The 57671-nt window shown below is 61.4% G+C and carries 51 protein-coding genes (1 of these 51 only partly in view); 12 read left to right on the plus strand and 39 right to left on the minus strand.

Annotated features, from left to right (window positions below; all coding sequences use genetic code 11):
• Nucleotides 1-38: the beginning of an alpha/beta hydrolase gene (locus DOM58_RS16290; protein ID WP_110693755.1), read on the minus strand. 898 nt of this gene lie to the left of the window's left edge; the window shows 38 of its 936 coding nt (coding positions 1-38); its start codon is at nt 36-38; the stop codon falls past the left edge of the window.
• Nucleotides 35-841: an alpha/beta fold hydrolase gene (locus DOM58_RS16295; protein ID WP_110693756.1), complete on the minus strand. Its 807-nt coding sequence runs from the start codon at nt 839-841 to the stop codon at nt 35-37. The genes DOM58_RS16290 and DOM58_RS16295 overlap by 4 nt, the downstream gene beginning before the upstream one ends.
• 263 nt (nt 842-1104) lie before the next feature.
• Between DOM58_RS16295 and DOM58_RS16300 the strand changes: the two genes are divergently transcribed.
• Nucleotides 1105-2052 carry an AEC family transporter gene (locus DOM58_RS16300; RefSeq protein ID WP_075561691.1) on the plus strand — a complete coding sequence of 316 codons (948 nt, stop codon included), beginning with the start codon at nt 1105-1107 and terminating at the stop codon, nt 2050-2052.
• Nucleotides 2053-2232: 180 nt separating this feature from the next.
• Here DOM58_RS16300 and DOM58_RS16305 read toward each other — a convergent pair whose 3' ends face one another.
• From DOM58_RS16305 to DOM58_RS16390, 17 genes are all read right to left on the minus strand, one after another.
• Complete coding sequence (locus DOM58_RS16305; protein WP_110693757.1) at nt 2233-3810, minus strand: aldehyde dehydrogenase (NADP(+)); 1578 nt, start codon at nt 3808-3810, stop codon at nt 2233-2235.
• Nucleotides 3811-4067: 257 nt separating this feature from the next.
• Complete coding sequence (locus DOM58_RS16315; RefSeq protein WP_245392304.1) at nt 4068-4847, minus strand: FadR/GntR family transcriptional regulator; 780 nt, start codon at nt 4845-4847, stop codon at nt 4068-4070.
• An 80-nt stretch (nt 4848-4927) separates the two neighbouring features.
• A complete protein-coding gene (locus DOM58_RS16320) occupies nt 4928-5737 on the minus strand; it encodes an NAD-dependent epimerase/dehydratase family protein (RefSeq protein ID WP_110693760.1) in 810 nt (269 codons plus the stop codon).
• Between the two features lie 64 nt (nt 5738-5801).
• Nucleotides 5802-7082 (minus strand): TRAP transporter large permease, encoded by a 1281-nt coding sequence (locus DOM58_RS16325; protein ID WP_075561686.1) that lies wholly within the window; start codon nt 7080-7082, stop codon nt 5802-5804.
• Between the two features lie 4 nt (nt 7083-7086).
• Nucleotides 7087-7608, minus strand: a complete 522-nt coding sequence (locus DOM58_RS16330) for a TRAP transporter small permease (RefSeq protein WP_110693761.1) — start codon at nt 7606-7608, stop codon at nt 7087-7089.
• Between the two features lie 75 nt (nt 7609-7683).
• Nucleotides 7684-8685, minus strand: coding sequence for a TRAP transporter substrate-binding protein (locus DOM58_RS16335; RefSeq protein WP_425353403.1), 1002 nt, complete (start codon nt 8683-8685; stop codon nt 7684-7686).
• 304 nt (nt 8686-8989) lie between these two features.
• A complete protein-coding gene (locus DOM58_RS16340) occupies nt 8990-10318 on the minus strand; it encodes an enolase C-terminal domain-like protein (protein WP_110693763.1) in 1329 nt (442 codons plus the stop codon).
• 25 nt (nt 10319-10343) lie between these two features.
• On the minus strand, nt 10344-11474 hold the full coding sequence (locus DOM58_RS16345) for an L-talarate/galactarate dehydratase (RefSeq protein WP_110693764.1): 1131 nt from the start codon (nt 11472-11474) through the stop codon (nt 10344-10346).
• A 215-nt stretch (nt 11475-11689) separates the two neighbouring features.
• Complete coding sequence (locus tag DOM58_RS16350) at nt 11690-12658, minus strand: LacI family DNA-binding transcriptional regulator (RefSeq protein ID WP_245392314.1); 969 nt, start codon at nt 12656-12658, stop codon at nt 11690-11692.
• 223 nt (nt 12659-12881) lie between these two features.
• Nucleotides 12882-13352 carry a phosphohistidine phosphatase SixA gene (sixA, locus tag DOM58_RS16355; RefSeq protein WP_110693766.1) on the minus strand — a complete coding sequence of 157 codons (471 nt, stop codon included), beginning with the start codon at nt 13350-13352 and terminating at the stop codon, nt 12882-12884.
• Nucleotides 13352-14401: an NAD(P)H-dependent glycerol-3-phosphate dehydrogenase gene (locus DOM58_RS16360; RefSeq protein ID WP_110693767.1), complete on the minus strand. Its 1050-nt coding sequence runs from the start codon at nt 14399-14401 to the stop codon at nt 13352-13354. Before DOM58_RS16360 ends, sixA begins: the two co-directional genes overlap by 1 nt.
• A 167-nt stretch (nt 14402-14568) precedes the next feature.
• Nucleotides 14569-16011 carry an NAD(P)(+) transhydrogenase (Re/Si-specific) subunit beta gene (locus tag DOM58_RS16365; RefSeq protein ID WP_075561678.1) on the minus strand — a complete coding sequence of 481 codons (1443 nt, stop codon included), beginning with the start codon at nt 16009-16011 and terminating at the stop codon, nt 14569-14571.
• Between the two features lie 16 nt (nt 16012-16027).
• Complete coding sequence (locus tag DOM58_RS16370; protein ID WP_110693768.1) at nt 16028-17599, minus strand: Re/Si-specific NAD(P)(+) transhydrogenase subunit alpha; 1572 nt, start codon at nt 17597-17599, stop codon at nt 16028-16030.
• 390 nt (nt 17600-17989) lie between these two features.
• Nucleotides 17990-19462, minus strand: a complete 1473-nt coding sequence (locus DOM58_RS16375; RefSeq protein ID WP_110693769.1) for a protein adenylyltransferase SelO — start codon at nt 19460-19462, stop codon at nt 17990-17992.
• A 195-nt stretch (nt 19463-19657) separates the two neighbouring features.
• A complete protein-coding gene (locus DOM58_RS16380; RefSeq protein ID WP_245392305.1) occupies nt 19658-20593 on the minus strand; it encodes a glucosaminidase domain-containing protein in 936 nt (311 codons plus the stop codon).
• A gap of 151 nt (nt 20594-20744) precedes the next feature.
• Nucleotides 20745-22643, minus strand: a complete 1899-nt coding sequence (gene htpG, locus DOM58_RS16385; RefSeq protein WP_110693770.1) for a molecular chaperone HtpG — start codon at nt 22641-22643, stop codon at nt 20745-20747.
• A gap of 110 nt (nt 22644-22753) precedes the next feature.
• A complete protein-coding gene (locus tag DOM58_RS16390) occupies nt 22754-23089 on the minus strand; it encodes a YkvA family protein (protein WP_075561674.1) in 336 nt (111 codons plus the stop codon).
• A 404-nt stretch (nt 23090-23493) separates the two neighbouring features.
• Here DOM58_RS16390 and DOM58_RS16400 point away from each other — a divergent pair, with 404 nt between their 5' ends.
• Complete coding sequence (locus DOM58_RS16400; RefSeq protein WP_110693772.1) at nt 23494-25467, plus strand: transglycosylase SLT domain-containing protein; 1974 nt, start codon at nt 23494-23496, stop codon at nt 25465-25467.
• Nucleotides 25468-25602: 135 nt separating this feature from the next.
• On the opposite strand, the gene DOM58_RS16405 is transcribed toward DOM58_RS16400, so the two are convergent.
• On the minus strand, nt 25603-26181 hold the full coding sequence (locus DOM58_RS16405) for an exopolysaccharide biosynthesis protein (RefSeq protein ID WP_110693773.1): 579 nt from the start codon (nt 26179-26181) through the stop codon (nt 25603-25605).
• Nucleotides 26182-26357: 176 nt separating this feature from the next.
• Entirely contained in the window at nt 26358-26774 is a 417-nt protein-coding gene (locus DOM58_RS16410) for an NINE protein (protein WP_245392306.1), read from the minus strand.
• A 556-nt stretch (nt 26775-27330) separates the two neighbouring features.
• Here DOM58_RS16410 and DOM58_RS16415 point away from each other — a divergent pair.
• Complete coding sequence (locus DOM58_RS16415) at nt 27331-27537, plus strand: cold-shock protein (RefSeq protein WP_071232112.1); 207 nt, start codon at nt 27331-27333, stop codon at nt 27535-27537.
• Nucleotides 27538-27671: 134 nt separating this feature from the next.
• Here DOM58_RS16415 and DOM58_RS16420 read toward each other — a convergent pair whose 3' ends face one another.
• The 4 genes from DOM58_RS16420 to DOM58_RS16435 form a co-directional block, all read right to left on the minus strand.
• A complete protein-coding gene (locus DOM58_RS16420) occupies nt 27672-28112 on the minus strand; it encodes a nucleoside deaminase (RefSeq protein ID WP_110693775.1) in 441 nt (146 codons plus the stop codon).
• 113 nt (nt 28113-28225) lie between these two features.
• Nucleotides 28226-29149, minus strand: a complete 924-nt coding sequence (gene yegS / locus DOM58_RS16425; RefSeq protein WP_110693776.1) for a lipid kinase YegS — start codon at nt 29147-29149, stop codon at nt 28226-28228.
• A 255-nt stretch (nt 29150-29404) separates the two neighbouring features.
• A complete protein-coding gene (locus tag DOM58_RS16430) occupies nt 29405-30595 on the minus strand; it encodes a multidrug effflux MFS transporter (RefSeq protein WP_223162209.1) in 1191 nt (396 codons plus the stop codon).
• A gap of 70 nt (nt 30596-30665) precedes the next feature.
• Complete coding sequence (locus DOM58_RS16435; RefSeq protein ID WP_110693777.1) at nt 30666-31361, minus strand: MgtC/SapB family protein; 696 nt, start codon at nt 31359-31361, stop codon at nt 30666-30668.
• A 186-nt stretch (nt 31362-31547) separates the two neighbouring features.
• On the opposite strand from DOM58_RS16435, the gene DOM58_RS16440 reads away from it, so the two are divergent.
• Nucleotides 31548-32396 (plus strand): formate/nitrite transporter family protein, encoded by an 849-nt coding sequence (locus tag DOM58_RS16440; protein ID WP_075561665.1) that lies wholly within the window; start codon nt 31548-31550, stop codon nt 32394-32396.
• Nucleotides 32397-32488: 92 nt separating this feature from the next.
• Here DOM58_RS16440 and DOM58_RS16445 read toward each other — a convergent pair whose 3' ends face one another.
• Nucleotides 32489-34189 carry a 2-isopropylmalate synthase gene (locus DOM58_RS16445; RefSeq protein ID WP_110693778.1) on the minus strand — a complete coding sequence of 567 codons (1701 nt, stop codon included), beginning with the start codon at nt 34187-34189 and terminating at the stop codon, nt 32489-32491.
• Nucleotides 34190-34423: 234 nt separating this feature from the next.
• Here DOM58_RS16445 and DOM58_RS16450 point away from each other — a divergent pair, with 234 nt between their 5' ends.
• The 4 genes from DOM58_RS16450 (at nt 34424) to DOM58_RS16465 (ending at nt 37745) form a co-directional block, all read left to right on the plus strand.
• Nucleotides 34424-34909 (plus strand): Lrp/AsnC family transcriptional regulator, encoded by a 486-nt coding sequence (locus tag DOM58_RS16450; RefSeq protein WP_110693779.1) that lies wholly within the window; start codon nt 34424-34426, stop codon nt 34907-34909.
• A 120-nt stretch (nt 34910-35029) separates the two neighbouring features.
• Nucleotides 35030-35545, plus strand: a complete 516-nt coding sequence (locus DOM58_RS16455; protein WP_110693780.1) for an invasion associated locus B family protein — start codon at nt 35030-35032, stop codon at nt 35543-35545.
• A gap of 214 nt (nt 35546-35759) precedes the next feature.
• The gene (locus DOM58_RS16460) at nt 35760-36737 is read left to right on the plus strand and encodes a tripartite tricarboxylate transporter substrate binding protein (protein ID WP_188113830.1); all 978 of its coding nucleotides are present in this window, start codon (nt 35760-35762) and stop codon (nt 36735-36737) included.
• Nucleotides 36738-36902: 165 nt separating this feature from the next.
• Entirely contained in the window at nt 36903-37745 is an 843-nt protein-coding gene (locus DOM58_RS16465; RefSeq protein WP_110693782.1) for an HpcH/HpaI aldolase family protein, read from the plus strand.
• A 91-nt stretch (nt 37746-37836) separates the two neighbouring features.
• On the opposite strand, the gene DOM58_RS16470 is transcribed toward DOM58_RS16465, so the two are convergent.
• Nucleotides 37837-38040: a putative motility protein gene (locus tag DOM58_RS16470; protein ID WP_075561660.1), complete on the minus strand. Its 204-nt coding sequence runs from the start codon at nt 38038-38040 to the stop codon at nt 37837-37839.
• Between the two features lie 212 nt (nt 38041-38252).
• Here DOM58_RS16470 and DOM58_RS16475 point away from each other — a divergent pair, with 212 nt between their 5' ends.
• From DOM58_RS16475 to aldA, 4 genes are all read left to right on the plus strand, one after another.
• Nucleotides 38253-38861, plus strand: coding sequence for a hypothetical protein (locus DOM58_RS16475; RefSeq protein ID WP_110693783.1), 609 nt, complete (start codon nt 38253-38255; stop codon nt 38859-38861).
• 109 nt (nt 38862-38970) lie between these two features.
• The gene (nfo, locus tag DOM58_RS16480) at nt 38971-39819 is read left to right on the plus strand and encodes a deoxyribonuclease IV (protein ID WP_110693784.1); all 849 of its coding nucleotides are present in this window, start codon (nt 38971-38973) and stop codon (nt 39817-39819) included.
• 103 nt (nt 39820-39922) lie between these two features.
• Nucleotides 39923-40210, plus strand: a complete 288-nt coding sequence (locus DOM58_RS16485; RefSeq protein ID WP_075561657.1) for a hypothetical protein — start codon at nt 39923-39925, stop codon at nt 40208-40210.
• A gap of 177 nt (nt 40211-40387) precedes the next feature.
• On the plus strand, nt 40388-41863 hold the full coding sequence (aldA, locus tag DOM58_RS16490) for an aldehyde dehydrogenase (protein WP_110693785.1): 1476 nt from the start codon (nt 40388-40390) through the stop codon (nt 41861-41863).
• 111 nt (nt 41864-41974) lie between these two features.
• Here the strand turns inward: aldA and DOM58_RS16495 are convergent, their stop codons facing one another.
• The 12 genes from DOM58_RS16495 to DOM58_RS16550 form a co-directional block, all read right to left on the minus strand.
• On the minus strand, nt 41975-43174 hold the full coding sequence (locus tag DOM58_RS16495) for an MFS transporter (protein WP_110693786.1): 1200 nt from the start codon (nt 43172-43174) through the stop codon (nt 41975-41977).
• Nucleotides 43175-43223: 49 nt separating this feature from the next.
• Complete coding sequence (locus tag DOM58_RS16500) at nt 43224-44108, minus strand: LysR family transcriptional regulator (RefSeq protein ID WP_110693787.1); 885 nt, start codon at nt 44106-44108, stop codon at nt 43224-43226.
• A gap of 39 nt (nt 44109-44147) precedes the next feature.
• On the minus strand, nt 44148-44639 hold the full coding sequence (locus tag DOM58_RS16505) for a pyridoxamine 5'-phosphate oxidase family protein (RefSeq protein WP_157957571.1): 492 nt from the start codon (nt 44637-44639) through the stop codon (nt 44148-44150).
• Nucleotides 44640-44958: 319 nt separating this feature from the next.
• Nucleotides 44959-47625: an aminopeptidase N gene (gene pepN, locus DOM58_RS16510; protein WP_110693789.1), complete on the minus strand. Its 2667-nt coding sequence runs from the start codon at nt 47623-47625 to the stop codon at nt 44959-44961.
• Between the two features lie 241 nt (nt 47626-47866).
• On the minus strand, nt 47867-48277 hold the full coding sequence (locus DOM58_RS16515; protein ID WP_342588596.1) for a YbaN family protein: 411 nt from the start codon (nt 48275-48277) through the stop codon (nt 47867-47869).
• A gap of 251 nt (nt 48278-48528) precedes the next feature.
• Nucleotides 48529-49323: a helix-turn-helix transcriptional regulator gene (locus tag DOM58_RS16520; protein WP_245392315.1), complete on the minus strand. Its 795-nt coding sequence runs from the start codon at nt 49321-49323 to the stop codon at nt 48529-48531.
• Between the two features lie 236 nt (nt 49324-49559).
• Nucleotides 49560-50843: a benzoate/H(+) symporter BenE family transporter gene (locus tag DOM58_RS16525; protein ID WP_110693791.1), complete on the minus strand. Its 1284-nt coding sequence runs from the start codon at nt 50841-50843 to the stop codon at nt 49560-49562.
• Between the two features lie 69 nt (nt 50844-50912).
• Nucleotides 50913-51716, minus strand: a complete 804-nt coding sequence (locus DOM58_RS16530; protein ID WP_110693792.1) for an enoyl-CoA hydratase/isomerase family protein — start codon at nt 51714-51716, stop codon at nt 50913-50915.
• A gap of 75 nt (nt 51717-51791) precedes the next feature.
• Nucleotides 51792-53321, minus strand: a complete 1530-nt coding sequence (locus DOM58_RS16535) for an AMP-binding protein (protein ID WP_075561648.1) — start codon at nt 53319-53321, stop codon at nt 51792-51794.
• Nucleotides 53321-53827 carry a (2Fe-2S)-binding protein gene (locus tag DOM58_RS16540; RefSeq protein WP_110693793.1) on the minus strand — a complete coding sequence of 169 codons (507 nt, stop codon included), beginning with the start codon at nt 53825-53827 and terminating at the stop codon, nt 53321-53323. The genes DOM58_RS16535 and DOM58_RS16540 overlap by 1 nt, the downstream gene beginning before the upstream one ends.
• Nucleotides 53808-54656 (minus strand): FAD binding domain-containing protein, encoded by an 849-nt coding sequence (locus DOM58_RS16545; RefSeq protein WP_110693794.1) that lies wholly within the window; start codon nt 54654-54656, stop codon nt 53808-53810. The genes DOM58_RS16540 and DOM58_RS16545 overlap by 20 nt, the downstream gene beginning before the upstream one ends.
• Nucleotides 54653-57655 carry a xanthine dehydrogenase family protein molybdopterin-binding subunit gene (locus tag DOM58_RS16550; RefSeq protein WP_110693795.1) on the minus strand — a complete coding sequence of 1001 codons (3003 nt, stop codon included), beginning with the start codon at nt 57653-57655 and terminating at the stop codon, nt 54653-54655. The genes DOM58_RS16545 and DOM58_RS16550 overlap by 4 nt, the downstream gene beginning before the upstream one ends.
• Between the last annotated feature and the right edge of the window lie 16 nt (nt 57656-57671).

The raw sequence follows: 57671 nt of genomic DNA on the forward strand, positions 1-57671 counted from the left end.
AGCCGATCGTCTCCCAGCACCAGCGTCCGCGGCCTCATGCCGAGGCCTCGAGCATGCCATCGGCCGCGTCCAGAATCGCCTGGCGAGTGGCCTGAGGGTGCTCGAACGGAAACATGTGCCCACCCGGTACACAGCGGATTCGAACGCCCAGGCGCGTGAGCGTCCGCCGACGTTTGGGAGTCAGCAGATCGGAATCTTCACCGGCGATGACCGTCAATGGCACCTGGAGCTTGCGCAGCACCGAGGTGAGGTGATCCGGTAAATGGCGAAACACCGCCGCTTCCGTGCGGGGCGCGTAGAGCAGCCTGGCGGCACCGCTGTCGTCGTCGAGGGTCGTGGCGCCGGTGACATAGTCGTCCATCGCGGTCTCGGTGAAGCCCTGAAACAGCGAACGCCGGCGCAGCGACGCTGCCATGGCGTCGCGGCTGGGCCAGATCTCGCGACGACGCAGCGTCTTGCCGGCCGGCGTGACGCGATCGACGAAACCTGCCAGTTTGGCGAATTTCAGCATCCAGGCGTCTCGCCCCAGCAGCAAAGGCGGATCCAGCGCAATGACGGCGCGAAAGTGCTGGGGCGCCTTGACGGCGGCCATGATCGACAGCACACCGCCCATGGAGTGGCCCACGGCGACGACCGGTTTCGCTAACGGCTCGATGGCCGAGAGATACTCTTCACACAGCGCCAGCCAGTTGCGCCCGACCGGGAACGCCGGGTCATGCGCCAGGCGATCCAGCGGATGCAGCTCGAAGTGCGACGCCAACGGCTGCAACAGCGTCCGGTAACTGGCGCCGGTGAAACCATTGGCATGGGCGAAGACCAGTGGGTAACGCAGCATCGACATCTGAATTCCCTTAGACTATCGGCGATAAAAACAGTCGTCGATGAACCGATCGACTGTCATAACTGACGATTGTAAAAAATTAACGACTTCCGTCGAACGTCATTGCCGGGGTAGTGACGCTCCACCCGACTTCAACCAAGGATTGTACTGTGTCTCGCAAAGGAACCCATCGTGATACCCGTCTGCGTAACCGATTATTCTGGGCCGTGCTGGTCGCGGCACTGATCATCGGCTTCTGGCTAGTGCGCGGCGGAGACTGATTCATGGGGCTGCTCGCGGCTTTCACCCACACCCTGGAAATCACGCTCCCGGTATTTCTGATGGTGTTCCTCGGCTTGGGGCTCAAGCGACTCGGCTGGATCGACTCGCACTTCATCACTACCGCATCGATGCTGGTGTTCAAGGTCACCATGCCGGCGCTGCTATTTCTGAGCATCGTCAAGGCCGACCTCAGCCGCGCCCTACAGCCGGAGCTGATCGGCTACTTCATCGGCTACACCGTCATCAGTTTTCTACTGGCCTGGGCCTGGGCAGTCTGGCGACACCCGCGTGTCGAGCGCGGTATCTTCACTCAGGGCGCGTTTCGCGCCAACAACGGCATCGTCGGCCTCGCCCTGGCCGCCGGCCAGTACGGTGATTACGGACTCTCCGTCGGCGGCGTGCTAGCCGGCGCGGTCATCGTCATCTACAACGTCCTCTCGGTGTTCATCCTGTCGCTTTACAGCGATGACGTGGCCACGGATTTCCGCAGCCTGGTCAAGAACCTGGCCAGAAATCCGCTGATCCTGAGCGTCGTCTTCGCGATCCCGGTGGCACTATCGGGCCTCGAACTGCCCGGATGGATCATGACCTCAGGCGGCTATCTCGCCGGCATGTCGTTGCCGTTGGGACTGATCTGTATCGGCGGCACGCTCTCGATCAGCGCCTTCAAGCGCAGCAGCACCATCGCCCTGGACGCCAGCCTGTGGAAGCTGGTGTGGGTACCGCTGTTCGGGGTTCTCGGCGCGCTCGCCGTGGGTATCCAAGGCCCGGCGCTGGGCATTCTCTTTCTCTACCTGGGCTGCCCCGGCGCCGCAGCCAGCTTCGTCATGGCCAAGGCGTTCAAGAGCAACGACAAACTGGCGGCCAACATCATCGTCATCACCACGTTCGCCTCGATGTTCACCCTGAGCCTGGGGCTGTTCGTGCTGAAGTGGCTAGGATTGACATAGAGCTTTGAGAGAGGGCTTTGAAAGAGGGCTTTGAAAGAGGGCTTTGAAAGAGGGCTTTGAGATACCGATTGATACCGCAATAACGACCACCGCTGCCGGACGAGCATACCGTACAAAAAAGGGCCGCTCTCTCGAGCGGCCTTTGTCGTTTCGTTGTTGCCTGGAATCCGGATATCGAGATCAGCCTTCGCGCTCGCCATCGAGCAGACGACGCAGTTTCAACGGATTGCCGTCGCGAATGGCTTCCGGCAGCAGCGCCTCGGGCAGATCCTGATAGCAGACCGGCCGCAGAAAGCGAAAGATCGCCGCCGTGCCGACCGATGTCGACCGAGCGTCGGAGGTCGCCGGAAACGGGCCACCATGAACCATCGCGTGGCTTACCTCGACACCGGTCGGCCAGCCGTTGGCCATCACCCGACCGGCCTTGCGCTCGAGCGTCGGTAGCAACCGCCTGGCGGTATCGACGTCCGCATCATCCAACTGCAACGTTGCGGTCAGTTGACCTTCCAGCGCCTCGGCAACGCGCTTGACCTCGGCCGAATCACGGCAGGCGACGATCAGCGAGGAAGCCCCGAAGATCTCGGCCTGCAGCGCCTCATCGCCGATCAGATCTTCGCCGGTCGCCATGAAGAGACCGCTCTGGCACTGATAGGCACCTTCGCCGATACGGCCGCGCGCCAATTCACGTACCTTGGCATTGGCAGCCAGCGCCGAAACGCCGCGACCGTAGGCCTCGTGAATGCCGGGCGTGAGCATCGTCTGGGCGGTGCTGTTTCTGACGGCCTCCGCCGCCGCCTCGACGAACGCGTCGAGATCCGGCCCTTCGATGGCGATCACCAGGCCCGGATTGGTGCAGAACTGGCCGGCGCCCATGTTGAGTGAGCCGACGAACGACTCGGCCAATGCCTTGCCGCGCGCCTTCAACGCCGCCGGCAGCAGGAAAACCGGATTGATGCTGCTCATCTCGGCGTAGAACGGAATCGGCTCCGGGCGACTCTGAGCGATCTCCAGCAGCGCCAATCCACCCTTGCGCGATCCGGTAAACCCACCCGCCTTGATGCGCGGATCGGCAATCAGCGCCTGGCCGACTTCGAAGCTCGAATCGTGCAGCATCGAGAAGACTCCTTCCGGCAGGCCGCACTTGTTGACCGCCGCCTGCACGGCACGCCCGACCAGCTCGCAGGTGCCGGGGTGCGCCGGATGCGCCTTGACCACCACCGGGCAGCCCGCGGCCAGCGCCGATGCGGTATCACCACCGGCAACGGAGAACGCCAACGGAAAGTTGCTGGCGCCGAAAACGGCTACCGGACCCAGCGCGACATGACGCTGGCGCAGATCGACCCGCGGCATCGGTTGGCGATCCGGCAGCGCCGGGTCGATGCGGACATCGAGCCATTCGCCGGCCCGCACGGTCTTGGCGAATAGACGCAGCTGGCCGCAGGTGCGGCCGCGCTCGCCTTGGATACGGCCCTGAGGCAGACCGGACTCGGCCACGGCCTGCTCGATCAACGCATCGCCGATCGCCTCGATTTCATCGGCGATCGTCTCGAGAAACGTGGCGCGATCCTCGAGCGACGATTCGCGATAGTCGTCGAATGCCGACCAGGCCAGTTCGCAGGCTCGTGCCACGTCTTCAGGCGTGCCGCCGAAGAACTCGGTCGGGAGACGTTCGCCGGTGGCCGGGTTGATCGCCACGATCGGATCGCGACTGCCTTTGACGGTTTGCTGTCCAATCAGTAGTTCACCGGTCAGATTCACGTTACCTCCTAGCAGAATACTCGAATGAAGCATTGATGAAGCGAGAGCACGCTCGGGCGAGGGTTGCTGGAACATGACGATGCTTGATTCCAGCGATGCCGAACGTGGCGACGAAGACTGTGATGATGCCGCGAATGCGCAAAATCGGGTGTCGAGAGGCTTGCAGCAACAGGACACCGCCACCCTGAAGAATGGCAGTGCAATCCAACGGCACTTCGATCATGTCGGTTCGAATGATCATCCGAACCGTTGCAGCCTCACGCTTGCGGCCTGTCCTGGTACACAGCGTAGTTGTCATACGCCCGCTGAAGATGGCGATACATGGCATCACGGGCGGTTTCCGCCTCGCCGGTGACTATCGCCTGCAGAATATCGGCGTGCTCACGAGCGACCCTTTCAAGATAGTAAGATACGGCTTCGGGGTCGAGCTCTACCGATAACAGCTTGGTGCGGGGGATGGCGCCTTCATTGAGCTGATCGTACAGCGAGACGAAGAACGGATTGTGCGTGGCTTCAACGATGGCCCGGTGAAAGACGTAGTCTTCATGACGCGCCTGACTACCCGAATCGCAGGCGGCCAGAAACTGTTCATGAGCCGCCTGCATCGCTGCCACGTTTTCCGGCGTGCGTCGTTCGGCAGCCAGCGACGCGGCCTGGGAATCCAGCGTCATGCGCAGTTCCAGCACGTGCAGAATATCTTCCACCGTGTTGGCGCTGATGCGCCTGGCCGGGAATTGATGCTCGGGGGCAGAACGCAGAACGCGCGTGCCGATACCCCGACGCGTCTCGACCAGCCCCATCGACTTGAGATGGGCAATCGCCTCGCGCACTGCGGTCCGGCTGACGCCGAACATGTCGCACAGTTGGCTCTCGGTCGGCAACTTGTCCCCCACCGCGATGCGACCCTGAGTGATCAGAGCCTCCAACTGCCGGGCAATCTGGCGCGAAAGACTCTCCTGAGAGGAGATGCGCTTGATCTCCCAAGCCTGGGTCTGCTCCATCGTGCTGCCTACCTTATTGAATGTCTTGTCCGACACGGAATCTGTGATCGCCCTGCGCTGTCATTGCGGTAAAACGTTCGAGACAGCATACCAGTTTGATCCATCCAGGCACGGGATCACGTTTCGTCGTCGGGATGCCCCAGGGTCACGAACTTGCCGCCCTGATAGATGACGGCCGGGTCATTCGGATCCTGCGGGGACGCTGCCGCTTCGGCCTCGACTTCGGCTCGCCACGGCGCCGAGCTCTCCTGCGGCGCCCAGCCCAGAAACTGGGCATGACGGTTGTCCCACCATTGCTCGTCGTTGTCGGAGACGCCGTAAATCACGGTGTAACCCAGCTTGGGTGCCGTGAACGCGCGCTCGAGTAGCGTGACGAAGTCCTGCACGCCCAGCCAGGTTGCCAGCATGCGGGTATCCTTGGGCTTGGGAAAGCAGGAGCCGATGCGCACGCTAAGCGTCTCGATCGCGAATTTATCGAAGTAGAGACTCGCCAGATCCTCGCCGAAGCACTTGGAGACGCCATAGAGCGAATCCGGCCGACGCGCTACCTGGGTATCGATTCTTGTCGTGCGCGGATAGTAGCCGATGGTGTGGTTCGAGCTGGCGAACACGATGCGCGGCTTGCCCTGCTTGCGCGCGGCCTCATAGAGGTTGTAGGCCCCGATGATATTGGCCTGCAGGATCCCTTCCCACGGTTTTTCCACCGAGATACCGCCGAGGTGAACGATACCGTCGCAGCCGCTGACGAGTTCTTCCACCGCTGACGCGTCGGCCAGATCGCAGCTGACGATCTCCTCGTGCGTCTCGGCATCATTGATCGCCTCGATGTCAGACAGGCGAACTTGATGGGCCAGCTTCGAGAGATACGGACGGATAGCCTGCCCCACGCCACCGGCGGCGCCGGTCACCAATAATCGATTCAGCATGTTTGGGTCTTCTCCTGATTGAGTGAGATGTCGAATGATCCAAAGGCCGGAGTGCCTTACCGAATCACTGCAGCAACTCGGGCAAGGTCAGCGAGATGGCCGGCACGTAGGTGACCAGCATCAACACCACGAACAACGCCAGATAGAACGGCCAGATGGTCTTCACTGTCTGTTCGATCTTGATGCCGCCGATCGCGCTACCGACGAACAGACACCCACCAACCGGCGGCGTGCACAGCCCGATGCCCAGATTCATCATCATCAGGATGCCGAACTGGATCGGGTCCATGCCGAACTGCTGCGCCACCGGCAGAAAGATCGGCGTGCAGATCAGAATCAGCGGCGCCATGTCCATGATCATGCCCAGCGCCAATAGCAGCAGATTGAGCATCAGCAACACGACAATGGGATTATCGGAGAAAGAGGTCAGCGCGTTGGCCAGCATTTCCGGCACGTTATACAGCGCCAGCAGATACGAAAACGCCGAGGCACAGCCGACCAGAATCATCACCAGCGCGGTCGTCTTGACCGCCTGATAGACCGCCTTCTTGAATGAGGCCCAGCGAAGCTCGCGATAGACCAGCCCGGTGACGACGATGGCATAGATGGCGCCGAACGCGCCGGATTCGGTCACCGTGAGGATCCCGGACAGTACACCCCCGACGATGATCACCGCGGTCAACAGCCCCGGCAAGGACGCGATAAAGCTGATCAACAGCGCGTACCACCCCGGGAAGGGTTCGCCCCCGTAGCCGCGTTTGACCGCTACCAGATAGGCCGCCACCGCCAGCGCCAGACACATCAGAATGCCGGGGACGATACCCGCGACGAAAAGCTGGGTGACCGAAATGCCCCCACCGGCTGCCACCGCGTAGAGAATCATGTTGTGGCTGGGCGGAATCACGACGCCGGCGATGGAAGACGTCACCGTCACGTTGACTGCGTAGTCGGTGTCGTAGCCTTTCTCCTTCATCACCGGAATCAGGATCGAGCCCAGCGCAGACGTATCGGCGACCGCGGATCCGGAAATGCCGCCGAACAGCATCGAAGAGGTCACGTTGACCATCCCCAGACCACCGCGGACACGCCCGACGGCTGCCGAGGCGAAGCGGACCAGACGTGTCGAGATGCCGCCGTGCAACATCAGCTCGCCGGCAAAGATGAAGAACGGAATCGCCAACAACGAGAACACCGAAATGCCGGAAACGATTCGCTGGAATCCCACGAAGAGCGGCAATCCCTCGTAGAGGAACGTCACGATCGAAGCCAGACCCACCGCAAACGCGATCGGTGCGCCTACGATCAGCCCGAGAAGAAAGACGCCGAAAAGAATGGCTAGTCCCATGATGTCAGCTCCCTGCCCGGCCGGTGCGCGTGATGCGTTGAATGAGATTGGCGCAGGTGAAGACCACCAGAAGCACGCCACAAGCGACCAGAGGCGCAGCACGCCAGCTCTCGGAAAGCCCGATCATCGGGATCGGTCGGCCTGCATTGCTCAGCATCATCAGCCACCCCTGCCAAGCCATGAACCCTCCGAAAAGCAGCACGAATCCGTCGGAAATGGCATGCATGATCACGCGCGGAATTCTGGGCGCGCCCTCGCGCAGAAAGTCGATGCTCAGGTGAGAATTGAACCGGACGCCGGCGCCTGCACCCAGGCAAGTGATATAGACCACAATCAACAGCGAGGACTGCTCGATCCAGGTCGGCGTGTCATTGAGCACGTAACGACCAAACACCAGCCATCCGAAAGAAAAAATCAAGAACACCAGTAATACGCCTGCAACGATCAGACACAAACGCGCCAGACCGTCCAGCAACCTGTCTGGCAACGCATCGGAATTGGCAGACGAATTCGGGACGTTATCCACGATGGGTTTCCCTGATTGATGTCGGAGACAAACAACGGACCCCCGAAGATCGGGGGTCCGTCACGATTGAAGGGTTTACTGGGTATTGCGAATGTCGTCGATCAGCGATTCGAGGTCGGGGTGCTTCTTGATGAATGCCTGATAGATCGGCTCCATGCGCTTCTGGAATGCTGCCTTGTCCTCTACCTCGTTGACCTTGACGCCAGCCGCCTCGACCTTCTCGCGGCTCTCCTTCGCCCCTTTCTCCCACAGTTCCCGCTGCTCTTTGGCCGCATTTTCCGCCGCCGTACGCACGATGGATTGATCCTCGTCAGACAGCTCTTCCCAGCTGGATTTTGCGACACACAGGCACTCGGGGATGATCAGGTGACCGGTCTCGGAGTAGTACTTGGCAACCTCGTAATGGTTGCTGGATTCGAATGATGGGAAATTGTTCTCGGCACCGTCGATGACGCCGGTCTTGAGCGATTGAAACACCTCGCCGTAGGACATCGGCGTGGCGTTGCCGCCCAGCGCATCGACCATGTCCACGTAGAGGTCATTGTTCATGACGCGCAGCTTGAGCCCTTTCACGTCATCCGGTTCATTGATGGCATGATCGGTATTGTAAAAACTACGAGCACCGGAGCCGAACCACGACAGCGCAATCAAATCCTTTTCCGCCAGGGCATCCGCAAAACGCTGGCCGATCTTTCCATCCATCACGCGATACATCTGGTCGACGCTGTTGAACAGAAAGGGCAGAGACAACACGTCGGTTTCGGGCACGATGGGACCCATCGGCCCCATATTGAAATTACCGAAATCCAGAGCGCCGCTACGGGCCTGATCGATGGCATCGGGCTGATCACCCAGTACCGCATTGTTGTAGATGCGGGGATTGATTCGTCCGTCGGTATTCTTGGAAACTTCCTCGTCGAACGATTTCAATGCCACAGAGTTGGGATAGCCGTCAGGATGCACGTTCCACCCCCGCCAATCTTCCGCATGCGCGGGAAAGGCCGCGACGGATAGCGCCCCGGCGACGGCTACAGCAGGTAAGGAAGCGGAAATATTGTTCCAGAAACGTTGTGTCATCATATGACTCCCTCGCTTGATTCAAGCGAATTGTGATTATCGAAACGTAGGATGCCATACATCATACTTGCCCAATATTAGACTTTGGAATTGACGGCCAAGCCGTCGGGGATCAAAGCATGATAAGTATTAGTTTTTTCTTTAAATCATCTTAAAAACAACGAAATAGCGCCGACACCAACCGGCCTTTAGCGACGCCGCACGTTGACGTCGGCCTACCCTGAAACGCGCTCGACGAGCAAAGAACAGCATCCCGAGATGCTGTCCTAACGTATCGATATCGAGCCATGACCCCTGAACGGTTTTAACGCACCAGCGCCGGGCGCTTGGGATCGAACGACCAACCGTCGATCAGGTACTGCATGGCCATCGCGTCGTTACGGCTTCGTACATCCAGCGTTTTATAAAGCGCGTGTGCTTGCGTCACCTGGGCCATGTCGAGCTTGATCCCCAGCCCCGGCGCTTTCGGAACGCTCAGCTTGCCGCCGCGGATCTGATAAGGCTCTTCGGTCAGGCGCTGACCGTCCTGCCAGATCCAGTGGGTATCGATGGCCGTGATGTTACCGGGGCACGCCGCCGCCACGTGCGTCATCATCGCCAGCGAGACATCGAAGTGGTTGTTGGAGTGCGAGCCCCAGGTCATGCCCCACTCGTCACACAGCTCACCGACCATCACCGCACCCTGCATGGTCCAGAAATGGCAGTCCGCCAGCGGAATATCGACGGCGTTGAGCGCCACCGCGTACTGCAGCTGCTTGAAATCGGTGGCGATCATGTTGGTTGCCGTCGGCAGCCCGGTCCGCTTCTTGAACTCGGCCATCACCTCACGCCCGGACCAGCTCTCTTCCTGGCCACAGGGATCCTCGGCATAGCTGAGAAGATGCTTGATCGGATCGAGAATCCTGACCGCCTCGTCGAGTTTCCACGCCCCATTGGGGTCCAGCGTCAACCGGGCTTCGGGGAAGGCGTCGTGCAGTGCTCGGATGCAATCGGCCTCCTCTTCGCCGCGCAGCACACCTCCCTTGAGCTTGAAGTCCTTGAAGCCGTAGCGTTCATAGGCCGCCTTGGCCAGGTTGGCTACCGAATCCGGGGTCAGCGCTTCCCGGCGACGAACCTCATCCCAGGCGTCGACCGGGTCTCGAGGCTTGGGATACGGCAGGTCGGTCTTGTCGGGATCCCCGAGCAGGAACAGATAGCCCAACGCCTCGACCTCGTCGCGCTGACGACCGAAGCGACCCAGCAGATCGGCGACCGGCTGACCCAGCGTCTGACCGTAAAGATCGAACAGGGCCGATTCGATGGCAGTCAACACGTGGACGGCGACGCGCAGATCGAAGGTCTGACGGCCCCTCTCCTCGCGGCCGTTACCGGCCAGCAGCAATCGCGAGCGATTGAGCGTCTGCTTGACCTCGTTGACTCTCGAGCCTTCGACCAGCGAACGACACTGTTCCAGGCCTTTGAGAATACCTTCGCTGGACGGAATCTCGCCGACGCCCTGGTTGCCGGCATCGTCTTCGAGAATCAGCAGACAGCGAATGAACCAGGGCGCATGGCCACCGCTCAGGTTGAGCAGGAAGCTGTCGTACCCGGCGACCGGCATCACGGTCATCTTGGTCACTTTGGGGAAACTCATGTTCATGCTCCAGATGACTTAGGGATCAAGCTCGCTTGCCGAATTCGGCGCTATCGACCGTCCACTTGCGCGCCTGCTCGGTCAGCGTGATGCCCAGACCCGGGCGATCCGGCACCACCATGCGGCCGTCGCGCGTTTCCAGCCGCTCGTTGAACAACGGCTCCAGCCAGTCGAAGTGCTCGACCCAAGGCTCGGCGGGATAGGCGGCGGCCAGGTGAAGATGGATTTCCATCGCGAAGTGCGGCGCCAGCTGAAGGCCGGCGGCATCGGCCAGCGTCGCCAGCTTCAGGAACTGGGTAATCCCGCCGATACGCGGCGCATCCGGCTGAATGATATCGGCGCTGCGGTGCTTGATCAGCTCCATATGTTCGCCCACGCTCGCCAGCATCTCGCCGGTCGCGATCGGGGTGTCCAGCGCCGCGGCCAACGCGGCATGCCCCTCGACGTCGTAGGCGTCCAGCGGCTCCTCGATCCACACCAGGTTGTACTGTTCCATGACGCGACCGAAGCGCAGCGCCGTCGCGCGGTCCCACTGTTGGTTGGCGTCGATCATCAGCGGCACATCGTCACCGAGATGCTTGCGCACGGCTTCGACACGCTGGAGATCGATCCGCATGTCGGGCTGGCCCACCTTGATCTTGACGCCCTTGATGCCGTTCTCCAGCGATCGCGTCGCGTTCTCCATGACCTCTTCGATCGGCGTATGCAGGAAGCCGCCGGAAGTGTTGTAGCACTGCACGGAATCGCGATGCGCGCCCAGCAGCTTGGCCAGTGGCAGACCCGCGCGCTTGGCCTTGAGATCCCACAGACCGACATCGACCGAGGCGATGGCCTGGGTCGACAGACCGCTACGCCCCACCGAGGCGCCGGCCCAGACCAGTTTCTGCCACAGCTTGCCGGTGTCGTTGGGATCCTCGCCCAGAATCGCCGGGGCAATTTCCTTGGCATGGGCGAACTGGCCGTAGCCGCCGGCACGCTTGGAGTAGCTGAAACCGATGCCCTGATGACCATCACGTGTTTCGATCTCGGTGAACAAAAACGAGACTTCGGTCATCGGCTTCTGACGTCCGGTCAGCACCTTGGCATCACTGATGGGCGTCGCCAGCGGCAACAGCACGTGAGAGAAACGGATCCAGCTGATGGCATCGTTGGACATCGGACTACCTAATTGACGTGACTGAGAGGATGGCCTCCCGACTTGCCCGATAACGATGATGATTGCGCTATCACCGTGGCATCGAACATCTGATGGCTTGGAATGTTAGCGCAATCAATTTGTATGACAAAGCGCCTGCCAGTTAATTACGACCAAAGGATGACAATTTACTACCGCGCCATCGAAGGAGGCGCCGACGCGGCTCGGGCCGTCATTCAGGTAGTGTCTCGATCGACGATCTCGAATCCGATATCCAGCGTTTGCCCCGCCCGTTGGAACGTCGGTTGCGCCATGCGCTGCAGCAGATGTTCGGCCGCACGCAGGCCGATGGCAGCCCCGTCGATACGCACGGTACTCAACGCGGGAAAGCTGGCAGCGGCATAGCTGCTGTCGCCGAAGCCCATGATTGCCAACTCTTCCGGCACCGACAACCCGCGACTTTGCGCCTCCGCCAGAACGCCGAGGGCGAGGATATCCGAGCTGCAGACGATGGCGTCCAGCGAATGCTGATCGAGCAGTTCGGCGCTCTTTTCCCGCCCCCAGGGCATGCTCGAGGGCGTACCGACCTCTCGCAGCTGATACGCCCCTTCTCCTGCCCGTTCCAGTGCCGAGACGAAACCGGCGACACGCCGTCTGGCGCGAGAATCGTCGGCGCTGATGAGTCCGAAGCGACGACAGCCCCGCGACAGCAGATGCTCGGCCACGGCGCGGCCTACCGACTCGTGGGAGAAGCCGACCAGCATGTCCAGCGGATCATCGGTCATGTCCCAGATCTCGACCAGCGGTACCTGGGCCGACTGGAGGCGCTGACGGGTCAGCGGCGAGTGGCGACAGCCGGTGAGAACAATTCCGTCAGGGCGGCGGCTCAGCACCGTCTCGAGAATCGTCTCTTCCTGTTCCGGGGTATAGCCGACCAGGCCCAGCAGCACCTGATAGCCCTGAGGCGACAGCGCACCCATGACCGTCTGCACAACCTCGGCAAACAGTGAATGCGCGACCGTGGGCACTAGCAGCGCGACCAGCCGGCTTCGGCTCGAGGCCAGGGCACCGGCGACTCGGTTGGGCACGTAGCCGGTCTCCAGCACCGCTTGCTGAACCCGCAGCCGCGTACTCTCGCTCACCAGTTCAGGCCGGTTGAGCGCACGCGACACCGTCATCGGCGCCACGCCCGCAACGCGCGCCACATCGGTCAAGCGCGCGCTACCGGTCGAACGCGACGAGCGATATGTCCCGCCGCTATCGTCCATAAAAATGATTACCCACTCGGCTATCCTTCGACTCGGCTGTTTTTCAACTCGAAACCCAATTTGGCCGACCTCATGGCAGGCCTCGCCCAGCGGGGCCTGGTAGCGCCATCATTTAATCACGGCCCATCCCGCTTGAGATCCATAGGCTGCCCCATTCGATTCAACGATGGGGCGGAGAGACGAACGCCTTCAGGCTTGCGCAACCTGCCGCCCAGACGTCGGCCTCAAGCAAGGCGATTCCCGCCGTCGGAAACCCCACGCCCGCGCTGGCCGAACCGTCCACCAGCCGCCCCGTCAGAAGACCAACCAGCGGCATATGGCTGACGAGGATCAGTGGCCGCGAAACGTCCATCTGGGTCAGCCGTTCGACCAGCGCACCAACATCGTCATCCGGCGTCACGCCTTCGACCGTGTCGATGTCGCCGTGAATGGCATCGGCGATGGCCTGCGCTGTCTGCTGGGCCCGGTGATAGGGACTCGACCAGATCGTCGCACCGGTGAGCGCTGAGCGTGAAGCCAGCCAATGGCCGGCGCTCTGCGCTTCGTGCTCCCCGCGTCGGGTCAGCCGCCGCTCGGAATCGGGGTTTCCCGGCGCCGCCTCTCCGTGTCTGACGATCGCCAGCCAGCCCATCACTCGACGTCCGGGCCCAGCTCATGGGCACGCGATACCGCTTCCCGAGACAGCATGAACTCGACGTCACTGCTCTGCTCGCTCACCATCAGCGCCTTGGCCATGTCCTTGGCCGGAACGCCGCCGAACATCACCTGATAGAGCCCCTGCGCCAACGGCATGTAGATGTCTTCTTGGCGGGCCTTCTCGCAAACCAGCTTGACCGTATTGACCCCTTCCGCCACCTGGCCGAGCAAATCGATGGCGGAATCGAGGTCATGGCCCTGGCCCAGGGCGAAGCCGACGCGGTAATTGCGCGAGAGTTCCGAAGAGCAGGTGACGATCAGATCGCCGACGCCGGAGAGCCCCAGAAAGGTCATCGGATTGGCGCCGAGCGCGACCGCGAATCGGCTCATTTCCGCCAGCGCACGCGTCATCAACATGCTGCGCGTGTTCTCGCCCATACCCAGCGCGGCCGCCATGCCGGCGGCGATGGCGTAGATGTTCTTGAGCGAGCCACCGAGCTCCGCGCCATAGCGATCGTTGCCGGCATACACGCGGAAATAGCTGCACCCCAACGCTGCCTGAACGTAGGCGCGCGTGACCGGATCGTCGCTGGCGATCACCGTCGCCGTGAGATGCTTCTGGGCGATCTCGGCCGCCAGATTCGGACCGGAAAGCGCGCCGATATGCGAGGAGCCGGTCTCTTCTTCGATCACCTGGCTCATCAATTTGAAACCGTCGGCTTCGATGCCTTTGGTCGTGCTGACCAGAATCTGCTCGGGACGCAAATGAGGTCGTACCTGCTGAAGCACGGTGCGAAACGCCTTGGAAGGAATCGCGATGAACACCACGGCGGCTTCGGCGACCGTCAGGGCCAGATCGGTGGACGCCACCACCGCCGGATTGATCGAATAGTCGGGCAGATAGCGGCCGTTGCGATGCTCGCGGTTGATCTGTTCGACCAGGGCTTCATCGCGCAACCACTGGCGGACCTCGGCGCCGTTGTCGGCGGCGATGCTGGCGATGGCGGTACCGAAGCTGCCACCGCCGAGTACCGCGACCTGCATGCGTTGTTCTGACCCGTTTTTATCTGACCCGTTTGTATCTGACCTAGTTGTATCCGACATGGCCGTTCCATTGACGATGAGCGATACCCCTAGTGTAACGAAAAAACGCCCCGAAAACGGGGCGTTGATCACGGCGAGACACTCGGTTCAGTGGTAGATGAAGTCCGCTAGTCGATCATCCCGACCAGCGAATCGATACTGGACCGGGCGTCGCCGTAGAGCATGCGCGTGTTGTCCTTGAAGAACAGCGGATTCTCGATCCCCGAGTAGCCGGTGCCCTGCCCGCGTTTGCAGACAAAGACCTGCTTCGATTCCCAGACCTTCAGCACCGGCATGCCGGCGATCGGGCTCGCGGGATCTTCCTGCGCCGCGGGATTGACGATGTCGTTGGAGCCGATGACGATCACCACGTCGGTGCTAGCGAAATCATCGTTGATCTCGTCCATTTCCAGCACGATGTCGTATGGGACGCGCGCTTCCGCCAGCAGCACGTTCATGTGCCCTGGCAGGCGCCCGGCAACCGGATGGATGCCGAATCGCACCTCCTTCCCTGCCGCGCGCAGTTTGCGCACCAGATCGCTGACTGCGCTCTGCGCCTGAGCCACGGCCATGCCATAGCCCGGCACGATGATCACGCTATCGGCGTCGTTCAAGGCGCTCGCCACGCCGCCGGCGTCGATCGCAATCTGCTCGCCCTCGATCTCGGCAGCGGGCCCCTGAGTGCCACCGAAGCCGCCCACGATGACGCTGACGAAATTGCGGTTCATCGCCTTGCACATGATGTAGGAGAGAATCGCCCCGGAAGACCCTACCAGCGCGCCGGTCACGATCAGCAGATCATTGGACAGCGTGAACCCGATCGCCGCAGCGGCCCACCCCGAGTAGCTGTTGAGCATCGAGACAACCACCGGCATGTCGGCCCCGCCGATACCCATGATCAGATGCCAGCCGATGAAGAATGCCAGCGCCGCCAGTAGCACTAGCGTCCAGAAACCGGCGCCGTTGAAATAGGCGATGGCCAGCACCAGGCACAGCGCTACCGCGCCGGCGTTGAGCAGATGCCCGCCGGGCAGCTTTTGCGGCTTGCCGCCGATCTTGCCGGCCAGCTTGGCGAACGCCACCACCGAGCCGGTGAAGGTGACCGCGCCGATGAACACCCCCAGCACCACTTCGCCCTGCAGGAAAGAGAGCTCCGCCGGGGTCTTCTGGGCCAGGGTCGAGGCAAACGCCGACAGCCCGTCGAAGGATACGCCGGCCGTTTGCATCGCCACGACGCGGGCACGTTCCAGCTCGGCGTTCCAGCCGATGAAGACCGCGGCCAACCCGACGAAGCTATGCAGCGCTGCCACCAGTTGCGGCATCTCGGTCATCTCGACCTTACGCGACAGCCAGACCCCGATCAGACCGCCGATCAGCATCATCGGAATCAGCCAGCCGTAGCCGCCGACATTGGGCCCCAGCGCAGTGAAAACCACGGCGATCGCCATGCCGACGATGCCATACCATACCGCGCGCTTGGCCTTTTCCTGATTGCTCAACCCCCCCAGGGAGAGGATGAACAGCACACTCGCCGCGATCGCCGCGGCGGAAACGAACTCATGTTGCAACATATCGATTCTCCGCGGATCAGGATTTCTGGAACATGGCGAGCATACGGCGGGTCACCAGGAAGCCGCCGACGATATTGATCGAGGCGATCAGCACGGATATCCCGGCCAATAGCCCGACCAGCCAGCTTCCGGAGCCGATCTGCAACACGGCGCCCAGAATCACGATCCCCGAGATCGCATTGGTCACCGCCATCAGCGGCGTATGCAGCGAATGGCTGACGTTCCAGATCACCTGGAACCCGACGAAACAGGCCAGCGCAAAGACGATGAAGTGCTGCATGAACGACGCCGGCGCCACCAGCCCCAGCAGCCACATCAGGACGCCGCCCGCGACCAGCATGCCGATCTGACGCCGACTCTGGGCCAGGAACGCGGCATGCTCGGCCGCCTTTTTCTCTTCGGACGTCGGCTCCTTGGTCTTCGGCTTGGGCTTGGCCGCCGCGATCGCCTTCACCTTGGGCGGCGGCGGCGGGAAGGTGATGTCACCGCCATGGGTCGCCGTGGCGCCGCGGATGATGTCGTCGTCCATGTCGTGAACGATCACGCCATCCTTTTCCGGCGTCAGATCGGTCAACATGTGGCGGATGTTGGTGGCGTAAAGCAGCGACGCCTGCGTCGCCATCCGCGAGGGGAAATCGGTATAGCCGACCACGATCACGCCATTGTCGGTGACGATGCGCTCATCCATCACGGTGAGGTCGCAGTTGCCGCCCTTCTCCGCGGCCAGGTCGACGATCACGGAGCCGGGCTTCATCAGTGCGACCATGTCCTCAAGCCACAGCTTCGGCGCTGGCCGACCGGGGATCAGCGCGGTGGTGATGACGATATCGACTTCCGGCGCCTGTTCGCGAAACAGCGCCAGCTGTTTTTCGCGAAACTCCGGGCTCGAAGGCGCCGCGTAGCCGCCGCTGCCCGAGCCGTCCTGACTGTCCTCGAAATCGAGAAACAGAAACTCGGCGCCCATCGATTCGATCTGTTCCGCCACCTCCGGACGAACATCGAAGGCGCGAACCACCGCGCCCAGACTGGTTGCGGTGCCGATCGCCGCCAGTCCGGCAACGCCGGCACCGACGATCAGCACCTTGGCCGGCGGCACCTTGCCGGCCGCCGTCACCTGCCCGGTGAAGAAGCGCCCGAACTGGCTACCCGCTTCGATCACGGCACGATAACCGGCGATATTGGCGGTGCTGGAAAGCGCGTCCATCTTCTGGGCCCGCGAGATACGCGGGACCATGTCCATGGCGACAACCGTCGCGCCCTTGGCACGGCAGCGCTCGAGATTTTCCTCGTTCTGCGCCGGCCAGAAGAACGTGATCAGTGTCTGACCTTTCCGCAGCTGCTCGATCTCCGCTTCGACCGGCTCCCGAACCTTGATCACGACGTCCGCTTCGCTCCACAGTGCATTGGCGCCGTCAATGACGGTGACGCCGGCATCGCGATACGCCTCGTCGCTGAACCCGGCTAGCGCGCCGGCACCGCGCTCGATCAGGCACTCGTGCCCCAGCTTCTGGATCTGCTGCGCGCTTTCGGGTGTCAGCGCCACTCGCGCTTCTCCTTTGGCGAGCTCCTTGGGCGCTCCAATCTTCATTCGCTGCTCTCCCGATGGTCAGCCATGCATCGACACTCCTTGCTGTGCATCTCGATAACGCGCGGTTCCCTGCCCTCAAGGCGATAACGCCGTAGCGGGGAAAGATCGTCGTCAGTTAATCATCGCGATAGACAGTCATTGCGATAGGTGATGACAGTTTTCCGGAGAACGACCAAGGGGATCAAGCGATTAGGAGGAAAACCAACCCGGTCAATAACTTATGGCAGGCATAATAAAAGCGTTATATTTAAATTCTCCGCCAACCTGTTGTTTTGAATATCAAAACCCGGACCCCTGATTCCCGTTATCCAACTTATAACGAATGACTTATCACTAAAAAATGCCGGCTCGAGAACCGGCTCTATTCAAAGATCGGGACAGGCGGAATCTTTACGACGAGCAGGAGAGGCAAACCGGCGGCGCGCTGGGAAGCGGCGCCTCGGCCCAGACATCCATCCCCGGCCGACGCGTGAAGGGTGACGAGAGCAACTCGCGGAATGTCTGCAGCGGGCGGGTATCGCCTTCCTGCGCGGCCTCGATCACCTGCTGGGCGAGATGGGTACGCAGGATGTAGAACGGATTGACCCGACGCATGGCCGCCAGCCGTTCCGTCTCTCCCCGAGACTCCTGCGCGAGACGCTGGCGGTAGCGCTCGAGCCAGGCATCGAGCGGACTATCCGGCCCTGCGCTTTCGATTTCCGCGGTCAGCGACAGGCCGCCGACGACATCCTGGTCGCTCAATGCGCGGAAACTCCGGTGGAAGTCGGCCCGCGAACTCTCGAGCAGCGACAGCCAATCCTCGATCAACGCCCCGTCGCTCTCCTGCTCGGTCTCGAGTCCGAGACGTCCGCGCATCAGGATCGCGTAAGCCGCCTGCAGCGTGGGCTCGTAGCTGTCCAGTATCTCGCGCAGCCGTTCCACTTCGATCAAGGGCGTCAACGACTGGCCCAGCACGGTCAGATTCCACAACCCCACGCCGGGCTGCTGATCGAAGGCATAGCGTCCGGTCGCATCGGTGTGGTTGGGCGTCAGATTGGATTCGAAGCGATCCATGAAGGCATAGGGACCGTAGTCCAGCGTCAAGCCCAGAATCGACATGTTGTCCGTGTTCATCACCGCATGAACGAAGCCGTAGGCTTGCCAACGGGCGATCAGTTCCGCGGTTCGCGTCACCACGTCCTGGAACAGCGCTTCCAGCGGGGCGGGCTCCTGCGCGAGATCGGGGCGATGGCGATCGATGACGTGGCGCATCAGGCGATCGATATCTTCGACGCGCTGCTGCTGATAAAGCCATTCGAAGTGGCCGAAACGTACGTGACTCTCGGCCAGTCGCAGCAGCGTGGCACCCGGTTCGACGCGCTCCCGCATGACTTTTTCGCCGTTGACGGCAACGGCCAGGGCCAGGGTAGTCGGGATCTTGAGCCCGGCCATCGCCTCGCCGGCGAGATACTCGCGTATCGAGGAGCGCAGCACCGCACGGCCGTCGCCGAAGCGCGAATAGGGTGTCTGTCCCGCGCCCTTGAGATGCAGGTCGACAGGACCCAGCGGCGTCATCGCCTCGCCGAGCAGCAGGCCGCGACCGTCACCCAGCGCCGGATTATAGGTGCCGAACTGGTGGCCGGTATATTTCTGGGCCAGCGGATCCATGCCCTCCAGCAGCTGCTCGCCACTCATCAGCGCGGTCAACCGCTGGCGATCGATATCATCCACCTCCAGCCCAAGCCGCGTCGCGCCGAGCGGGCTGACATCGAGCAGTCGCGTATCGCGCCTCGGAGTGGGCGTTACGCGAGTGAAAAAGTCGTCGGGGAAGCGGGACCAGACATTATCGAAGGTCAGTGCCTCGAGGGACGTTTCGCTGGCCATGATGGCCTCCTCGGGTTGGCAGAAAAGTCGCTGTAGTCTAGCTCAACTGGGCGAACACACACGAACGGCCAGTCACGATGGGCAACCGGCGCCGATCAGGCACGGGGTTGGTTAGGTCACGGGGTCGATTAGGCACAGGAGCCCCACAGCGGCCATAGCGGCCGCGCGGGGAGAAAACAATAGGCGGGAAAGCCGTCAGGCCGGGCTATCGGCCGCGAACGAGCTGTCGGCGCCATGGGTGCGTATCAACTCACCGTTGGTGCGCAGCAGCGACAACAGCTGACTTTGGTAGCCGGGTGACGTCGAGTAGTTGTGCAACGTGCCGATCAGCTTTTCGGCGGAGATCGACTTGCCGGTCGCGGCCAGCGCGGCCCGTTGTCCACGAAGCTGAGCATAGGCGCGGTGGGTATTCAGGTTATGCAGATAGGCGCCGACACCGTCGCGGACGCTATCGAATACCTGAAAGCGGCGTGACGTACCCTGCTGCGCGATACCGCAGCCGGCGCTGAAACAGCGCATGCCGAACAGGTTGTTGCTCTCCTTCGCCAGCCGTGAGGTTCCCCAGCCGGACTCTTCCACTGCCTGGATCACGACCATTTCCAGCGGTACGGTGTTGACCCTTGTCAGCAACGCCTGGCTGACCTTGCCGGGCGAGCACTGCACGCCATAGTCATCGCATAGCCGAGCCAGCCGCTGCTTCTCGTCCGCGGTCAGGGGATTGATGCGCGTATGTACGCCAACCAGCCAATTCCGATCGCGCTGGATACGCGCATTTTCCGCCTGCACCAGCGGTACCAGCATACTCAGGAAGGCAGCCTTGCGTTCAGGCCCGGCCTTGAGCTCGGCCAGATCCGGCAGCTCGGTGACCGGGTCCAGCGCGGGCGGCTGAACACGTGTATCCAGCGTCGCCACGGACCGGGAGGAAGCCGGCACGGTTTCGGATATCGACTCGGCATGAGCGGCTATCGGAAACGTTGCCATAGTGACCACCAGACAGAATCCCGCAACTCGCGTCGCGACACTGTGGCAGCGCTTTACGCCTGCCGCGTCGTGGCGCCGATCTCGAGTCATGAAGCGTGCGAAAGGTGAAAAAGAGAGCCGGGTAAAAACCGGCAGGAAGGATCGCGACATACTCGCGCCTCCGTCGAGAAGAAGACGGCAGATTAACAACAAATAGCCGCCGGGTTGAGGAAAAAACGTGCAAGATGAGTATTTTCATCAACGAGACGGCCGGCCACTAGGGCCGGCCGTCAAGGTTCAGAAACGACTCAGATGAAGATGATCAAGCACTTAGCAGTGCGTTGAGGCGCTTGACGTAAGCCGCCGGATCATCGAGATGGCCGCCCTCGGCAATCACCGCCTGATCGAGAAGAATACGCGCCAGATCGTCGAAATTGCCCCCTTCTGTACCTTCGAGGCGCGATACCAGCGCATGATCTGGGTTGAGCTCGAGAATCGGCTTCACCTCCGGCAGCGGCTGCCCCGCCGCCTCCATCATGCGCCGCATCTGAAAGCCCATTTCATGCTCCGGCAGTACCACGCAGGCCGGCGAGTCGGTCAGGCGATGGGTCACCCGCACTTCCTGCACTTCCTCACCGAGTGCCTCTCGTACACGTTTGACCAGGTCTTCCTTGGATTTGGCAGTTTCCTGCTGGGCCTGCTTCTCGGCTTCGTCGGCCATGTCGTCGAGTTCCAGGTCGCCCTTGGCCACGTCGGCAAAGGACTTGCCGTCAAACTCGGTGAGGTGGCTCATCAGCCACTCATCGACCCGATCATGCAGTAGCAGGACTTCGATGCCCTTCTTGCGGAATATCTCAAGGTGCGGGCTGTGGCTGGCGGCCTTGAACCCGTCGGCAACGATGTAATAGATCTTCTGCTGGCCTTCCTTCATGCGGCCGACATAGTCCGCAAGCGACTGATCCTGCGTCGTGCTGTCGGTATGCGTGGTCGAGAAGCGCAGCAGCCCGGAGATCTTGTCGCGATTGGCGTAGTCTTCCGCCGGCCCTTCCTTCAACACGTCGCCGAACGTGTTCCAGAAGGTCTGATACGCCTCGCTGTCTTTCGACAGCTTCTTGAGCATGTCCAGCGCGCGTTTGGTCAACGCGGACTTCATCGAGTCGACCTGCGGCGATTTCTGCAGCAGCTCGCGGGAAACGTTCAGCGGCAGGTCGCGGGAATCCAGCACGCCCTTGATGAAGCGCAGATAGAGCGGCAGGAACGCCTCGGCATCATCCATGATGAAGACGCGCTGGACGTAGAGCTTGAGCCCGCGCACCCCGTCCCGCTGGTAGAGATCGAACGGTGCACGCTCGGGAACGTAGAGCAGGCTGGTGTACTCCAGCTTGCCTTCGACCTTGTTGTGACTCCAGATCAACGGATCGCTGAAGTCGTGCGAGATGTGCTTGTAGAAGGCCTTGTATTCGTCATCGCCGATCTCGGCCTTGGGCCGCACCCACAGCGCTGTCGCCTCGTTGACGGTCTCCCAACTGACGGCCTCGCTGCCGTCGATCTCGTTGCCCTCTTCGTCGCGCGCCTTCTCGACCTTGGGCATGCGTACCGGCACGTCGATATGATCGGAGTACTTGCGCACCAGGTTCTTGAGACGGAACTCGTCGGCGAACTCTTTGGCGTCGTCCTTCAGATGCAGCACGATTTCGGTGCCGCGCTGGGGGTAGTCGACGTCGGCAATCGTGAACTCGCCCTCGCCCTTGGAGCGCCACTCGATGCCCTGATCGCTGTCGGCTCGACGAGTGCGCACCACCATTTCGTCAGCGACGATGAAGCCAGAATAGAACCCGACACCGAACTGACCGATCAGTTTGGCATCCTTCTGCTTTTCGCCGGAGAGCTGCTTGAGAAAGTCGGCGGTGCCGCTCTTGGCAATGGTACCCAGGTTCTGGATGACTTCGTCACGATTCATGCCGATACCGGTATCGCGAACGGTCACCGTGCCCGCTTCGGCATCGTGCTCGATCTCGACACGGAGTTCGGCATCGCCCGCGTAGAGCCCGTCATTCTCCAGCGCCTCGTAGCGCAGCTTGTCGCAGGCGTCCGCCGAATTGGAGATCAGCTCACGCAGGAAAATTTCCCGATTGGAATACAGGGAGTGAATCATCAAGTGGAGAAGCTGCTTGACTTCGGTCTGGAAGCCGAGCGTTTCTTCTTGAGTCGCGGTAGTCATTGACGAGCCTCTTGACGCTATTACGAAATTAAGACGGATCCGAAATTAAGACGGACAAAACAAGGTGTTCAGCGATATGGGGCTGGCTTTTCCCATTTCAAGCCAGCCCGTCAATCCGCAACGACTTCCTCATCGTCGATGCCTTTCCAACGCCGATAATCGCCCATCGCGCGGTCAACCCGCGTCAACAGCCAGCCCACGATGAAAACATCGTCGACCAGCCCGATGATCATCAGGAAGTCGGGGATCAGGTCCAGCGGCGACACCAGATAGATGAGTGCTGCAGCCATCCACCCGAAGGCGGCCCAGGGAATCGGGCGATAACGACCCCGAAAGACATCCATGCACATCGGCCCGAAAACCCGGAACGCGCGGCCGATACGGGCCAAGGCGCCACCGCGCTGCTTGAGGCGGGAAAACTGTGTCACAAAACGCCAGGGATTCATGGGAGAACCTCCGATCAGGATGTTGGGCGCAGAAGCACTCGATCGACGCCGGCCTGGAACTTAAATGGTCACGATCCGGTCAGGATTCAACATCGGCACCTCGAAAGACCGTGGAAGAGTGTGGAAGAGCGTTCAGATCGATGCGACGAACCCCTGTCGTCTTCGATCGCCACGTATCGAGGCGCTGGCCCGAACGGAGATCGGCGATGACGTCGTGCAGCCGAATTCAAATCTTCGCCGTCAAACACTACCCAAGCCGGCCCCCATCGGCGACGATGGGCGCTGAGTCGACGTCGCTTCGATGCGCGTCGCGATAGCCCCCTTCGCGACGCGGTCTTGCCAGGAGCGCGACCCGTACAAGCACGCGCGTTGAAGAACAACGCTTCGAGAAAGAGAGAGACCCAATGCCCGCATTGCCTATCCGCAGACGTTGGTTGAGCTGGTGCCTGGCCGGCGCCATGGGCGTCAGCGCCGTCGCCAACGGTGCCGTTTCGCCCACGGTGAACGCCAGCAGCGATCAGGCCATGAAGCAGGCGCTGGACGCCGCCCGCGACCGGCGCTGGAACGATATCGATGACGCCGCCATTCAGGATCACGTCCTGGCGGGCTATGTGGAATATCACCGCCTTCGTGCCCGGCTTTCCAGCGCTACGGCGGCTCAGGTCAACGATTTCATCGTGCGCTACGGTGACTCGCCGCTGGCCGACTGGATGCGCGGCTCGGCACAGACACAATTTGGCAAGATGGGACGCTTCGACGATCTGCTGGCCATCAGCGATGGCGAACCCTCGGGCACCATCCGGCAATGCTACTACTATACCGCATTGCTCGATCGTGAACCGGGCAAGGCCGCCGCCGGCGGCGAGGCGCTGTGGCATGTCGGCGCCTCCCAGCCCGCGGCCTGTGATTCGCTGTTCTCGACCCTCGAGGATCGCGGCGTGCTGACCGACGAGGACACCTGGGAGCGCATGATGCTGGCCTGGGAAAACGGCCAGAGCGGCCTGGTCACCTATCTCGGGCGAGATCTCGATGATTCCTGGCAGCGAGCGATCGATAGCTTCGATGACGTCCGCGGCAACTATGCCGACGTCACCCGGATTCCACTGGATCTCGGCCCCGATGGCCAGGCCAGCGGGGCACTGATTGCCGCCACGATGCATGGCCTGACCCGCGCCGACACCGAGGCTTCACTGGAAGCCTGGCGCAAGATTTCCGCCCACGTTTCACTCAGCGAAGAGCAGCGTGACCGGATCGAGCATGACCTGGCGTTCTATTCGATGGTTCGCGATGTCGGCAATAATCAGGGCTGGGTCGATACGACGCTGCCGCGCTTGGCGGATGCCGATCTGATCGAGCTGCGGATTCGCAATGCGGTCACCGAGGGCAATTGGGCCAACGTCGCCCGCTGGAGCGAAGCGCTGCCACCGGAGGTACGCGCCGAGGCTCATTGGCAGTACTGGCTCGGCCGCGCGAGCGAGGCAATGGGCGATGACGCCAAGGCGCACCAGGCCTACCAGTTGGCGGCACAGGATCGCAGCTTCTTCGGTTTCGCTGCCGCCGACCGCCTGGGGCAGCCCTATCAACTGCAGATGGCAAATACCGAGGTCACGACGCTTCAGCGAGAACTGACGAATATGCTGCCCGTGGTACAGCGCACGGAAGCGTTGATGCGAATCGGCGAAGACGGGCTGGCCCGCAGCGAGTGGTACACCGCCGCCGCCAGAGACACGCCGGCTCAGGCCGAGGCGCTGGCCGATTACGCGATTCGCCAGGGTTGGTACGGCATGGCGATTCAGACCACCATCGCCGCCAAGCAGTGGGATGCGCTACCGTGGCGCTTCCCGGCCGCCTATCGAGATTCGTTCCTGAAATGGGGCGAAACCAACCAGGTCGATCCCTATCTGCTGATGGGCATTGCTCGCCGCGAGAGCGCGTTCAATCCGCTTGCCGCATCACCGGTCGGCGCGCGGGGCCTGATGCAATTGATGCCCGGCACCGCCGATCACGTCGCTCGCGAACTGGGGATCAGCGCGCCCAACACATCCGAGCTTTTCGAACCCCAGCTGAACATTCGTCTCGGCAGCACCTACATTCGCTCGATGCTGGAGCGCTACCGCGGCAATCGAATCGCCGCGACAGCCGCTTACAACGCCGGCCCTCAGCGAGTCGATCGCTGGCTGAACAGCGCACCGCCCGAGTTCGATCGTTTCGTCGAGAGCATTCCGTTCCGCGAAACTCGTGACTACGTGCAGGCCGTGCTGGCGTATCGGGTGATATTCGAAAGCCTCGCCAAGCAGGGCAACACTCAAGGCGTCGCCATGCTGTCCCCGGCCGAGAGTCAAGGCAACTACGACCCGACGCTGATCGCACGTAACTGAGGCCGGGCCTCTCCCTGGCACCGTTCGACAGCGAAGCGCCCCGACTGTCCGCGAATCAGCTCAACGGCTGAGTCAAGGACAGCATCGGGGCGCTTTTTCGGCGGGACTCGAGAATGACGGGTCTATCGAGTCGATCTACACAAGCCAGATACCGATGCCGGCTCCGCCAGCTAGCGTGACGCCGAGCCCCATCAGCATCATCAGGCCGTCCCCCGCCGTCAGCCCCAGCGCCATGATCGCGATCGCCAGCGCCGGTATGGCTGCCGCGAACGGCAGCAGTTCCAGCGGGATCATTCCCAATCCGAGTACGACCATCAGCAGCGCCAGCAGTCGCTGAGTGACATCTCCCATCAGCCAGCGCAGCCGAGGCTGCAGGAAGCGATCGATACGGCGGGTCCAAGGCTTGGCCCGCTGCGTGACGCGGTGCCAGCGATCATGACTGACGCCCCGTTCACCCAACACTTTAGGAAGCCATGGACTCTTGCGCCCGAACACCAGCTGAATCGCCATCAACGCGATGAAGATACCGCAGGCGCTGGGCACTCCCGGAACGCCGCCAGTGGGCAACAACGCGATCAGCGCCGGCAGCAGCACTACCGGCCCGAACCCCCGGGCATTGAAGGTATCGATGATATCCTGCAGCGTGATGGTGTCGTCCTCGACCTGACGGTCGAGCGTTTCGAAAATAGCGGTTAGCTTCAGGCGCTCCGCCATGCGTCACCTCCTTGTGACATCGTCTGTAACCCTGCCCCACGGATTCGTTCCATCAAATCGTCCGCAACATTGATCCGCAATATCATCGCGCAAGATCGAAATATCGAAATATCGAAATATCGAAATATCGATTGGAACGAGTATCCACGAGGCAGCCGTATCGCCCCCGATGGGCCTTAAAGGCCGCGGCGCGCATGCTTGAGCGAAATCTGATCGTTGAGCGTCCAGAAATCATAGAGTATGCCGACCAGGAACAACCCCCCGGTCAACAGATAGATCAGGCCGGTGATCCATTTGCCCATGTACATTCGATGAATGCCGAACAGACCCAGGAACGTCAGCAGGATCCAGCCCAGCGTGTAGCTGATCGGCCCGGATCGAAAGCGTAGATCGGCCTGCCGATCCATGCTCGGAATGAGAAACAGATCGATCAGCCAACCGATGCCGAACAACCCCAGCGTCAGAAACCATAGGGTCCCGGTGACCGGTTTGCCGTAGTAAAAACGATGGGCTCCCGTAAATCCGAAGATCCACAGCAGATAACCGATGATCTTGCTGTGCGTGTCGTTGAGACTGATTTCGCGTTGCACCACGCAGACTACTCCTGACTTTTTCGATGACTGAAAACAATCGGCCACAGCCATGATTGGCTGTTACGGCCCCTCCTCCTCGAGGTGAGCGACAGCTTACCCGAGACACCCGCCATGACGCATGCCCCGTCAGCACTTCAAAACGTCAATACCCATGACCAATGGTGCCAGCGTGCCCGGAATCGTGCAGTGGCCTTCCCGCAGCGCCGTAGAATATGGCAGCGATATATCAATCTTCTTAAAAAGCGTTAATAAAACCATACCGCATGCCGCGATCAACTTGAAAAAACGGCCTGACCGACAGTAGACGCCAACAAAATTTCCCTCTATGGTTCAAAAGCGGGGCATGGAAAAGGTTCTATCAAAGTCAAGCCATTCGCGCTTGTCGAGGTATGGCCACCAATGCAACATCCGTTGCGTAGGTTTGCAGGCAGAATGTCGTCGGTTGTTAGTCGATCTCGTCCAACTCCTAGTGCGCATTCCCCTTGGTCGGACCACGCATTTCGGGCGTCCCCCGGGAGGCTCGGTTACATCACTATGCAAGTTAAGGATATCGACAATGGCAACCGGCACTGTGAAGTGGTTCAACGACACCAAAGGCTACGGTTTCATCTCCCCCGACGACGGTGGTGATGACCTGTTCGCACACTTCTCCGAAATCCAGGCTGACGGCTTCAAGACGCTGCAGGACGGTCAGAAGGTCACCTTCGACGTCACGCAGGGTAAAAAGGGCCTTCAAGCCGCCAACATCAAGGTATCTGGTTAATCCCAGTCAAGGGTCACAGACGTGGAGGCTTCGGCCCATCGCCTGACCGCCTTGAACAAAGCCCACCTCACGGTGGGCTTTTTAGTTCACGATCCTGTGGCGCTCAGGCGGAGAGATGTTTGGCGGCCAGGGGCTCAGGGTTCGCCGATGTCCTCGTTCCAGACTGACGGATAGGCCGCGATGAACTGCGTCATCATTTCGCGGCAGGCGGGGTCATCGAGAACGTCGATCTCGACGCCGCGTTCGCGCAGCAGCGCCTCTTCGCCCATGAAAGTACGGTTCTCGCCGATGACGACCCGAGGTATGCCATATAAGAGGATCGCCCCGCTACACATCGAACATGGGGACAGCGTCGTGTAGAGCACCGAATCACGGTAGACCGAAGCGGATCGCCGGCCGGCGTTTTCCAGCGCGTCCATCTCCCCGTGCAAAATGGCGCTTCCCTTCTGTTGGCGCTGGTTGTGCCCGCGACCGATAATCTCGCCCCGGTACACCAGCACGGAGCCGATCGGCACGCCGCCATTCTCGAGACCGAGTTTTGCCTGATCGATCGCTGCCTGCATGAAGTCATCCATTCCGGCTCTCCTCTCTAATCGCTGGTCGATCGACGCCTGCCTCTTGTGCTCATTGCATTGCACTCCCCGCTTTGCACCCACATCTCTGCGTGGACCTTTTGGGACGTCTGCCGTCAGGCGGGAGGATGTAACAGGGGGCAGTTCTCCGGGACCACCAACGGCAACGCATCACGGTCCAGCGAGGCGCGAAAGCGCTCGTAGCGCCGTGGTTCACCGTCGAGGTTCAGGGGAAAGGCGCCGTTACTGTCGAACTCGACCCAAGGCACACGCAGATAGCGCACGAACTCGCCGTCCTGAGGCAGATTCTCGAGTTCATCGATGATCCGTTTCAGATCGCCCAGCGAGTTGAAATGACGCACGAACAGCAACTCGAGCAGGCCGTCGTCCAGCCTGGCCGAAGGTGCCAGCCGTTGACCGCCGCCGGCCTGGGAGCCGTTACCGATCGCCAGCATGAACAGCGGAACTCGTGCCTCGCCGTCCGGCCAGCGCATATGCCCTTCATAGGGTTGGTAATTCCAGGCCTTCAGCATGCCCATCAACGAATAGGCGCCGCCCCCCAGAAGCCGCTTCAGCCCTACCGGGGTCGAGGTGGTGATCTCCGCCCCGAAACCGCCGGAAGCGACATTGATGAAAGGCTCGTCATCGAGCTTGCCGACGTCAACCTGGCGGATGGCGCCCGTCAGCGCCAACTCCAGCGCATCTCGCGGCGCCATCGGCACGTTCAAACCCGTGGCGAAATCATTGGCGCTTCCCAATGGCAGGAGTCCCAATGCTGGTCGCCGTTCGGGAGTCTGACGCATCAATCCCGCGACGATCTCATTGATCGAACCATCTCCGCCCCCGGCAACGATTCGCGTGGCCCCGGCTGCGACGGCATCATCGACCAGCCAGTTGCCATCACCGCCTTCCCAGGTCACTCGAACCCGAAGCTCGTGCCCCTCTCGACGCAGAGACTCGACCGTCTCCCGAATCTCCGGCTGTTGCGCGGATTTACCGTTAAGAATCAACCATGTGCTGTCCTTGCCATGACTGGCCATACCAATCGCTTCCTTTCCCGGGGCCGACCGATCACCGTCGTCGTGCCATCATCTTTCGCGGCTTCGCTGCCGCCAATTGCTTCATTCTAGCGTGTTCCGCTCATATCGTTGTCGGACTCGTTAAACCACACTCCAACGCAGCACTAGGTTACCCGACGTGCCGACGAACGACCGGCGGTCGTGCATGGCGTGTGGCGTACCGCAAGCAACGCGGCTGTGACAGTGCCTATTAAGAATCTTTCCGTCTACAAGGCCTCACTCGCTGGAATTGGCATTTTCCGTTACTCGCTTTGCCAACACCCACAGGACGATCCCGCCTCCGCTGCAGATCAATGCCAATGAGACCTGCGGTGCCAATGGCGTCATCAGCAATAGCGTTGCCAGCGTCGCACCGCCGCCCAGCTGAATCGAGCCCAGCAGCGCCGCTGCCGTCCCCGCGCGTTCGGGAAACGGCTCCAGCGCCAGGCTCGCCGCGGCACCCAAGACCATCGAAAAGCCTATCGAAAGCAATGCTATGGGGCCCATGAAGGTCACGACCGATACCGGCACGCTTCCATAGAGACAGGCGATCAGGACACCGCCACCAACGACGACGATCAGCCCTCGCTGCACGGTCGACTTCCTTCCCCAGCGCGCCATTAATCGGGGCACGATGAAAAACGCCACCGTACTCACCAGTGCGTTGCCCCCGAACCACAGGCTGAAGACCCACTCCGGTTGGCGCAAACGGTCCATCATCACCACCGGCGCGGCCGAGACGTAGACCAGAATGGCCGCCATCATCGTGCTGACGAGAATGGCGTAATAGAGGAATCGCCGGTTGAAAAGCACCGGTCGATAACGTGACCAACGATAGAGGCGCTTTTCGATAAGCGTCCCGGGCGGCCGGGTCTCGCCGAAGCGCCAATAGGCGCTGAGCCACAACAGCCCTGCGAAGCCGGTCATGAACGCGAAGTTACTGCGCCATCCCAGCGCGACGGTCAGCGCCCCGCCCATCACCGGTGCCAGCGACGGTACCAGCGTGAGTGAACCATTGAGATAGCTGTAAAGCTTGGCGCCCTCGGTCGGCGTATAGCCGTCACGGACGGCGGCGAAAGCCACGGTGACGGAAGCGCAGGCGCCCAGTCCCTGGAGTATTCGCGAAAAGTACAGCATCTCGATCGAGATCGCGGTCATCCCGATCAGCGCCGCTACCATATAGATGGCGACGCCGCCCAGCAGCACCGGGCGCCGCCCGAAACGGTCGGTCAGCGGACCGACCAGCAGTTGTCCGACGCCGACGCTCATCAGGAATAGCGTGATGGTCAACTGCAGCGCCGCGTAGGAACGCTCGAACTCACCGGCCATGGCGGTCAATGCCGGCAGATAGATATCGATCGCCAAGGGCGACAGCATGACCGCGCCCATCAGTATCCAGAAAGCCGGACGCTTCTCGCGTGCCTGCATCATTACCTCGCCGCCATGTCAGGAGCGCCTACTCTATCGGCTGGCAAGGGAATGACAACCATTCTCGACATCAATCTCCGGTGGGCGAAAGCTGAAACTCCAGCAGACGATCATGGTCGCGCAGATTGGCGGCCAGCGGCGGGATATACTTGCGATCGTGGGTTCTCAGCATCATGCGGTATTCGAACTGGCGGCCGTCGTCGCGCGTGCGATAGCTCAGGCTTTCGATCTTGAATCGGTGCGACGCCATCAGATCGTGAATCTGCGTTTCAGCCATCACCGCCTGACTGTCGAACCGCAACACGCAGCGGGCGAATATCCGGCTGGGCATCCGCGCCTCCACCATCCGGAACAGGGAGAGCGTCAACAGCGTTACTACCGTCGCCAATACCGCCGGAAACAGAAACCCGATGCCGTAAAGAATACCCAGCGCCGACGTTATCCAGATCGAGGCGGCGGTCGTCAGCCCTCGGACCGTCAAACCCTCCTTGAAAATCACCCCGGCGCCCAGAAAGCCGATGCCGGTCATGATGCCCTGTGCCATGCGTGTAGGGTCCGTACGGATCGTGGCTTCCGGCACCGCTGTACCCAACCACTGCCACTGATACATCGTGACCATCATCAGCAGCGCCGAGGAGACGCAGACCAGCGCATGGGTGCGGAACCCCGCCGGGCGCCCGTGAAAGGTGCGCTCCAGCCCGATCAGGCTGCCGGCCAGCCAGGCCATTCCCAAATGCGTCAGCATCGTCCACGATTCCGGCGACATGCTTGGCTATCTCCTTGTCTCGTTTACGACTATCGTTTCGTTCATGACTGTCGTTTCGTTCAAGACTATCGTCTCGTTCATGACTGTCGTTTCAGCATAGTGCTTGCCGCCAGCCGTCGCAGCCTACCCTGACGGTAATGCGCGCTGCCGACGCGACCTTTTACCTCGCTACGAAGGAATGCAAGCTTGAGTAAACACCACAGCCTCACCCCGCCCAGCCGCGTCAGAGAGGAGGAGGACGAACACGATCTCCAGCTCAATGGCGAAGATCTACCCTCGAAAGCGGCGGCCGTACACGAATCCATTCGCGAGGAAGGCGAAAAGGAGTTGAGCCGCACCGTGTCGGCACTGCTCTGGTCTGCCATCGCCGCCGGCCTATCGATGAGCTTTTCGATGCTGGCGAAAGGCCTGCTGCATGCGCGTCTACCGGATAGCGATATCGGGTTTCTGGTCGAATCACTGGGCTACACGGTAGGCTTTCTAGTGGTGATCATGGCCCGTCAGCAGCTCTTTACCGAGAACACCGTTACCGCGGTACTGCCCGTGATGAGCCAACCGCGGTTCGGTAAATTCGTCTGCCTGCTTCGCCTGTGGGGGGTCGTGCTGATCGGCAATCTGGTCGGCGTCGCGGTTTCGGCATGGGCGATTCTGGCCCTGCCGATCTTCTCGATGCAGACCCATGAGGCATTTCTCTCTCTGGGCGAACACATCCTCGAGAACACGCCGATGCAGATGTTCTCGAAGGGTATCGTGGCCGGCTGGATGATCGCGACCATGGTCTGGCTGCTGCCGAGTGCGGGCAGCGCCAAGATCTGGGTGATTCTGATCGTGACCTACCTCGTCGCCATCGGCGGATTCACGCATATCATCGTCGGCTCGACCGAAGTGATGTATCTGGTCTTCTCCGGTCACGCGAGCTGGGCGGAATATCTGTTCCGATTCGGCCTGCCGACGCTACTCGGCAACCTCGTCGGCGGCACTTTCATCTTCGCCCTGATCAGCCACGCCCAGATCCGCAGCGATAGCGACAACTGATGGCCGTTGGTCGACGACAATGACAAAGGGAAAATGCAGTCGGGGCGCCCAATGGGCGCCCCGTCTGCGTTTCCGCCAAGCCTGATGAGCCGTTACAGCGCTCGCGCCGCTTCGCGTGCCTCGCTCGGCTCGGCAGTCGTCGCCAGGTTGATCCCGGCAATCAGTGCCTTCAGCGAGGCACTGACGGTGTCGCTGTCCTCGGCCACGGCGCACACACGCTGCCCGTCGACGTTGAGCTGGACGAAGGCGATGGCATTGGCCTCGCTGTCACCTCCCAGTGAATGCTCTGCGTAGTCGACGATACCGACGCTGATGCCGGAATGCTTCTGCCACGCATCGGTAAACGACGACATCGCGCCGTTACCCTTGCCCGAGAGCCGCAGCGTCTCGGCCCCTTGCCAAAGGGTTACTTCGATCCCCTCGTCCTGGCCCTTGGACAAGCGATAGTCCGCCAGCGACAACGGCGCTTCACAGGTGAAGTGATCGAACATCACCTGGCGAATCATCTCGCTGGAAAGCTCGCTGGCCCGCGTCTCGCTTTCCTGCTGCACGTAAGGTGCCAGCGCCAGCATCATCCAGCGCGGCAGGCTGATGCCGTAATCGCGCTCGAGCAGGAATGCCATGCCGCCCTTGCCGGACTGACTGTTGACCCGAATGACCGCCTGATAGTCGCGACCGATGTCGTGCGGATCGATGGGCAGGTAGGCGACCTGCCAGGGTTCGTCCGGCTGCTGATGCTTGAGCGACTTGCGAATCGCATCCTGATGGCTGCCCGAAAAAGCGGTGTAGACCATCTCGCCGACCCACGGGTGGCGCGGATGAATCGGGATGTTGGTGCACTCATTGACCACTTCGATGATCTCGTCCGGCCGCGACAGATCGAGCTCCGGATCGATGCCCTGGCTATAGAGGTTCATCGCCAGCGTGACGATATCCATGTTGCCGGTACGCTCGCCGTTGCCCAGCAGCGTGCCCTCGACGCGCTCCGCGCCGGCCAGCAGCGCCAGTTCCGCGGAGGCCACCGCACCGCCACGATCATTGTGGGTATGGATCGAGATGATGACGCTGTCGCGATTCTTGATGTGCTGGCAGAAGTATTCGATCTGATCGGCGTGATGATGCGGCCCCGCCACCTCGACCGTGGTCGGCAGGTTGAGGATGCACTTGTTGGTCGGCGTCGGCTGCCATACGTCCATGACCGCTTCGCAGATCCGCAACGAGAAGTCGATCTCGGTGCTGGAGAAGCTCTCGGGGGTATATTCGAAGCGCCACTCCACCTCCGGATAACGCTCGGAATAGGTCTTGACCCAGGTCGCGCCCTGTACCGCGATATCGACGATGCCGTCGCGGTCCATCTCGAACACCCGTTCGCGCTGCACGGTCGATGTGGAGTTGTAGAGATGAACGATGGCGCGCTTGGCGCCGACCAGCGATTCGAAAGTCTTTTCGATCAGGTGTTCCCGGCACTGCACCAGTACGGCGATGGTGACGTCGTCGGGGATCTGGCCATCATCGATCAGCCAACGCACGAAGTCATAATCGGGCTGGCTCGCCGACGGGAACCCGACCATCACTTCCTTGATCCCGACCTTGACGATCTGGTGCCAGAAGCGCTTTTTCTGATCCACGCTCATCGGCTCCAGTAGCGCCTGGTTGCCATCGCGCAGGTCTTCGCTGACCCAGATCGGTGCGTGATCGAGATCGCGGTCCGGCCATTGGCGATCGAAGGCGGGTACGCGGGGCGCTGGACGGTATTTTCTATGATCAAAGGCGCGATGATCGGAAGCAGACATGGTGAAATTCCTGAAGGTGAAGAATTCGGCGCGTTTCGACCGCTGATGGCAGTCCGGTCGTCGTGCCGCAAGGGGGATATCCCTGCGGATGGCTCCGCTGCTCGTGGCGGCGGCTCTGGACGACAGCCACAGTGTAAAACGTTTCCTGCGGCAGTTTATTGCGAAAGAAAGCGCCAACCGAAGTATATTGGCATAAAATTGCTGAAAATATTCTATTTAAGGCAGAAATTACCCATGACCACGCCGGCGCCGCTAGTCCTGGATCGATACGATCGACGCATACTCGAACTCCTCCAGCAGGAGGGGCGTATCAGCAATCAGGAACTGGCCGACCGTATCGGCCTTTCGCCCTCCCCCTGCCTGCGACGCGTCAGGGCGCTGGAAGAGAACGGCCTGATCGTGCGATATCGCGCCGATGTCGACGCGCGTCATCTGGGTTACCAGCTGATGGCGCTACTGCATATTTCGATGGATCTTCACACCCCGGAGCGCTTCGACAACTTCGAGCGCCACATTCGAGAAGTGCCCAATGTCATCGAGTGCCTGATCATCACCGGTCAGGCGGCGGACTTCCAGCTCAAGATTCTGGTGCGCGACATGGATGACTATCAGCATCTACTTCTGCACGTCATCAACCGCATCGAGGGCGTCACCGGCGCCCATACCAGTTTCGTTCTGCGGCGCGTGTTCGAGAATCGCGGCGTGCCGGTGGAGCTCTGACTCCGTATCTGCCCCTGAATGGCAGAAGTGCCCTTGAAGCGCAGAGGTGTCCCGCGCCGCGCGAATTAGGCCATACTCATGCATGACGACGCCCGACCGATCACAACACAGGAAAATGCAATGTCTCTTCGCCGTACCCTGCTCGCCTGGCTGCTGCCGCTGGCCGCCACCATCCTGACGCCGGCACAGGCTCAGCAGTCGAGCGAACCACAGGTCGATACCGAGCAGTTCCAGTCCTGGGAAGTGCGCTGTCCCAAGGGCGGTGAGCGCCAGAGCTGCGTGATGAGCCAGATGGTCAGCAACCCGGACAGCGACGACTCGCTGATGCGCGCCATGGTCGGCCTTCCGGCCCAGGCCGACGGTCCGGTCATGGTCTTCCTTCTGCCGCTAGGCGTGCGTCTGGCGCCGGGTATCCAGCTTCAGGTGGACGACAACGAACCGGTGGGCATGCCCTATCAGGTCTGCCTGCAACAAGGCTGCCGCGCTAATCTGGCGCTGTCGCCGCAGCTGCTCGCTCAGCTGCGCGGCGGCAACAAGGCCACGGTCAGCGTCATCGCCCCCGACGGCAAGCGGCTCGACATGGACCTGTCGCTGATGGGCTTCACCAGCGCCAGCCAGCGAATCGCCTCGCAGTAAAGGACCCCGCTTCCGCACGCGAGATGTCAGGCCCGGCGCCCTGCGCTGGGCCGCATCGGCGGGCCGATCCCGACGGCGTACTGTCGGCGCTGTTCGCCAGCTCCCATTAGACGATTGCGCAATTGTCGGGCCGTGATGTCTGAGTTAAGACTTTGCATGCAAAGTTCATCTTCAAGACTCACTTTCAAAGACAAGCATGCCCAGCGAGGTCATCATGAAACGATCCAGCGCGCCCCGTCATCTCAGCCTGCTGTTGTCCGCCGCCGTTCTGGCCTCGCCACTGGCATGGGCGGATTATCCCGAAAAGCCGATCACCCTGATCGTGCCCTGGGCGGCAGGCGGCGGTACCGATGCAACCGCCCGCATCATCGCCTCCTCGCTGGAGGAGCAGCTCGGCCAGACGATCAACGTCCAGAACCGAACCGGTGGCAGTGGCGTCGTCGGCCATACCGCGATCGCCAACGCCAAACCGGACGGTTACACCCTGGGCCTGGCGACCGTCGAAGTCGCGATGATGCACTGGCAAGGGCTGACCGACCTGACCTATCAGGATTTCACGCCGATCGCGCAGATCAACTTCGACTCCGCCAGTCTCTCGGTCGCTGACGACTCGGCGTTCAAGGATCTCGAAGACTTCGTCACCAAGGTCAAGGACAACCCGCAAGGCACCTATACGGCGTCCGGTACCGGCCTGGGCGGCATCTGGCACGTGGCACTCAACGGTTTTCTGATGGACCAGAACATTGCCGCCGGGAAGATTACCTGGATTCCCAGCCAGGGTTCGGCGCCGGCCATGACCGAGCTGGCGTCCGACAGTATTGACCTGGTGGCATCTTCACTGCCGGAAGCCAGGTCGATGATCGACGCCGGAGAACTTCACAGCCTCGGCGTCATGACCCCCGAAAGACTCGAAGGCTTTCCCGATATCCCCACCTTCAAGGAGCAGATCGGGAGTGATTTCACGCTCGGCGCCTGGCGTGGCATTGTCGGACCCAAAGGAATGGATGAAGACGTGGTGGCAACGCTGGAGGACGCCCTCAAGAAAGCCTACGACAGCGACGCCTATCAGAACTTCATGGCCAAACAGGGTTACGGCGTGGTGTGGCGAGACGCCGATGACTTCGCGCAGTTGATGGCCGAAGACGACGAGAAGTTCGGCAAGATCATGGGCGAGATGGGGCTGACGAACTAGATCGCTAGCGCGACATGGGCATGAGTGAAACCGACAACCCTGGAATAGGTTTTTTCTCGAGGATAGGATTTATCCCCAGGATAATGTCTGTTCCATCCGGGCCGGCGCAGCAAATGCCCGGTCCTTCTTGTGTCTTTTCCCCAGCCACGACAGGAAGCCGTAGCCATGCAACTGCCAGAGAACCCATTCAAACGCTCGCTCGATGGCAATACACGCTATGGCTGCTGGGCCGGCTTCGGTACCGGCTACGCGACCGAGATTCTTGCCACCACCGGCTTTGACTGGCTGCTGATCGACGGCGAACATGCGCCCAATACGGTGCCTTCCGTACTGGCCCAGTTGCAGGCTATCGCTCCCTATGCGATCGCCCCCGATACCATCACCCCCAATACCATCACGACCTATGCCTGCGCCCCGGTGGTGCGAACCGTCAACCACGACCCGGCACTGATCAAGCAGCTACTCGATATCGGCGCCCAGACGTTGATGATTCCCATGGTCGACACGGCCGAGCAGGCGGCGAAGCTGGTGGCGGCGACCCGCTATCCGCCTCACGGTTTCCGGGGTGTCGGCGGCGGTCTGACCCGGGCGACGCGCTGGGACAGCGTCGAGGATTACCTGGCACGCGCCCATGAAGAACTCTGTCTGGTGGTGCAGGTGGAATCTCAGAGCGGCGTCGATAACGCCGAAGCGATCGCGGCCACCGAGGGTGTCGATGCCGTCTTCGTGGGCCCGGTGGATCTCTCCACCGGTGTCGGTCACGCCGGCAACCCCAACCATCCGGACGTGCAAAAGATGATTCGTCACACGCTCGAGGTCACCCATGCCGCCGGCAAGGCGGCCGGCATCCTCGCGCCCGCCGAGGTGGATGCCAAACGGTATGCCGAATGGGGGTTCGATTTCATCGCCGTCGGCATCGATATCAGCCTGCTGCACCAGGCCGCCATCGAAACGATTTCCCGCTACAAGCCGGACACGCCCAAGCCCAGGTCGAGCCTGGGATATTGAAGCAGCGAGAGGCATGATCGCCCCGTGACGTCGGATAAAAAACGCGCTCCGTGGAGCGCGTTCGCTATCCGCCTTATCAACCGATCAACCTTCACGCATAGGTGTTGATCTGCGTTCCCACACTACCGGACGAGGCCAGCTCGGCTGTCGGTGCCACGGAAGACATCAACTGCTCGATGTGCGAGGCCTGCCCATCGAGAGACTTCTTCAGCAGGCTGTTCTGCGCTTCCTGGCCCTGATTGAAGTTCTGCAGCGCCAACGCTGTGCCGACGGCGGCATTGACTGCGGTATCCATCGCAAACTCCTTGATCTGAAGGAAGGTGATGCGTCTATCTGTCTTAGGTTTTTTTCGATCTTTCGGTCCATCCACTCGGCTATCGGCTGATCCGGGCATCAACTTTAGCCATCGATGATCGACATGATCCGATAGACGATGGCCGCCGCACCGGAAGCGCGCTGATCTATCGGCTACGCTTGGCCGTGGGATTTCACACCAAGGAAAGTTCGATGCTCAAGCTACTGCCCACGACCGCGCTCGCATTGTTGACCGTCACCGCCTTGAGCGCCTGCCAGCAACACGACTCCCCGACTCAGGCTGACGGCGTCTCGAACCAGACATTCCACGCCGCGGATTATCCGCTGAGCGTGACATATGACGCCGAGTTGACGCGTGTCGATGGCGAGGCGTCCAGCTACTTCGACAACGGTGGCTGGCAACTCGAAGATGACGCACCCGGCGATCGATTGATCCTGTTGAAGCTGCCCGAGTCCGACGAGATCACCACGGCGCTATGGCGCCTCGGGGCGAGCGATGACGCGAGCGCCGTCGACCATTGCCTGACCGTGCCGGCCAACGCCCAGGCGATGTCGTCGAAAACGATCATCGGCGGGAAAGCCTTCAGCGGATTCACCCTCGGCGACGCGGGCATGAGTCACTTCCAGAACGCCGAGGGCTATCGCGCCATGATCGATGGCCGCTGCTACGCCATCGACCTGATCGTCCAGGGCACCAACGGCGAAGTCTACGACCCGCCGCGCAAGGCTCCGTTTTCCGTGGATGACGCCATGAGTCGGCTGCGCTCGATCAATGACGGGGTCTCGTTCGACCGCGAATGAGGCTTATGCGGGATCGGGTGTCGCGTTTAGCCGGCCTGGCGCAGCCGCGGGACACCGCCATGAAGGGGCTGGTAAACTGCGAGCGCTCGTTCCAAGGATTGAATCACCCATGAAGACCATCGGAGCCCACGTCAGCGCCGCAGGCGGTGTCGATCAGGCAGTGAGTCGCGCCACCGAAATCGGTGCCAACGCCTTTGCCCTGTTCACCAAGAATCAGCGCCAATGGAACGCCAAGCCGTTGGAAGAGACCACGATAGAGGCGTTCAAGACGGCCTGTCGCGAGCAGGGATTCGGCCCGGACCAGATCCTTCCTCACGACAGTTACCTGATCAATCTGGGTCATCCGGAAGCCGACGGGCTGGCCAAATCTCGGGCCGCGTTCCTCGATGAGTGCCAGCGCTGCGAACAGCTGGGACTGACACTGCTCAACTTCCATCCCGGCAGTCATCTCAAGAAGATCAGCGAACGCGACTGCCTGGCGCGAATCGCGGAGTCGATCAACGAGGCACACGCGGCCACTCATTCCGTCGTCGCCGTGATCGAAAACACGGCCGGGCAAGGCTCCAATCTCGGTTTTCGCTTCGAACAGCTGGCCGAGATCATCGAACAGGTGGACGACAAGAATCGCGTCGGCGCCTGCATCGATACCTGCCACGCCTTCGCCGCCGGCTACGATCTGCGCACCGAAGCCGCCGCCGTCGCCATGCTCGATGAATTCGAGCGTATCGTCGGCATCCGATATCTGCGTGGCATGCATCTCAACGATGCCAAGAGCGAATTCGGCAGTCGCGTCGATCGTCATCACAGCCTGGGCAAGGGCAATATCGGACTCCCCGGATTCACCGCCTTGATGCGCGACAGCCGCACCGACGGCATCCCGCTGATTCTCGAAACCGTCGAGCCGGCCATCTGGCCCCAGGAGATCCAGTGGCTGCGCGATCAGCAGTCCACCGACTGAGCGTGCCCTATCTGATTCCCAAACCCGAGTCTCGAACTCGCTTTCCAGGCCTGGCCCGCGAAAGCTGGCTCTGACACCACTAAGCTCCAAGGAACTGCTCGACATGGATGGATTCTTCAACTGGCTCGGCGAAGCGATCGGTAACGTGATTCGTACCGTGGTCAATGGTCTGCATGCCGTCTTCGGCAATCTATGGCAGGCAATCGACGGTTTCGTCGACGGTTTGACCGGTTCGCTCGGCATCAACGACTCGATCTTCAGCATCGTCGTCCTGGTGATTGGCGTATTGCTGCTGCTCAACGGCATCCGGTCGCTGATTCGGGGCGGCGTCGTCGGCGGTATCGTCTGGCTGCTGCTCGGCCTGCTGATACTCAGCTGGCTGATCCGCTGAGCTGAATATCCGCGACTCGCGAGCTATTGCCCATTCCTGTTTGATCGGCGATCCAAACTTGTCATCGCTGGCCTCGTCTACCACCTTGAAGTCACAGGGCCGCATTGATTAGCGGCCTATCGACGGCAAGCCCTGCCGTCCTTCCTCTCGAGGAAACAGGCCAAGGAGGCAAAATCGATGAGTCAGTCACTCAAATCGCAGCAAAACGGCGTCGACGTTTACAACCAGTTCATTGGCGGCCAGTGGCTTACCGGCGACGGCGAGCTGCTGGACGTGCTCAACCCGGCGACCGGCGACGTCATCGCCCGCGCCCAGCTGGCCGATGAAAAACTCGCGGATCAGGCACTTCAGGCCGCCCAGAAGGCGTTTCCGGCCTGGTCGCGCAAGACCGCCGTCGAGCGCGCCGATTATCTTTATCGCCTGGTCGAACTGCTTCAGGAAAACCGCGAGCGCCTGGCTCGCCTGATCACCACCGAACAGGGCAAGCCGCTGTCGGAGGCGGATGCCGACGTCGGGATGTGCTGCGACCTGATTCGCTTTGCGGCGGAGAACACCCGGCGGCTCGAGGGCGACATCATCCCCGCGGATGATCCCGACGAGCAGATCTGGATCCAGAAAGTGCCGCATGGCGTGGTCGTGGGCATCACCGCCTGGAACTTCCCCGCGGCGCTGATCGGGCGCAAGCTCGGGCCGGCGCTGGCTGCGGGCAACACCATCGTGCTCAAGCCATCCGAAGAGACGCCGCTGACGGCGCTGGAGATCGTCGAGCTGGCGCGCCAGGCAGGCATTCCCGATGGCGTGGTTAATCTGGTCAACGGCCGCGGACGCGAGATCGGCAATCACCTGATCACCAGCCCGATCACCCAACTGGTGAGCATGACCGGTAGCGTGCGCGGTGGCCGCGAGATCAACAAGGCCGCCGCCGAGCATCTCAAGATCGTAAGGCTCGAGCTGGGCGGCAAGGCGCCGTTCATCGTTATGGACGACGCCGATCTCGACCCGGCCGTCGATGCCGCCATCGCCTCGCGCTACAACAACTGCGGACAGGTCTGTACCTGCAACGAACGCATGTACGTGCAGTCAGGCATCTACGATCGCTTCCTGGAGCGTTTCAAGCAGCGTGTCGAGGCGCTCAAGGTCGGCAACCCGCTGACCGACAAGGACGTCGACATGGGGCCGAAGATCAACGCCGCCGAACTCGACAAGATTCACGACATGGTCGAACACGCCCAGAGCCAGGGCGCGACGCTGTTGACCGGCGGCAAACGTCTGACCGGCGGCGACTACGACAAGGGCAACTACTATGCCCCGACGATCCTCACCAATGTCGACAACGACATGGATATCATGAAAGACGAGATCTTCGGTCCGGTGGCGCCGATCATGAAAGTGGACAGTTTCGAGCAGGCGATGGAGTACGCCAACGCTTCGGAATACGGCCTATCCGCCTATGTGTTCACCCAGAACGTGAAGCAGCTGATGGCGCTGACTCGCGAGCTCGACTTCGGCGAAATCTACGTCAACCGTGGCGGCGGCGAGTCGGTTCAGGGCTTCCACAAGGGCTACCGCAACAGCGGGCTGGGCGGCGAAGACGGCAAGTACGGCCTCGAAGCCTACGTCAAGAGCAAGACGATGTACGTGCACTATTCATAACGTCCACGTCCACCACGTACGACGCATCATGCACTATGCGTGACAGTCTGGTTCAGCTTCACATTCCAGCCAAGCAACGGGCCGCCAATGGCGGCCCGTTTTCGTTGGCGGCTACTGCTGATTCCACGACGGCAGCACGTGGTCACGATAACACCACACGATGAGCACACCGGCGACGAGCATGACGAGCGCCACCGCCAGGAGTATCGATCCCGTCGCCCACAAGCCGGCCGTCACACTCACGATCAGCCCACCGAGCGGCTGGGTAAGATTGTTGAGCATTACCACCAGACCGGTCGTCTTGCCGAAGTCTTCCGGCGGAATGACCCGACGGCGCAGGCTGCGAATCGACACGCTGAACATCTTGTCGAAGCCCACCACCAGCAGGAATCCCAGCGCGTAGAGCCAGGACATGGCGGTCACGCTTACCATCAGCCCGCCCAGCGCCATCGCCGTATACGCCACCAGCCCCAGCCGATCCGCCGGAATCAGCGATCTTGCAGTGAACAGCAGCACCAGGACAGTGGCCAGCGCGCCGCCGGCCTGCAAGGCACCGTAGTAGATTTCGCCATGGCCCTGAACGCCGGTGACTACCGCCGGCGCCGTTGCCAGCAGCGTCCCCAGCAGCAGATTGACGGCCATCGCCAGCCCGATCGATGCCGGCAAAGCGGGACTGGTTCTCAGGTGACGGCCAGCGATCAACAGCGCCCGATACCCGTTGGGCGAAGCCGATCGTGGTACCGGAAGCTCGGGCCGGGCCACACGTTGCCATCGCCACACCGTGATATCGCTCAGCAAAAACCCGAGCGCGATGACCACTACCACCACTTCCCATTCAAGCTGGGCCAACAGCGCTGCCGCGAACACCGGGCCAAGTACCGTGCCCAACTGATCGAACAGCTGGGCGTGGGAGATCAGCCTTTCGTAGCGCGCCGAACCGAACGCCTGCACCAATAGCATTTCTCGCGCCATCACGCCCTGGGTCGACAGCACGCCGACCACGGCCGACAGCCCGATCAGCCACGCCACATGGGGCAGTGCCAGATATCCCAGGATCGCGACCACGCAGGTGGCCATGCGCCAGCGCTGACTCAGCCGCAGCAGAAGATCGTTACGATGGCGATCGCAAAGCTGGCCGCACAGCGGGAATGCCACGAAGCGCGGCAGGGTCTCGAAGAAGAACGCCAGACCCGACCAGGCGACGCTGCCGGTGAGCTGATAGATCACCAGCGGCACCAGGAACAGCAGCATCTGGTCGGCCAGTCGCGACAGCAGCAGCGACACGAAGAAGTGGTGGTTGGAAGATTTCATTTCTCCCGCAGCCTCGCCTGAATGACCGGAAATGTCGAGAGTTCCTCGGTCATCGCCCCAGACCCGCCCCTGACAGATGGCTCAGGAACTGACTGAACGCCGGCGTCTCATAACCTTTGCGCCAGGCCAGCTGAGTCTTCACGCGGCACAGCGGCGTCACATCGAGCGACTCGGGTATCTTCATGGTGTCGAGAACGCTCTCCGGCAGCACCGTCACGCAACGGCCGGTGCTGGCGAGGGCCACCATCACGTGATACGAGGATGTCTCCTGGATAGTCCAGTCATCGCTTTCCGGCAAATTCAAGGTCTCTTCCGCGATACGCCGGTAGGTGCAACCCGGAGGAAAAGCCGCCAGCGTTCTCAGCGTAGAATCCTGCAGGTCGGCAATCCCCTTCGGCGACAGCAGTAACAGTGACTCCTCCCAGGCATCCTGGAACACGAGATCGAGAACCTCCAACCGATCCGACCATTCACTGCCGAGAAACGACGGCGGGATCGCCAGGAATGCGCAGTCGATTCGCCCCGAACGAACATCGTCCATCAGCGTCATCGAGGGCCCGGTCCGGAGCTCCAGGCGCACCTCGGGGAATGCCTTATCGAAGCTCGCCAGACAGTCCGGCAGGCGACTGGCGGCAGTCGCTTCCATGCTCCCGATGCGGATCGTGCCGGGCGCTCGACCGCCGGTCACCACGTGCATCGATTCGGCACGCAGCGCGAGCAGCTTCTCGGCATAGTCGAGAAACATCTCGCCCGCGTGCGACAGCGAGATCCGCTTGCCGGTGCGTACCAGTAGATCGACACCGAGGCTCGCCTCCAGCTTCTGCAGCTTGGTCGTCACGTTCGAGGGGCTCTTGCCCAGGCGCCTCGCGGCACCGGTCACGCTCAGCTCCCTGGCGACGCAGACGAAAATCCTGAGCGATTCGAAATCATCCATGTCGCCTGCCTCGCCGGGCCGAGTATCGATGCCCGCCCGTCATGTCAGCGCGGCCTTGACGTCCTCGAGAGAGACTTCCGTTCTCATCTTCAGCGTATCCGGCGCCAGCTCTTTCTCCGACAGACTGTTCAGCCAGGCGCGCCTCGGAGTGGCGCGATAGAAACGCTTGATTCCATCGCCCAGAAAGCTCGTCAGATCGACCGTGTCATCGGGGTACAGCAGGCGGAACGCCTTCTCGGCCTCGTCGATATCCGTGACCTCGCCGGCCTCGCACTGCAAATAGATGCCGCGCAGGTTATTCGTCCCTCTGATGCGGGTCGAGTCATAGAACGTGAGAAAAGCCCGGGGATTGGCCGCAATGTTGTGTGAATGCACGGCCTCCTTCCATGAGGACCAGTAGAACGTCAACGCCGAGTCGGGTATGGCCGTCACCGGGGTGTTCCAGGGCACATCGTCCCGGGAGGTCGCGATATTGGCGTAGAGACAATTCGCCAGTAAGTCGGCGCTGCGTTCAGCAAGATCAATGGACATCACGTCACCTTTATTTTCATATCGAGAACGAAAACAATAATTCATTCTCAATAAGAGAACAATAGGGGCGCGCGTGAACGCGAACCGATCATCGAAAGCGTTGCCAGACGATTCGTGTATATCGTTCGTGCGCCGCTCATTCCCCGCTCATGCCTCCGGATACAGGCTGCTCGAAGGCACGAAAAGGCCGCTACGGATAGCGGCCTGGATTCCAGCCAGAGAGCCCTGTCAGACCGTTACACGGAACGGCCCCATGAAACGGTTTCGTAAAGCGGTTCCATAAAACGGTTCCATAAATGCCCTGTGCGCTACGGCACCATCAGGCATCCGCCAGCGCGCGCTCGACCATTTCGAACACATTGGGCGACAGTTTCTCGGCGTGGATACGCTCGAGTTCGGCTTTCATCAACGCCTGACGCGTCTCGTCGAAACGCTGCCAGCGGGTCAGCGGCGTGATGATGCGTGCGGCAATCTCCGGATTGAGGCGATTGAGCTCGATCACCACGTCTGCCAGCAGTTTGTAACCTTCGCCATCGAGGCGATGGAAATTGATCCGGTTCTGGGCAAAGGCACCGACCAGCGCGCGCACCTTGTTGGGATTCTTCATCGAGAACAGCGGATGTCCCATCAGGAAGCGAACGCGTTCGAGCACATCGGCCTGCGGGCGAGTGACCTGGATCGTGAACCACTGATCCATGACCAGCGGATCGTGGGCCCACTTCTCGCCGAACGCCTTGAGCGCCGGCTCGGCCAGATCGGTGCGACCGCTGTGGGCCAGCAGCGTCAGCGCCGCGCGCACATCGGTCATGTTGGCGCCCTGCTCCAGCTGTTGCTGCGTCAGGCTGACGGCCTCGTCGTTCTCGATGCTCATCAGATAGGCGAGTGCGACGTTCTTGAGACGCCGCTGAGCGATCTGCTCCGGTGTTGGCGCGTAGGGCTCGTCGCTCAGATTGTCACGATAGACGGCGAGGAAATCGTCGCGCAGCTGCCAGGCCAGCGACTGACGCACGAACTCCCGCGCGGCGTGAATCGCATCGACATCGACCGTCGGCTGCTGTTCGGCGATATACGCTTCCGACGGCAGCGTCAGCATCTCCGCCAGCACCGCCTTGTCGTCGCCAGGTTCGTTGAGCAGGCTGCGATAGGCCTCGATCAGGCGACTGTCCATCACCTTCTCGACGCCGTTACGGTGCGCCGCGATCAGATCGTCCAGCGCCAGCAGGGTCAGACGCTGGCCAGCGTCCCAGCGGTTGAAACCATCGGTGTCGTGGGTCAGCAGGAACGCCAGTTCCTCCCGCGAATACGGGTAGCGAAGCTTCACCGGCGCGGAGAAACCGCGCAGCAACGACGGCACCGGCGCCTCCTCGACATCGGTGAACACGAAGGTCTGCTCCGCTTCACGCAGATGGATGACCGCGTCCTTGCCCAGCTTCTCGCTCTCGCCGTCTTCACCGCTCAGCGTCAAGGTCAGATCGTGGCCGGATTTGGTCCCGACCAGACCCAGCCGCACCGGAATGTGCAGCGGCAGCTTTTCGTGCTGGCCCGGGGTTGCCGGCGTGCGCTGAGACAGGCGCAGGTGATAGTTGCCCGTGGCGTAATCGTATTCGCCATGGGCATCGATCTCCGGCGTTCCCGCCTGGGAATACCAGCGCATGAACTGATCGAGATCCAGCCCGGATACCTCTGCCATGCAGCCGACGAAATCCTCGATCGTCACTGCCTGACCATCGAAGCGTTCGAAGTAGAGATCGCTGCCACGCCGGAAGTCTTCCCAGCCCAGCAGGTGTCGCAACATGCGCACCACCTCGGCACCCTTCTCGTAGATGGTCAGGGTGTAGAAGTTGGAGATCTCGATGTAGTGATCGGGCCGGATTGGGTGGGCGGTCGGGCCGGCGTCTTCGGCGAACTGCGCGGTGCGGAAGAACGAGACGTCCTCGATCCGCTTGACCGGCGCCGAGTTGACGTCGGCGGAGAAAGTCTGGTCGCGGAAGACGGTGAAGCCTTCCTTCAGCGAGAGCTGGAACCAGTCGCGACAGGTGACGCGATTGCCCGACCAGTTATGAAAATACTCGTGGGCGACGATACCCTCGACCCGCTGGAAGGCCGCATCGGTGGCGGTCTGCGGATGAGTCAGCACCGCCGCCGAATTGAAGATATTGAGCCCCTTGTTCTCCATCGCGCCCATGTTGAAGTCGTTGACGGCGACGATCATGAAACGATCCAGGTCGTACTCGCGACCGTAGGTCTCTTCGTCCCACTGCATCGAACACTTGAGCGACGCCATGGCGTGCTCGGTCTTGTCGAGATTCTCTGCCTCGACCCAGATCTGCAGCAAGACGTCGCGACCACTCATCGTGGTGTAGTGGTCCTCGACTTTTTCCAGGCTGCCTGCAACCAGCGCGAACAGGTAGCTGGGCTTGGGGTGCGGATCTTCCCAGGTCACGAAATGACGGCCGTTGGGCAGCTCGCCCTGCTCCACCGGGTTGCCGTTGGAGAGCAGCACCGGGAGCGACTCGCGATCGCCGATCAGCGTGGTCGAGAAGGTCGCCATCACGTCCGGCCGATCGGGATAAAAGGTGATTCGGCGGAAGCCTTCCGGCTCGCACTGGGTGCAGAACATGCCGTTGGAGCGGTACAGACCTTCCAGCGCGGTATTGGCGTCGGGGTCGATCTCGACTTCGGTATCGAGCAGAAAGCGCTCCGGCACCGTGGGGATGGTCAGCGTCTCGTCGTCGACCGTGAACTCGTCGGCGTCCAGCGTCTGGCCGTCGATCGCGACGCTGATCAGCTTGATCTGCTCACCCGCCAGCTCCAGCGGCAGGCCGGCCCCATTCTCGTTTGGCTCGCGACCAGGGTGACGTTCCACGTGCAAGCGTGCCTTGACCCGGGTGGCAGACGGCTCGAGATCAAAGCTGAGCTCGGTGTGCGTGACGCGGTACGCCGGCGGGAGATAATCCTTGAGATAGGTCGCTTGCATCTCAGACATGGCAACGCTCCTTGCAGAAATGGGTAGGTCGAATCAGCGGAGCGCATCAGAGAACCGAGCCCGGATCACGGGATCGAGTCCGTCGTAATTCATCGATGCCCTTGCCGATCGACGATCGGACACCATTCTACCCGCGTGACCAGCGCAATATCGAATCGCTGACGTGGCTATGGGATAGTCAAGGCTCTGGGTAGCCGTGGCTAGAATGCCAGGAAGGGAAACAGCGGCAGCCGTCGAGAGGTCAACGTCGCTCGGAGGCATCTTCCGACCAGACGCCGCGCACCGGGCACTGCAGGCTAGGTAGCGGGCGCGTCACGATCCAGACCGCGAGCCCGGCAAGACCCACGATCAAGCCGATCTTGAGCGGCCAGTGGGAAACGGTAAAAGCGATGATCGCACACGACACGCTGAGCATGACCACGGCCATGATCTTGGCGTGCTTGGGGATGGCGCGCTCCCGCTCCCAGGACTGGATCGGCGGGCCGAAGCGCGGATGATTGCGAATCCAGTTGGCGAATCGGGGAGAGCCTCGGGAAGCCAGCCAGACCGCCGCCAGCATGAAACACGTGGTCGGCATCACCGGCAGAAAGAGACCGATCACGCCCAGCGCGAAGCTGATGGCGGCCAAGGTGACATAAATGGCATTACGCATGCCGGACATCCCCACTCCGGTGTGTCGATAGCGCCACCCGAGAGCGACGCCAGAACAGGTAGTGTAAACCAGCCCCGGTCACCCGCTCCAATGTCCAGCCATGGAAAAGGCCAATGTCGGCGATAGAAAGACCGACCATTCACATGGCGGCGGTTAATATCGCCCGGCCATCCGGTCTGGGCACGCTGGGGCTGAATCGCGAGACAGCTGCTGCCGCACTCCGCCTATGCTTTCACGCTTCATGTCCCGCTTCAGGGTGAGTAATTATCCATGACGCGCTGATACTGACTCGGCGCCGCACCGATGTGACGACGAAAGAAACGGGTAAAATGCCCCTGCTCGGAGAAGCCCAGCTCCTGAGCCAGATTGCCCAGAGAGCCTTGGCGGTTATCGGCCAGCCACTGAAACGCCGAACTCATACGCCCCATGTTGGCCAGCATCTGGGGGGTCATCCCCGTGGTTTTCTTGAACAGCGAGAAGAAATGCGCGCGTGATAGCCCACACTGGCGAGCAATCAGATCGAGATCCAGCTCTCCCGGCGCGGATTGGAGAATGAGCCCGATGCCTCGTCGTATACGGACATCGTAGAAATCGCCCGCAGTACCCGCCTTCAATCTGGCCAGATGATGCCAATCGGAGTGCTTTTCGACGATCGATATCAAGAGATCGAACAGTAGGCTCTCCATTTTTTCCCGGGGCATCGGCCCAAACCCGAGCATCTCGCCGATCAGGATATCTGCCTGACGACGCATGCGAGGGGTCAGTTCGATACACGGCTGCGCGAAAAAATCGGGGCGAGCGCTGGTCGAGAGATCCGTTTGAAGCGCCGCGAGCCAGCGTGGTTCGATATACAGTGCCAGAATCACACTTTCGGATACGCCGGCCTGGTGGTCGTAATAGTGAGGTTCCCAGGCGTTGACGAGCACGGCGGTGTCATCGGTGAGCGGTAGTCGACGCCCGCGCACCGAGAAATAGGTGTTCTGCCCGGTGGCCTTGATGAGGACGTGACACTCGGAATGGGCATGAGGCACCAGCGGCTCGTCCATATCCAACAAGGCGATTCGTCCGAACCCCCCATGAAAGATTCGATAAGCATTCGACATAGTGCCTCTCGGTCATCCCGATTATGTTGATGGACAACACCCCACAATATCATTTCGAAGCCGATCCAACGGTGGCATTGGACCAAAGATGAAACCGCTCACGAAGCGATGATTACCTGACGTCACGCCATCCCAATCTCGCCAGGCACCACCGCGCCTGCCGTTCACCGATGCACCGCCTAGACCCGGCTGCCGTCGACAGGAGCGTTCCCGCCCGGCGTTGCCGATACGCCATTGACGGGGGCCTCGCGCAATATGGCCGATACTGCGATGCCAGCGACCAACGCCCAGAATGGTGAACTGATTCCCAACAGACTCAATTTGCTCATCGCCACTACCAGGGCCACGAAGGCCCCAATTTGATAACCGGACTGTTTGTTGAAGGCTTGCTGGAAAGCCGCCAGCAGCACACCGATCATCGCCACACCGGCAACACTGGCAATCAACGCCTTGGGCAGCGCCATGATCAGCGGCACCGCACCGCCCGCGAACAACCCGAAGGCGCAAAACAGCACGCCATTGACCAGCGTCGCGCCATAACGCTTTTCACGGTCGGCACCGGCTTGATCGGAGGCGCAGATCGCCGTCATCGGTCCGGCAATGTTGGCGTTGTGCCCGCCGAGCAGCCCGGCCACAATGCCGCCGATGCCGCTGATGATCGTCATCGCGTTGACCGGCGGCCGATATCCCTCGGCTAGCAAGACCCCCGTCGCCTGGGCGTTTTCCGCCCCAAGCACCAGCGCTGCCAGCGGGATCGATATTGCCACGAAGGCATCGAACGAGAAATTCGGCCAGGTGAACTGTGGCGCCACCATCGCGATATCCACGCCGCCGGTCTGGATGGCACCCGTGAAAAAGGCCATCAGAAAGCCCACTACCGCAGCGACCAGTACCGGCGGAACGGACTTCAAAAAGCGTGATGTCAGAAAGAAGGCAACGAGCGCCATTCCGGCAATCAGCGGCGCGGCGCCCACCGAGTCGACGGCCCCGACGCCGAAGCGAATCAACGCCCCGGCGATCATCGCCATGACGATCGGCATGGGCAGCCAGCGCATGATGCGCCCTACCCAGCCGCTGAGGCCCAGCAGAAGCACGATGAGGCCACTTAAGATGAACGCTCCGACCGCCTCGGCGAACGGTATCGTTACCAGCGCGGCGCTCATGATCGCCGCCCCCGGGATGGAATAGGCTCCCGTGATGGGTTGGCGATATCTAAGCGCCATGATCAGGCTGATCAGACCGCCGAGAAAATAGACCGCAAATAGCCACGCCACCGTCTGCCCATTGGTCAAATGTCCCGCGTTCGCCGCACTGATCACGATCAGCGCGGGTCCCGAGCAACCGAACAGCGCTGCAACGATTCCGGTACTGATGGACTTGAAGGAAAGAGCCGAACGCAGGTCTTTCCCCCAATGGATACGGTCTCCTACCGGCAACGCAGCCCGGGTATCTTTTTGAGACATGGCGTGACTCCTCGTTATCGTTTTCTAGTTATCGTGTCGTTGCTGGTGAGCGTTCAGCGGTCGCCGAATTTACTCCCCGCGGAACACCGCCTTGCGTTTGGCATGAAAGGCTTCGACTCCTTCGCGGAAGTCGTTCGAGCTGCGCAGACGGCTGTAGCAGTGGCCTTCCATCTCGATGGCAACCGACAGCGGCGAGTCTTCGTTGTCGTTGATCAGCTTCTTGGCGGTGCGCTGTGCCAGCGGCGAAAAGCGACGCAACTCCTCGACCAGCGAGCGGGTGGCGGCTTCCAGCTGATCATCCGGCACGCATTCGGTAGCGATACCCCACTCCAGAGCCTGCACCCCGGTAATGCGCTTGGCGCGCATGACCATGTGCTTGGTGCGGGTGATGCCGATGATCTTCTGCAGTCGAGCGGAGCCGCCGGATCCCGGAATCTGGCCCAGGTTCTGCTCGGGCAGGGCGTAGCGTGTGGTTTCGGAGGCGATGCGGAAATCACACGCCAGCGAAAGTTCGAAGCCGACGCCGAAGGTATAACCGCGATTGGCGACGATGACCGGCTTCTCGCACCGTGCCGGTGCCGCCACGTTCCACGCCAGCTTGGAGACATGTTCCGGCGAAGCCTCCAGAAACCCCTTGATGTCACCGCCGCTAGAGAAATGCTCTCCTTCGGCACGCAACACGATGACTCGCACATCGTCGTGGCCGTCGAGCGCCTCGAATACCTGCCGCAGCACCTCGCGCTGCGACATGGCGATCACGTTGAGCGGCGGACGATTGAGAACAATATCGGCCCGCTCGTGATCGGCATCCATTTGCACCTCGAAGCCATCGAACTCGGAAGCCAGAAAATCCTTGATCGCGGGTTGAGTCATGACAGTTCCTTGATTGGGTTGAATCGTGAGCGGGTCGTGGATCGGATCGAACGTGAATCGGACGCGAACCGGCAGTTAGTCGGTGGCCAGGGAGTCGGCGCGGTCATCGAGGAGCACGCGACGCAGGACCTTGCCAACGGCGGATTTGGGAATGTCTTCGACGAAGATGTAGCGGCGCGGGCGTTTGAAGCGTGTGAGGCCAGCTTCGTTGCAGTGCTCGCTCAGAGCGTTTTCGTCCACCGCGCCACGCACCTTGACGAACGCCGTGACGATTTGGCCCCACTGCTCGTCGGGCAGCCCGGCGACCACCACTTCCTCGACCTGCGGATGCAGCGAGAGCACGTTCTCGATCTCGGCGGGGCTGACGTTCTCGCCGCCGGTGATGATCAGGTCGTCGACACGGCCGGTGACGAAAAGATCGCCGTCCTCGTCCAGATAGCCCATGTCGCTGGTGAAGTACCATCCATCGCGGAGCGACTTCTGGTCGGCTTCGGGGCGCCGCCAATATCCTGAAAAAGCCTCGTCTCCGGCCAGATCGGCGATGATTTCACCCTCTTGTCCCGCCGGCAGGACTTCGTCGGGGGATGCCGCATCGACCGGCACCACCCGGATGCGTTGATTGAGCGAGGCGCGACCGGAGGAGCCCGGCTTGCGGTTGGCTCGTTGATCGATGGTGAACGTGTATATCTCGGAGCAGCCGTAGTGATTGACGAACAGACTCGGCTCAAAGGCAGCTTCGACGCGGGCCATCAGTCCGGCGCTCATCGCCGCCCCGGCGAAACCGATCTTGTCGACGCTGGCCACACGCTCGGCACGGAAGGTCGGATGCTCGATCAGCATGTGATAGAGCGTGGGAACGAGATAGAGGTTGGTCACCCGATCGCGCTCGATCGCTTCCAATGTGGCTTCCGGGTCGAAGCGCGGCACGCAGACGAAGGCGCCATCGATCAGCGCCATCGACAACAGCGAACGTACCCCCATGGTGTGATAGAGGGGCATGACGCCTAGCGTGCGTTCGTCGTGGCGATAAAGATTCTGGGCCACGTGCGCCATCGCCGCAGCGCGCTCCGCTTGATGCGTTCGCGGTACGCCCTTGGGCCTTCCGCTCGTGCCCGAGGTATAGAGCATCAGCGAGATATCTTCGGGTCGAGCGCGACACAGCGTCTCGCCCTGCCCGCCGAGCAGCGACTCGAATGCCACCGCCGCGTCGTCGCCGCAGCCGCCCACCGCGATACGAGAAATGGCGTAGGCTTCCTCGCAGGCCAGAACTGCCTCGGCGCCTGCGGCATCGAACGCGACGCCACGGGCCTCGGCGTCTTCCAGACAGTAGCGCACGTCCCTGTCCGTCGAGCGCCAGTTGATCGGGGTGACGATAATGCCGGCAAACTGACAGGCCCAATGCAGCGTTGCCATCTGCCAACGGTTTTGCATTACCACGATCAGATGGTCTCCACGGCCCAGCCCCAATGCTTCCAGCCCGCGTGCCACGCTCTGGATATCCTCGAGCCATTCGGCATAGCTGCGCCGGAACTCGCCATCCGTGATCGCTATCGACCGCGGACGTCGTTCTACCGTTGCGAGAAAACTGCGGCCAAGGTCGAACATTAGGGTGTCTCCTGTCGGTTGTTCTGTCTGGCCCGGGCCACTGCCAGCACGGCCTGGACGATGCCGGTGTAACCGGTACAGCGGCAGAGATGACCCGACAGCATGTCGCGCACCTCGGCTTCGCTCGGGTCCATCACGCGGCCCAGAAATTCATGGCAGGACATCAGTATCCCCGCCGTGCAGAATCCACATTGCAGAGCGTGATGTCCCCGAAACGCGTGCTGCAGATCGTTGAGCTCGCCCTCTTTTGCCAACGACTCGATCGTTTCCACACGACGGCCTTCGACTTGTACGGCGAGCATCAGGCACGATCGTGTGGCGCGTCCGTCGACCATCACGGTGCAGGCGCCACATACGCCATGCTCACACCCGACGTGTGTCCCGGTAGCGCCGAGCGAGTGCCGCAGGAAGTCGCACAGCTGCGTGCGCGGTTCGGCATAGGCACTGCGCTCGCGACCATTGAGCGTTAGCGTGACGCGATAGCGTTCATCGAGCCGGACGTACATCGGTGGTCTCCTCCTGGACGATCTCTTCGGTCATCAGTCGCCGTCCCATTTCTCGTACCAAGTGACGGCGGTAAGTGGCAGAGGCGTGAATGTCGTCCTGCGCCTCGAGAGACCAGGCCAGCGTGTTGAGGGCGTCGTCGAGGTCGACGTCGCGGGGAATGCGTCGCACCACGGGCCGGTCAGCAACGCCGCCCACGCCGAGGCGGTATTCGGTTTCGCCGATGTCGACAGCCAAGGCGACGATGGCGAAATCACCATGGCGCATGGCGACCTCCTGGAAGCGATAGCGGTGCCCTGCCTTGCTGAGCGGAAAGCGCACTTCGGTGATCAATTCGTGGGGACGTCGAGCAGTGGTCAAGACCCCCTGAAAGAAGTCATCCCCGGTCACGCGACGCGGTTTACCACGCTTCGTCTCCAGCACCACTTCACCGCCCAGCGTGGCGAGGCATAGCGGCAGCTCGGCACTGGGATCGGCATGCGCAATGGATCCGCAGACGGTGCCGCGATTGCGGGTCTGGAAATGGCCGATCCAGGGCAGCATCTGTTCCAGCAGCGGCACTTCGTCAGCGAGTACGGCGTACTCCGCCAGTTCGGCCTGGGTGGTGGCAGCACCTACCGCAAGATAACCGTCGCGTCGCTCGATATAACGCAGCTCGTCGACGGCACTGATGTCGATCAGCACCCGGGGCTGACTCAGGCGCATGTTGAGTACGGCCATCAGCGATTGGCCGCCGGCGATGATTCGAGCATCTTCCCCGCGTTCGACCAGTTGCTCGATGGCCTCGCGACGGGTCGTGGGTCGGTAGTAATCGAAGGCAGCTGGTTTCATTGGTCACCTCCGCGCTTACCGGTCAGAGCGCGCAATCGTTGCCATAGCGATCCTTTGCTCGTGCTGCCACTCAACCGTTGCGAGAGCCGCGAGAAGATCTGACCGATGAGCATCTTCGAGGCGCTGGAGAGCATGCGTCCGCCTACCGAAGCGATCTTGCCGCCCACCGTCACCTCGTAGTCGTAGTCCAGGCGGGTCTTGCCGCCTTCGATTTCGCTGAATCGAATTTTTGCCGCCCCAGCGGCATCGCCCATCCCGCTCTTGCCGGCGCCGGAGAGACGCAGCGAGTGCGGTGGCTCGAGTTCGGTCAATTCGACCCGGGCGTCGAAGCGGGCCCGGATCATGCCGACACCGACGGTGACGTCGGCGCGATAAGTGTTGTCGCCGGTCAGTTCCAGAGAATGGCAGCCCGGAATCATGGCTTTCAGCGTGTCGGGGTCGAGAATGCTTTCGAAAACGTGCTGCGGCGACGCGGGAATTTCGACACTGTCACTGGCGCTCAGCTTGGAACCTCCACCCGTCGACGCCTGCGCGCTCTCTTCAGCCACACCTTCCGGCCTTGGCGGTTCCTCGATCCCCATCAGCATGCGGACTTTCGATGGCGTCAACGGCAGCTCGATGGCCCCCGGTTCGACCGCGTCACCCAGCGCATCTGCTACCGCGTTGGCAATGCACACCGGCGTACTCATGTTGTTGCCTTCACCGACGCCTTTCGCCCCAAGCGGCGTGAATGGGGAGGGCGTTTCCATGTGCAGAATGGTCGGATCCGGCACTTCAACGGTCGTGGGGATCAGGTAATCGGCCAGCGTGCCCGAGGCAAAGCTGCCATCCTCGTTGTAATGGAAGGCCTCGTAGAGCGCGGCACCTACCGCCTGAGCGAAAGCGCCGCGCACCTGCCCGTCCACCAGCTGCGGATTGAGCATGCGTCCGGCGTCATGCAGCGTGACGTAGCGGTCGATCGTCACGCGACCGGTAAGCGAATCGAGCTCCACGCCGCAATAATCGAAAATGAAGCCGTAGCAGAGCGAGCTGTTGATACGCTCGTCGTCATCGGGCGCCGTCAGTTCGGCCGGCGTCCAGAAGGCGGTTTCGCGCAACCCGCCCGTTTCACCTTCAGGCAGCGTTCCCGGCGCCCAGTGAGTCGCGCCGGCGAGACGCTGAAATGACGTGGCGTGGACACCGTCGGCGGTATAGATTCGCCCTTCACCGAAGCGGATGTCCTCGACCGACACCTGCCACTGTTGCGCGGCGATGGCGTCCAGACGCGCCCGAATCTTGAGCGCCGCGTTATGGACGGCGCCAGCCACCGCACCGGCAAAACGACTGGAATAGTTGCCCGAGGCGATCGACCAGGCATCCTTGCCGGTATCGAGCTCTACATCGACACGGATGCTTTCGAGGGAAATTCCCAACACGTCGGCGACCACCTGGGCCGCGACGGTTCGATGCCCCTGACCTTGGGGCGTGGAAGAGACGTGGACGCTGACGCTACCCAGCGGGTCGACACTGATGGTGGCGGTACTCACCGCGCCGTTCTTGGGCCCGGCACGACGACGCTCCTCCGGCATCTGCGCCATGGTGATGTAACCCATGTTGGAGATCGACGGCTCCACGGCCACCGTATAGCCGATTCCGTAATGGCGACCTTCGCGACGGGCAGACTCCCGACGCTGGCGCAACTCTTCGAGGCCGCCCTGCTCGACACCAAGTTCGATACCGCGTCGATAATCACCGGAATCCAGTAGCGCCCCGGCGGCGCAGCGATAGGGAAAAGCCTCGGTGGGCACCAAGTTGCGACGAATCACATCGAGCGGGTCAAGATCCAGCGTCACGGCAATACGCTGCATCAGTCGCTCCAGTGCAAAGTAGACCTGAGGCCCGCCGAACCCACGATTGAGGCCGGTCGGCATCTTGTTGGTCATGACGATACGGTTGCGAACCTGAAGGTGATGAATGTCGTAAGCGCCAGTGAGATTGCCGTGCATTCGATAGGTGGTGGCAGGCTCCGGGGCCCGTAGATAGGCGCCGCAATCATCGAGCTGATCGAAACGCAAGGCCGAGACACGCCCGTCGCTCGCAAAGGCCGCTTCAATCGTGGTGACTCGGTTGGTGGCCGACGATGCGCCCTGCAAATGCTCGAGCCGATCCTCGACCCATTTTACCGGCGCCCCGACCTTGCGTGCCGCCAGCCCCATCATCACGACATAAGGAAAGACGCCCTGCTTGATCCCGAAGCTGCCGCCGGAATCCGGCGGCGTGCGCAGTCGCAGACGATTGGCGGGCACTTGCAGGGCACGCGCCATCACCGAATGAATCGCGTAGGGCCCCTGGAAATTGGCCATGACGTCGTAGCCACCCTCCGCGGGATCGTACTGACCCAGAACGACGTAGCACTCGATCGGCGTGCAGGCACTACGGGGGTAGCGCACCTTGAGGGAAAGTCTGTGCGCTGCCTGCTCGAAAGCGGTATCCGCATCGCCATAATTGAAATAACGATCATTGACGACGTTACTGCCGACGGCCTCGTGCAGTACGCTGGCGTCATCGTTAGTGGCCATTTCGGGATCGATGGAGACACCAAGAACGTCGTATTCGATCTCGACGGCATCCAGCGCGTCCTCGGCCAGATAACGGTCCTCGGCGATGATCACCGCCACTGGTTCACCGACGTAGCGAACCTTATCGACCGCCAGACACCAGTGCTCCATGGGTTGACGGACTCCCACGGGAAACGGTGCCGCCCAGCGCTTGACGTCTTCTCCAGTCAGCACACCTCGCACGCCCGGTATCTGCAAGGCAGCCTCTATCACGACCCGCTGGATTCTGGCGTGCGCATGGGGCGACCGAACGACCGCCGCATGCAGTGTTCCCGGCGGGACGGCGAGATCGTCAGCGTAGCGCCCTAATCCTCGCAACAACGCCTCGTCCTCGACGCGCGGCTGGCGCTTGCCGACGTAGGAGTGCGGCTGCTGATGATGAAGCAGTGTTGCTGAATTCATCGACGACTCCTCGATG

This window comes from Salinicola halophyticus (genome assembly GCF_003206695.1).
Classification (GTDB): domain Bacteria; phylum Pseudomonadota; class Gammaproteobacteria; order Pseudomonadales; family Halomonadaceae; genus Salinicola; species Salinicola halophyticus.

What these genes read in the sequence shown, in the direction of transcription:
- DOM58_RS16295 (WP_110693756.1), bottom strand. Translation starts at nt 841, where the DNA reads ATGTCGATGCTGCGTTACCCACTGGTCTTCGCCCATGCCAATGGTTTC.
- DOM58_RS16300 (WP_075561691.1), top strand. Translation starts at nt 1,105, where the DNA reads ATGGGGCTGCTCGCGGCTTTCACCCACACCCTGGAAATCACGCTCCCG.
- DOM58_RS16320 (WP_110693760.1), bottom strand. Translation starts at nt 5,737, where the DNA reads ATGCTGAATCGATTATTGGTGACCGGCGCCGCCGGTGGCGTGGGGCAG.
- DOM58_RS16325 (WP_075561686.1), bottom strand. Translation starts at nt 7,082, where the DNA reads ATGGGACTAGCCATTCTTTTCGGCGTCTTTCTTCTCGGGCTGATCGTA.
- DOM58_RS16335 (WP_425353403.1), bottom strand. Translation starts at nt 8,685, where the DNA reads ATGACACAACGTTTCTGGAACAATATTTCCGCTTCCTTACCTGCTGTA.
- DOM58_RS16340 (WP_110693763.1), bottom strand. Translation starts at nt 10,318, where the DNA reads ATGAGTTTCCCCAAAGTGACCAAGATGACCGTGATGCCGGTCGCCGGG.
- DOM58_RS16345 (WP_110693764.1), bottom strand. Translation starts at nt 11,474, where the DNA reads ATGTCCAACGATGCCATCAGCTGGATCCGTTTCTCTCACGTGCTGTTG.
- sixA (WP_110693766.1), bottom strand. Translation starts at nt 13,352, where the DNA reads ATGGGCTGGCTGGCGATCGTCAGACACGGAGAGGCGGCGCCGGGAAAC.
- DOM58_RS16360 (WP_110693767.1), bottom strand. Translation starts at nt 14,401, where the DNA reads ATGCAGGTCGCGGTACTCGGCGGTGGCAGCTTCGGTACCGCCATCGCC.
- DOM58_RS16365 (WP_075561678.1), bottom strand. Translation starts at nt 16,011, where the DNA reads ATGTTGCAACATGAGTTCGTTTCCGCCGCGGCGATCGCGGCGAGTGTG.
- DOM58_RS16370 (WP_110693768.1), bottom strand. Translation starts at nt 17,599, where the DNA reads ATGAAGATTGGAGCGCCCAAGGAGCTCGCCAAAGGAGAAGCGCGAGTG.
- DOM58_RS16375 (WP_110693769.1), bottom strand. Translation starts at nt 19,462, where the DNA reads ATGGCCAGCGAAACGTCCCTCGAGGCACTGACCTTCGATAATGTCTGG.
- DOM58_RS16380 (WP_245392305.1), bottom strand. Translation starts at nt 20,593, where the DNA reads ATGTCGCGATCCTTCCTGCCGGTTTTTACCCGGCTCTCTTTTTCACCT.
- htpG (WP_110693770.1), bottom strand. Translation starts at nt 22,643, where the DNA reads ATGACTACCGCGACTCAAGAAGAAACGCTCGGCTTCCAGACCGAAGTC.
- DOM58_RS16390 (WP_075561674.1), bottom strand. Translation starts at nt 23,089, where the DNA reads ATGAATCCCTGGCGTTTTGTGACACAGTTTTCCCGCCTCAAGCAGCGC.
- DOM58_RS16400 (WP_110693772.1), top strand. Translation starts at nt 23,494, where the DNA reads ATGCCCGCATTGCCTATCCGCAGACGTTGGTTGAGCTGGTGCCTGGCC.
- DOM58_RS16405 (WP_110693773.1), bottom strand. Translation starts at nt 26,181, where the DNA reads ATGGCGGAGCGCCTGAAGCTAACCGCTATTTTCGAAACGCTCGACCGT.
- DOM58_RS16415 (WP_071232112.1), top strand. Translation starts at nt 27,331, where the DNA reads ATGGCAACCGGCACTGTGAAGTGGTTCAACGACACCAAAGGCTACGGT.
- DOM58_RS16420 (WP_110693775.1), bottom strand. Translation starts at nt 28,112, where the DNA reads ATGGATGACTTCATGCAGGCAGCGATCGATCAGGCAAAACTCGGTCTC.
- yegS (WP_110693776.1), bottom strand. Translation starts at nt 29,149, where the DNA reads ATGGCCAGTCATGGCAAGGACAGCACATGGTTGATTCTTAACGGTAAA.
- DOM58_RS16430 (WP_223162209.1), bottom strand. Translation starts at nt 30,595, where the DNA reads ATGCAGGCACGCGAGAAGCGTCCGGCTTTCTGGATACTGATGGGCGCG.
- DOM58_RS16435 (WP_110693777.1), bottom strand. Translation starts at nt 31,361, where the DNA reads ATGTCGCCGGAATCGTGGACGATGCTGACGCATTTGGGAATGGCCTGG.
- DOM58_RS16445 (WP_110693778.1), bottom strand. Translation starts at nt 34,189, where the DNA reads ATGTCTGCTTCCGATCATCGCGCCTTTGATCATAGAAAATACCGTCCA.
- DOM58_RS16450 (WP_110693779.1), top strand. Translation starts at nt 34,424, where the DNA reads ATGACCACGCCGGCGCCGCTAGTCCTGGATCGATACGATCGACGCATA.
- DOM58_RS16455 (WP_110693780.1), top strand. Translation starts at nt 35,030, where the DNA reads ATGTCTCTTCGCCGTACCCTGCTCGCCTGGCTGCTGCCGCTGGCCGCC.
- DOM58_RS16460 (WP_188113830.1), top strand. Translation starts at nt 35,760, where the DNA reads ATGAAACGATCCAGCGCGCCCCGTCATCTCAGCCTGCTGTTGTCCGCC.
- DOM58_RS16465 (WP_110693782.1), top strand. Translation starts at nt 36,903, where the DNA reads ATGCAACTGCCAGAGAACCCATTCAAACGCTCGCTCGATGGCAATACA.
- DOM58_RS16470 (WP_075561660.1), bottom strand. Translation starts at nt 38,040, where the DNA reads ATGGATACCGCAGTCAATGCCGCCGTCGGCACAGCGTTGGCGCTGCAG.
- DOM58_RS16475 (WP_110693783.1), top strand. Translation starts at nt 38,253, where the DNA reads ATGCTCAAGCTACTGCCCACGACCGCGCTCGCATTGTTGACCGTCACC.
- nfo (WP_110693784.1), top strand. Translation starts at nt 38,971, where the DNA reads ATGAAGACCATCGGAGCCCACGTCAGCGCCGCAGGCGGTGTCGATCAG.
- DOM58_RS16485 (WP_075561657.1), top strand. Translation starts at nt 39,923, where the DNA reads ATGGATGGATTCTTCAACTGGCTCGGCGAAGCGATCGGTAACGTGATT.
- aldA (WP_110693785.1), top strand. Translation starts at nt 40,388, where the DNA reads ATGAGTCAGTCACTCAAATCGCAGCAAAACGGCGTCGACGTTTACAAC.
- DOM58_RS16495 (WP_110693786.1), bottom strand. Translation starts at nt 43,174, where the DNA reads ATGAAATCTTCCAACCACCACTTCTTCGTGTCGCTGCTGCTGTCGCGA.
- DOM58_RS16500 (WP_110693787.1), bottom strand. Translation starts at nt 44,108, where the DNA reads ATGGATGATTTCGAATCGCTCAGGATTTTCGTCTGCGTCGCCAGGGAG.
- DOM58_RS16505 (WP_157957571.1), bottom strand. Translation starts at nt 44,639, where the DNA reads ATGTCCATTGATCTTGCTGAACGCAGCGCCGACTTACTGGCGAATTGT.
- pepN (WP_110693789.1), bottom strand. Translation starts at nt 47,625, where the DNA reads ATGTCTGAGATGCAAGCGACCTATCTCAAGGATTATCTCCCGCCGGCG.
- DOM58_RS16515 (WP_342588596.1), bottom strand. Translation starts at nt 48,277, where the DNA reads ATGCGTAATGCCATTTATGTCACCTTGGCCGCCATCAGCTTCGCGCTG.
- DOM58_RS16520 (WP_245392315.1), bottom strand. Translation starts at nt 49,323, where the DNA reads ATGGACGAGCCGCTGGTGCCTCATGCCCATTCCGAGTGTCACGTCCTC.
- DOM58_RS16525 (WP_110693791.1), bottom strand. Translation starts at nt 50,843, where the DNA reads ATGTCTCAAAAAGATACCCGGGCTGCGTTGCCGGTAGGAGACCGTATC.
- DOM58_RS16530 (WP_110693792.1), bottom strand. Translation starts at nt 51,716, where the DNA reads ATGACTCAACCCGCGATCAAGGATTTTCTGGCTTCCGAGTTCGATGGC.
- DOM58_RS16535 (WP_075561648.1), bottom strand. Translation starts at nt 53,321, where the DNA reads ATGTTCGACCTTGGCCGCAGTTTTCTCGCAACGGTAGAACGACGTCCG.
- DOM58_RS16540 (WP_110693793.1), bottom strand. Translation starts at nt 53,827, where the DNA reads ATGTACGTCCGGCTCGATGAACGCTATCGCGTCACGCTAACGCTCAAT.
- DOM58_RS16545 (WP_110693794.1), bottom strand. Translation starts at nt 54,656, where the DNA reads ATGAAACCAGCTGCCTTCGATTACTACCGACCCACGACCCGTCGCGAG.
- DOM58_RS16550 (WP_110693795.1), bottom strand. Translation starts at nt 57,655, where the DNA reads ATGAATTCAGCAACACTGCTTCATCATCAGCAGCCGCACTCCTACGTC.